This is a genomic window from Alkalicoccus urumqiensis (assembly GCF_002993335.1).
Lineage (GTDB): Bacteria > Bacillota > Bacilli > Bacillales > Salisediminibacteriaceae > Alkalicoccus > Alkalicoccus urumqiensis.
Window position 1 is genome coordinate 57029 of the sequence record NZ_PVNS01000006.1, and the last position, 57671, is coordinate 114699.

General features: G+C 54.6%; 55 protein-coding genes and 1 pseudogene (2 of these 56 running past the window's edge). 51 read left to right on the top strand and 5 right to left on the bottom strand.

Going from position 1 to position 57671, the window contains the following annotated elements; genetic code table 11:
- From prmC to wecB, 10 genes are all read left to right on the top strand, one after another.
- A protein-coding gene (gene prmC / locus C6I21_RS07570) for a peptide chain release factor N(5)-glutamine methyltransferase (RefSeq protein ID WP_245411568.1) crosses the window boundary here: on the top strand, window positions 1-598 show its 3' portion. It extends 242 nt beyond the left edge of the window; 598 of the gene's 840 nt are visible here — the last part of the coding sequence; the start codon falls outside the window, past its left edge; it ends in the stop codon at window positions 596-598.
- A 130-nt stretch (window positions 599-728) separates the two neighbouring features.
- A complete protein-coding gene (locus tag C6I21_RS07575) occupies window positions 729-1769 on the top strand; it encodes an L-threonylcarbamoyladenylate synthase (protein WP_425352486.1) in 1041 nt (346 codons plus the stop codon).
- A gap of 114 nt (window positions 1770-1883) precedes the next feature.
- A complete protein-coding gene (locus tag C6I21_RS07580) occupies window positions 1884-2555 on the top strand; it encodes a low molecular weight protein arginine phosphatase (protein ID WP_105958852.1) in 672 nt (223 codons plus the stop codon).
- Between the two features lie 14 nt (window positions 2556-2569).
- Window positions 2570-3013, top strand: coding sequence for a ribose 5-phosphate isomerase B (gene rpiB / locus C6I21_RS07585; protein WP_105958853.1), 444 nt, complete (start codon window positions 2570-2572; stop codon window positions 3011-3013).
- Between the two features lie 18 nt (window positions 3014-3031).
- The gene (locus C6I21_RS07590) at window positions 3032-3571 is read left to right on the top strand and encodes a TIGR01440 family protein (RefSeq protein ID WP_105958854.1); all 540 of its coding nucleotides are present in this window, start codon (window positions 3032-3034) and stop codon (window positions 3569-3571) included.
- A gap of 200 nt (window positions 3572-3771) precedes the next feature.
- A complete protein-coding gene (locus tag C6I21_RS16170; protein ID WP_142393231.1) occupies window positions 3772-4059 on the top strand; it encodes a hypothetical protein in 288 nt (95 codons plus the stop codon).
- 268 nt (window positions 4060-4327) lie between these two features.
- Window positions 4328-5290 (top strand): DMT family transporter, encoded by a 963-nt coding sequence (locus tag C6I21_RS07600; protein ID WP_105958856.1) that lies wholly within the window; start codon window positions 4328-4330, stop codon window positions 5288-5290.
- Window positions 5291-5507: 217 nt separating this feature from the next.
- Complete coding sequence (locus C6I21_RS07605) at window positions 5508-6773, top strand: serine hydroxymethyltransferase (RefSeq protein ID WP_425352481.1); 1266 nt, start codon at window positions 5508-5510, stop codon at window positions 6771-6773.
- 143 nt (window positions 6774-6916) lie between these two features.
- Window positions 6917-7546 carry a uracil phosphoribosyltransferase gene (upp, locus tag C6I21_RS07610; RefSeq protein WP_105958857.1) on the top strand — a complete coding sequence of 210 codons (630 nt, stop codon included), beginning with the start codon at window positions 6917-6919 and terminating at the stop codon, window positions 7544-7546.
- Between the two features lie 235 nt (window positions 7547-7781).
- Window positions 7782-8927 carry a non-hydrolyzing UDP-N-acetylglucosamine 2-epimerase gene (gene wecB / locus C6I21_RS07615; protein ID WP_105958858.1) on the top strand — a complete coding sequence of 382 codons (1146 nt, stop codon included), beginning with the start codon at window positions 7782-7784 and terminating at the stop codon, window positions 8925-8927.
- Between the two features lie 307 nt (window positions 8928-9234).
- Here the strand turns inward: wecB and C6I21_RS16175 are convergent, their stop codons facing one another.
- Window positions 9235-9690 (bottom strand): hypothetical protein, encoded by a 456-nt coding sequence (locus C6I21_RS16175; protein ID WP_181186160.1) that lies wholly within the window; start codon window positions 9688-9690, stop codon window positions 9235-9237.
- A gap of 416 nt (window positions 9691-10106) precedes the next feature.
- Between C6I21_RS16175 and C6I21_RS07625 the strand changes: the two genes are divergently transcribed.
- From C6I21_RS07625 to C6I21_RS07765, 29 genes and pseudogenes are all read left to right on the top strand, one after another.
- Window positions 10107-10358: an AtpZ/AtpI family protein gene (locus tag C6I21_RS07625; protein ID WP_181186161.1), complete on the top strand. Its 252-nt coding sequence runs from the start codon at window positions 10107-10109 to the stop codon at window positions 10356-10358.
- Window positions 10345-10713, top strand: a complete 369-nt coding sequence (locus C6I21_RS07630; RefSeq protein ID WP_181186162.1) for an ATP synthase subunit I — start codon at window positions 10345-10347, stop codon at window positions 10711-10713. Before C6I21_RS07625 ends, C6I21_RS07630 begins: the two co-directional genes overlap by 14 nt.
- Window positions 10714-10771: 58 nt before the next feature.
- Window positions 10772-11497, top strand: coding sequence for a F0F1 ATP synthase subunit A (gene atpB, locus C6I21_RS07635; protein ID WP_105958862.1), 726 nt, complete (start codon window positions 10772-10774; stop codon window positions 11495-11497).
- An 85-nt stretch (window positions 11498-11582) separates the two neighbouring features.
- Window positions 11583-11801 carry a F0F1 ATP synthase subunit C gene (gene atpE / locus C6I21_RS07640; RefSeq protein ID WP_105958863.1) on the top strand — a complete coding sequence of 73 codons (219 nt, stop codon included), beginning with the start codon at window positions 11583-11585 and terminating at the stop codon, window positions 11799-11801.
- 107 nt (window positions 11802-11908) lie between these two features.
- Window positions 11909-12406 carry a F0F1 ATP synthase subunit B gene (atpF, locus tag C6I21_RS07645; RefSeq protein WP_105958864.1) on the top strand — a complete coding sequence of 166 codons (498 nt, stop codon included), beginning with the start codon at window positions 11909-11911 and terminating at the stop codon, window positions 12404-12406.
- Window positions 12403-12954, top strand: coding sequence for a F0F1 ATP synthase subunit delta (locus C6I21_RS07650; protein WP_105958865.1), 552 nt, complete (start codon window positions 12403-12405; stop codon window positions 12952-12954). Before atpF ends, C6I21_RS07650 begins: the two co-directional genes overlap by 4 nt.
- Before the next feature lie 11 nt (window positions 12955-12965).
- Window positions 12966-14471: a F0F1 ATP synthase subunit alpha gene (gene atpA, locus C6I21_RS07655; RefSeq protein ID WP_105958866.1), complete on the top strand. Its 1506-nt coding sequence runs from the start codon at window positions 12966-12968 to the stop codon at window positions 14469-14471.
- 36 nt (window positions 14472-14507) lie between these two features.
- Window positions 14508-15389: an ATP synthase F1 subunit gamma gene (atpG, locus tag C6I21_RS07660; RefSeq protein ID WP_105958867.1), complete on the top strand. Its 882-nt coding sequence runs from the start codon at window positions 14508-14510 to the stop codon at window positions 15387-15389.
- Between the two features lie 24 nt (window positions 15390-15413).
- Window positions 15414-16826 carry a F0F1 ATP synthase subunit beta gene (gene atpD, locus C6I21_RS07665; RefSeq protein ID WP_105958868.1) on the top strand — a complete coding sequence of 471 codons (1413 nt, stop codon included), beginning with the start codon at window positions 15414-15416 and terminating at the stop codon, window positions 16824-16826.
- Window positions 16827-17039: 213 nt separating this feature from the next.
- Window positions 17040-17432, top strand: a complete 393-nt coding sequence (locus C6I21_RS07670; RefSeq protein WP_105958981.1) for a F0F1 ATP synthase subunit epsilon — start codon at window positions 17040-17042, stop codon at window positions 17430-17432.
- Between the two features lie 398 nt (window positions 17433-17830).
- Window positions 17831-18064: a DUF1146 domain-containing protein gene (locus tag C6I21_RS07675; protein WP_105958869.1), complete on the top strand. Its 234-nt coding sequence runs from the start codon at window positions 17831-17833 to the stop codon at window positions 18062-18064.
- Between the two features lie 207 nt (window positions 18065-18271).
- A complete protein-coding gene (murA, locus tag C6I21_RS07680) occupies window positions 18272-19585 on the top strand; it encodes a UDP-N-acetylglucosamine 1-carboxyvinyltransferase (protein ID WP_105958870.1) in 1314 nt (437 codons plus the stop codon).
- Window positions 19586-19904: 319 nt separating this feature from the next.
- Window positions 19905-20903, top strand: coding sequence for a rod shape-determining protein (gene mreB / locus C6I21_RS07685; protein ID WP_105958871.1), 999 nt, complete (start codon window positions 19905-19907; stop codon window positions 20901-20903).
- A gap of 14 nt (window positions 20904-20917) precedes the next feature.
- Window positions 20918-21736: a flagellar hook-basal body protein gene (locus C6I21_RS07690; RefSeq protein WP_105958872.1), complete on the top strand. Its 819-nt coding sequence runs from the start codon at window positions 20918-20920 to the stop codon at window positions 21734-21736.
- Between the two features lie 13 nt (window positions 21737-21749).
- The gene (locus tag C6I21_RS07695; RefSeq protein ID WP_105958873.1) at window positions 21750-22574 is read left to right on the top strand and encodes a flagellar hook-basal body protein; all 825 of its coding nucleotides are present in this window, start codon (window positions 21750-21752) and stop codon (window positions 22572-22574) included.
- A 13-nt stretch (window positions 22575-22587) separates the two neighbouring features.
- Window positions 22588-22950 carry a DNA-directed RNA polymerase subunit beta gene (locus C6I21_RS07700; RefSeq protein WP_105958874.1) on the top strand — a complete coding sequence of 121 codons (363 nt, stop codon included), beginning with the start codon at window positions 22588-22590 and terminating at the stop codon, window positions 22948-22950.
- Between the two features lie 133 nt (window positions 22951-23083).
- Window positions 23084-23518 carry a 3-hydroxyacyl-ACP dehydratase FabZ gene (gene fabZ / locus C6I21_RS07705; protein WP_105958875.1) on the top strand — a complete coding sequence of 145 codons (435 nt, stop codon included), beginning with the start codon at window positions 23084-23086 and terminating at the stop codon, window positions 23516-23518.
- Between the two features lie 722 nt (window positions 23519-24240).
- Entirely contained in the window at window positions 24241-24588 is a 348-nt protein-coding gene (locus C6I21_RS07715; RefSeq protein ID WP_105958877.1) for a hypothetical protein, read from the top strand.
- A gap of 46 nt (window positions 24589-24634) precedes the next feature.
- The gene (locus tag C6I21_RS07720; RefSeq protein WP_105958878.1) at window positions 24635-24823 is read left to right on the top strand and encodes a hypothetical protein; all 189 of its coding nucleotides are present in this window, start codon (window positions 24635-24637) and stop codon (window positions 24821-24823) included.
- Between the two features lie 154 nt (window positions 24824-24977).
- Complete coding sequence (locus tag C6I21_RS07725; RefSeq protein ID WP_105958879.1) at window positions 24978-25541, top strand: RNA polymerase sigma factor; 564 nt, start codon at window positions 24978-24980, stop codon at window positions 25539-25541.
- Window positions 25528-26880 carry a hypothetical protein gene (locus C6I21_RS07730; RefSeq protein ID WP_105958880.1) on the top strand — a complete coding sequence of 451 codons (1353 nt, stop codon included), beginning with the start codon at window positions 25528-25530 and terminating at the stop codon, window positions 26878-26880. The genes C6I21_RS07725 and C6I21_RS07730 overlap by 14 nt, the downstream gene beginning before the upstream one ends.
- Window positions 26881-27051: 171 nt before the next feature.
- Entirely contained in the window at window positions 27052-27372 is a 321-nt protein-coding gene (locus C6I21_RS07735) for a hypothetical protein (protein ID WP_105958881.1), read from the top strand.
- A gap of 587 nt (window positions 27373-27959) precedes the next feature.
- Entirely contained in the window at window positions 27960-28607 is a 648-nt protein-coding gene (locus C6I21_RS07740) for a hypothetical protein (protein ID WP_105958882.1), read from the top strand.
- A 568-nt stretch (window positions 28608-29175) separates the two neighbouring features.
- A pseudogene (locus tag C6I21_RS07745) lies at window positions 29176-30666 on the top strand (peptidoglycan-binding domain-containing protein); the annotation flags it as partial.
- A 51-nt stretch (window positions 30667-30717) separates the two neighbouring features.
- Window positions 30718-31335: a C40 family peptidase gene (locus tag C6I21_RS16885; protein WP_425352487.1), complete on the top strand. Its 618-nt coding sequence runs from the start codon at window positions 30718-30720 to the stop codon at window positions 31333-31335.
- A 99-nt stretch (window positions 31336-31434) separates the two neighbouring features.
- Window positions 31435-31578: a hypothetical protein gene (locus C6I21_RS16460; RefSeq protein WP_181186163.1), complete on the top strand. Its 144-nt coding sequence runs from the start codon at window positions 31435-31437 to the stop codon at window positions 31576-31578.
- 381 nt (window positions 31579-31959) lie between these two features.
- Window positions 31960-32535 (top strand): C40 family peptidase, encoded by a 576-nt coding sequence (locus C6I21_RS07750; protein ID WP_105958884.1) that lies wholly within the window; start codon window positions 31960-31962, stop codon window positions 32533-32535.
- Window positions 32536-32852: 317 nt separating this feature from the next.
- Window positions 32853-33881, top strand: coding sequence for a C40 family peptidase (locus C6I21_RS07755; protein ID WP_181186164.1), 1029 nt, complete (start codon window positions 32853-32855; stop codon window positions 33879-33881).
- Between the two features lie 1995 nt (window positions 33882-35876).
- Complete coding sequence (locus C6I21_RS07765; protein ID WP_181186165.1) at window positions 35877-37262, top strand: N-acetylmuramoyl-L-alanine amidase; 1386 nt, start codon at window positions 35877-35879, stop codon at window positions 37260-37262.
- Window positions 37263-37282: 20 nt separating this feature from the next.
- Here the strand turns inward: C6I21_RS07765 and C6I21_RS16465 are convergent, their stop codons facing one another.
- Window positions 37283-37513 (bottom strand): hypothetical protein, encoded by a 231-nt coding sequence (locus C6I21_RS16465; protein WP_181186166.1) that lies wholly within the window; start codon window positions 37511-37513, stop codon window positions 37283-37285.
- A gap of 200 nt (window positions 37514-37713) precedes the next feature.
- Here C6I21_RS16465 and C6I21_RS16470 point away from each other — a divergent pair, with 200 nt between their 5' ends.
- From C6I21_RS16470 to C6I21_RS07775, 3 genes are all read left to right on the top strand, one after another.
- Window positions 37714-37878: a hypothetical protein gene (locus C6I21_RS16470; RefSeq protein ID WP_181186167.1), complete on the top strand. Its 165-nt coding sequence runs from the start codon at window positions 37714-37716 to the stop codon at window positions 37876-37878.
- Complete coding sequence (locus C6I21_RS07770; protein ID WP_105958888.1) at window positions 37868-38452, top strand: Fic/DOC family protein; 585 nt, start codon at window positions 37868-37870, stop codon at window positions 38450-38452. The genes C6I21_RS16470 and C6I21_RS07770 overlap by 11 nt, the downstream gene beginning before the upstream one ends.
- Window positions 38453-39759: 1307 nt before the next feature.
- Window positions 39760-39999: a hypothetical protein gene (locus C6I21_RS07775; protein WP_105958889.1), complete on the top strand. Its 240-nt coding sequence runs from the start codon at window positions 39760-39762 to the stop codon at window positions 39997-39999.
- Between the two features lie 49 nt (window positions 40000-40048).
- Here the strand turns inward: C6I21_RS07775 and C6I21_RS07780 are convergent, their stop codons facing one another.
- Entirely contained in the window at window positions 40049-40480 is a 432-nt protein-coding gene (locus C6I21_RS07780; RefSeq protein ID WP_105958890.1) for an RDD family protein, read from the bottom strand.
- A 69-nt stretch (window positions 40481-40549) separates the two neighbouring features.
- Complete coding sequence (locus tag C6I21_RS07785; protein ID WP_105958891.1) at window positions 40550-40981, bottom strand: RDD family protein; 432 nt, start codon at window positions 40979-40981, stop codon at window positions 40550-40552.
- Between the two features lie 142 nt (window positions 40982-41123).
- Between C6I21_RS07785 and C6I21_RS07790 the strand changes: the two genes are divergently transcribed.
- From C6I21_RS07790 to C6I21_RS07805, 4 genes are all read left to right on the top strand, one after another.
- The gene (locus C6I21_RS07790; RefSeq protein WP_105958892.1) at window positions 41124-41699 is read left to right on the top strand and encodes a TetR/AcrR family transcriptional regulator; all 576 of its coding nucleotides are present in this window, start codon (window positions 41124-41126) and stop codon (window positions 41697-41699) included.
- Window positions 41696-42595, top strand: a complete 900-nt coding sequence (locus C6I21_RS07795) for a cation diffusion facilitator family transporter (protein WP_181186168.1) — start codon at window positions 41696-41698, stop codon at window positions 42593-42595. Before C6I21_RS07790 ends, C6I21_RS07795 begins: the two co-directional genes overlap by 4 nt.
- Before the next feature lie 680 nt (window positions 42596-43275).
- Complete coding sequence (locus C6I21_RS07800; protein ID WP_181186169.1) at window positions 43276-46800, top strand: S-layer homology domain-containing protein; 3525 nt, start codon at window positions 43276-43278, stop codon at window positions 46798-46800.
- Window positions 46801-47241: 441 nt separating this feature from the next.
- Window positions 47242-49212, top strand: coding sequence for a S8 family peptidase (locus C6I21_RS07805; protein ID WP_105958895.1), 1971 nt, complete (start codon window positions 47242-47244; stop codon window positions 49210-49212).
- Between the two features lie 52 nt (window positions 49213-49264).
- Here C6I21_RS07805 and C6I21_RS07810 read toward each other — a convergent pair whose 3' ends face one another.
- Window positions 49265-50338, bottom strand: coding sequence for a C40 family peptidase (locus tag C6I21_RS07810; protein ID WP_181186170.1), 1074 nt, complete (start codon window positions 50336-50338; stop codon window positions 49265-49267).
- A gap of 472 nt (window positions 50339-50810) precedes the next feature.
- Between C6I21_RS07810 and C6I21_RS07815 the strand changes: the two genes are divergently transcribed.
- The 5 genes from C6I21_RS07815 to C6I21_RS07840 all read left to right on the top strand — a co-directional run.
- Window positions 50811-54344, top strand: a complete 3534-nt coding sequence (locus tag C6I21_RS07815) for an S-layer homology domain-containing protein (RefSeq protein ID WP_105958897.1) — start codon at window positions 50811-50813, stop codon at window positions 54342-54344.
- Between the two features lie 836 nt (window positions 54345-55180).
- Window positions 55181-55432, top strand: a complete 252-nt coding sequence (locus C6I21_RS07820; RefSeq protein ID WP_105958898.1) for a hypothetical protein — start codon at window positions 55181-55183, stop codon at window positions 55430-55432.
- A 79-nt stretch (window positions 55433-55511) separates the two neighbouring features.
- On the top strand, window positions 55512-55757 hold the full coding sequence (locus C6I21_RS07825) for a hemoblobin-interacting domain-containing protein (RefSeq protein WP_105958899.1): 246 nt from the start codon (window positions 55512-55514) through the stop codon (window positions 55755-55757).
- 79 nt (window positions 55758-55836) lie between these two features.
- Window positions 55837-56343, top strand: coding sequence for a JAB domain-containing protein (locus C6I21_RS07830; RefSeq protein WP_181186171.1), 507 nt, complete (start codon window positions 55837-55839; stop codon window positions 56341-56343).
- A gap of 578 nt (window positions 56344-56921) precedes the next feature.
- Window positions 56922-57671 carry the 5' portion of a tyrosine-type recombinase/integrase gene (locus tag C6I21_RS07840; protein ID WP_105958902.1) on the top strand. Its footprint extends 117 nt past the window's final position, so only the first 750 of its 867 coding nucleotides appear in the window; its start codon is at window positions 56922-56924; the stop codon falls past the right edge of the window.

Below are 57671 nucleotides of genomic sequence, written 5' to 3' on the forward strand. Positions count from 1 at the left end.
GTTTCACGTCAACAAACATGTGCTGATCCCGAGACCGGAGACAGAGGAGCTGATCGAAGCCGTGCTCCGGCACGTTCCGGCAGAAGAGCCGTCCATTGTGGATATCGGTACAGGAAGCGGGATCATCGCCTGTACGCTGGCGCTGGAAATTCCGGGAGCTTCGGTGACAGCTGTCGATATATCGGAAAAAGCGCTTGAAACCGCGGAGAAAAACGCGGCCGAACTCGGCGCCTGCGTCACGTTTTCTCACGGCGATCTTTTGGAGCCGGTCCGCGGACCTGTGGATATCGTCGTCTCCAACCCGCCGTATATTCCAGCAGGCGACCGCCTGTGGATGAAAGAAAACGTCACCGGCCATGAGCCGGAAGGGGCTTTGTTTGCCGGAGACGACGGGCTGGATATATACCGGAGGCTCTCCGAGGTGCTTCCGGAATACGTAAAAAAACCCGGTCTTGCCGCGTTTGAAATCGGGCACGACCAGGGTAAAGCAGTAGCAGACTTGATGAATCGTTCTTTTCCACAGGCTGCAGTCGACGTGCATAAAGACATGAACGGAAACGAACGGGTTGTCCTCATTCATGTTCCCCCCGGTGGATAACTTTTCTCGTCTTCCACAGACTTATGCACAGAAATGAAGGGAGTTATCCCCTGTTTTTGTGGATAAGTTCTTTTTTGTACACAGATAAAGGCGAACATGACATGTAAAAGGAGGCTTATGAATGAGTTATATACAGACGGAATACCTCCCTGTGGAAAACGCTGTGGATAAAAAGGAGAAACTCGCGCGGGCGGCGTCGCTGGTTCAGAGCGGCGAAGTCGTGGCGTTTCCGACAGAAACCGTCTATGGACTCGGTGCTGACGCGTGCTCCGACGATGCGGTAAAGAAAATTTTCGAAGCAAAAGAGCGTCCGGCAGATAACCCGCTCATCGTCCACATCGCCTCCCCGGAAGATGTGTATAAGTACACCTCTCAGGTGCCGAAAATGGCAGAAAAATTAATGAATACGTTCTGGCCCGGGCCGCTTACGATCATTCTGCCCCACAACGGCAGGTTATCCACACTCGTGACAGCGGGTCTCGATACGGTCGGCCTCCGCATGCCGGATCACCCGACTGCGCTTCGTCTTCTCCGGGCAGCCGGTACGGGTGTGGCGGCACCGAGCGCAAACCGTTCCGGCCGCCCGAGTCCGACAACGGCCCAGCACGTAGCCGAAGATCTCGATGGCCGCATCGCGGCGATTGTGGATGACGGAGCAACTGGTGTCGGTGTGGAATCCACGGTTGTGGACTGTTCCGGTGCCGTGCCGATTATTCTGCGGCCCGGAGGCGTCACAAAGGAACAGATTGAAGCTTGCTGCGGCGCGGTGCACGTGGATCCGGCACTGCATGTGGATAACGCCGCCCCGAAATCTCCCGGGATGAAATATACGCACTATGCGCCGGAAGCGCCGCTTACGCTGGTGGACGGCAGTGAATCGTTTTTTCAGGAATGCATCTCGTCCTCCCAGCGGGACGGCTTCCGCGTCGGGGTGATCATTCCGAAATCCCGTGCCGGGAGCGTGGAGGCGGACGAAGCATTCGTATTATCGAGCGACAGTATCGTGCACGCAGCCCGTGAACTGTACGGAGCGCTGCGGGCGTTCCGCCGGGAGGATGTGGACATTATTCTCATGCGTGTACTCCCCTCCGAAGAACTGGGATTTGCGGTGATGAACCGCCTGATGAAGGCGGCAGGCGGCCGTGTGTGGACGGAGCGGAAAAGCGAGTAAAGACAGGCGTGTGGAGACGTCGTTCTGCCAATAATATGATAAAATAGAAATAAGGTTGACGGTATGGTATGTCGGGTAAGTGAGAGAATAGCCTGATTGAAGGATGTGGAAATAATGAAAAATGTACTGTTTGTCTGTACTGGAAATACATGCCGCAGCCCGATGGCGGAGGCCATTTTTCTGGCCAAACGCCCGGATGACAGTTATCAAGTGCGTTCGGCCGGGGTTCATGCGACGGACGGCATACCGATGTCGGAGGGAGCGCGCCAGGCGCTGGCCCGTCATAATTTAATGGAAAGTCATCAATCGGAGGTGCTGACCGAGGAGATGCTCCGCTGGTCGGACGTGATTCTGACGATGACGGATTCACATAAACAGGCGGTTGTGGAGCAGTTCCCGGACCGTGCTGCGCAGGTGTATACATTGAAGGAGTATGTGACGGATGATGTGGAGAGCCAGGCGAAGATGGAAGAGCTGAAGGCGCATCTCGCGGAGATTGAGATGAAGAAGGCACAGTTCGTCGCCCAGAATCAGAACAAAGTGGATAAGTATAATGAAGATGAGCCGATCGGCAACCAGCAGCAGCTGGAAGAAGCGCTGTTAAAAGAGGTCGAGCCGCATCAGCGTGCGGTCGATCGTCTGGAGTGGGATCTTCCATCGATGGATATCCGCGATCCGTTCGGCGGCGATGAGTCGATTTATGAGGCGACGTATCAGGAGATCGAAGAAGCAGTTGACCAGCTGATTGCGAAGCTGGAAAGCTGGAATTACCGAAACCAGGGATAAAGGATGTGGGTTGTGTGAAAGTGGTAGTGGGGTCTGATCATGCAGGCTATGCATTAAAAGCAGAGATTGTTCCCGTGATCGAGGAGCTTGGTCACGAAGTGGTGGATGTCGGCAACCATGAAGGCGAGTCGGTGGATTACGCGGATTACGGTATCCCGGCGGCGGAAATGGTCGCAGACGGACGTGCGGACCGCGGTGTCATTGTATGCGGCACCGGCATCGGCATGTCGATTTCAGCGAATAAAGTGAAAGGCATCCGCTGCGCGCTCGTGCAGGACCTTTTCACGGCGAAAGTGACGCGCGAACACAATGACACGAACGTGCTTGCGATGGGTGAGCGTGTCGTCGGCCCGGGTATTGCCCGGGAAATTGTGAAGGTGTGGCTGGAGACAGAATTTGAAGGCGGACGTCATCAGCGCCGCGTTCAGAAGATGATGGATTACGAACAGCAGTCCTAAAAGAAAGAGGGATGCATCATGAGCCGCGAATGGAAAGATCAGCTGATGCAGGGACTTCGTGAGCTGCAGGAGCAGGCCGGACTGAAGCCGGGGCAGATGCTTGTCATCGGCACGAGTACGAGTGAAATCCGCGGGGCGCGGATCGGCAAAGCCGGAACGGTGGATACCGCGGAAATCTTGTGGGAGGCGTTTGACGCGTTCCAGAAAGAGACCGGCGTCCACCTGGCGTTTCAGTGCTGCGAGCACTTGAACCGCTCGGTGCTTGTCGAGCGCAGCACGCAGGAAACGTACCATCTCGAAGAAGTAAGCGCCGTTCCGGTGCCGGAAGCAGGCGGATCGATGGCTGCCTATGCGCACCGGCAGATGAAAGATCCGGTGCTTGTGGATGAAGTGTCGGCGCACGCCGGCATCGATATCGGCGATACGTTTATCGGTATGCATCTTCGCCGGGTCGCTGTTCCCGTCCGCACGAGTGTCACGGAAATCGGGAGTGCGCACGTCACGTATGCACGCACCCGCCCGAAGCTCGTCGGCGGTGCCAGAGCAAAATACGAATAAGAAGCGATGAGCTGTACCGGATCTTCCGGTGCAGCTTTTTTGCAATTTAAGAAAGGCTGCAATTCGAAGCTTCATCCAAGCAGGCGGGCCAGGGGATGCGGCAGTTCACCCATTGTTTCATCTATCGGTATCTCCGCTGTGCCCGTACGTCTCCGCCCACGGCTCCAATGTCTGGCGGAGCTTGGGTGAGGATCATCTCGATGAAGATAGTGCGTGTTTTCGTGGGCGCAGAAATGTCTCTTTCGGAGAAATACAGCGGTGCGGAGATCAGGGATCGCAACGGCGGTTTCCAAGATCGCCACACCGGAGAAAAAGATCGCCATCTCTCAAGAGGACACCGCCACACTGAAAGCAGAGATCGCAATGATAGGAAGAAACACCGCCACGTGCTGGACGGAGACCGCAATAAAACTGCTGGAAGCTGTCAAAAAAAGAAAGCCGGTCCCCGCGGACCGGCTTTCTTTTTTGGTGTGCGGAGGAAGAGGTGAGGCGGTCGATGGTGGCTGCGTGGCGGTCGGCATGAGCCGCGGCTGCTGCGGTCTTTTGACCAGCTTCAGGAACGCAAATGCGGCGGATTGTGGTTTTTGCAGAGTGATTTCTATAATCTGCTGAAAAAATACATAAAACGTAAATATTCTGTTTTGGATTTAATCATAAAAGGAATCAGTATCCTTGCCGATAGTATTACCTATAAATGACAATTGGACGATTTTTTTAGCTTGTACCGGCGGCCGATACGAGCGTGGGAGGGACGAAGTGAAGTTTTACGGTGTGATCCTGATCGTTATTGCTGCTGTCGGATGGGGGTTGAGCGGTGGAATCGGCGACATTTTGATGAGCCGCGGGTGGGAGCCGATGGTCATCTCCTTTTACCGCGGACTGATTGGGCTGGTGTTTTTCAGCATCTGGCTGGCCGCGCGGTACCGGCCGGAGGAGAAGCCCCCGCTCCGGTTCTATATTTGGGCGGCGGCCGCGGGACTTGGTGTGGCAGGCAACTTCAGTTTCTATTATTTCAGTATTCAGGCGTCCGGCGTTGCCGTGGCTGCGACGCTGATGTATACCGCCCCGATTTTCGTGCTGCTCGTCTCCTTTGCGCTGCACCTCGAGCGCGCCACGTGGTTTAAATGCGGCTGCATCGCCAGTGTGATGGTCGGCATCGTCCTTCTCACCGGCATTCTCTCCCCGGGCGGAGCGGATGTCAGCGGGATCGGCACCGCCGCAGGTCTAGGTGCCGGGCTCAGCTACACGCTGTTTATCTTCGGTTTTAAAAATGCCGCGCCGATCGGCCGCCCGCAGACGGCGCTGACCGTGGCGTTTGCAGTCTTCTGCCTCGTGCTCTTTTTTCTCGGCGACCGCGGACAGATGAGGGCCGTTCTCCCATCAGAAGATCTTTGGCTCTTTCTTCTTCTCGGAGTGGTGGGGGCAGGCATGTCGTTTATCTTCTATATTTACGGCATCCGGCTGACGACCCCGGCGATTGCTGCGATGACCGCGATGGTTGAACCCGTGACGGCCTCCCTGTTCGGCGTGCTGCTCGGCGACATGCTCTCCCTGTTCCAGCTCGGCGGCATGGCCGTTATCCTGCTCACGGTTGCCGCACTCAGCACCCAGCGCGAAGTACCCGCCGCGGCCGAAGCGCCGGAACCGGAGGAGCTCGCCTATGAATATGAAGCGCTGGAAGACGACGAAGCGGAGGAGCAGCCCTACTCCGGTAGATAATCTCCATCCCGGCGAACAATCGGAGGAAAACGACGCTTAAATATCCGGCTGTGCTTCCTGGATTCAACGAAAACGGAAGATTTTATGTATCAATAATCAGAAAAGACGAAATCAAAGCGCTTACAGTTGTCCGACAAGTGCAAATTCCTTTGCTTATTTCCGCTCCAGGCGTTACACTAGATGGCATGATAGTAAGGATTATAGGAGGTCTACATTCATGACGACGATGGATAAGCGAACGCTGAGTCACGTACGGGCAAAGGATGCGGATGTTTTTGCAGCAATGGATCAGGAGCTGAAGCGGCAGCAGGACAACATTGAACTGATTGCATCAGAGAACTTTGTTTCCAAGGCAGTAATGGAAGCGCAGGGTTCTGTGTTGACGAACAAATATGCAGAAGGGTATCCGGCAAAGCGCTATTACGGCGGCTGTGAGCACGTCGACACCGTGGAAAACATCGCGCGCGACCGGGCGAAAGAGCTGTTCGGCGCAGAATACGTCAACGTGCAGCCGCATTCCGGCGCGCAGGCGAACATGGCTGTTTACTTTGCATTTCTTGAGCAGGGCGACACCGTTCTCGGTATGGACCTGGCCCACGGCGGACACCTGACGCACGGCAGCCCGGTGAACTTCAGCGGGAAGCAGTACGAGTTCGTCGGCTACGGCGTCGACGAGGAAACAGGCATGCTCCAGTACGATCAGGTACGCGAGCTGGCACAGAAGCATCAGCCGAAAATGATCGTTGCCGGTGCAAGCGCCTACCCGCGCGAAATCGACTTTAAAATCTTCCGTGAGATCGCAGACGAAGTCGGTGCCTACCTTATGGTGGATATGGCCCACATCGCAGGTCTCGTCGCATCCGGCGAGCACATGAATCCGGTGCCGTATTCGGATTTTGTTACGACGACGACGCACAAAACGCTCCGCGGACCGCGCGGCGGCATGATCCTGACAAAAGAGGAGTACGGCAAAAAGATCGACAAGGCGATCTTCCCGGGACTGCAGGGCGGCCCGCTCATGCACGTGATTGCCTCCAAAGCAGTCGCGTTCGGCGAAGCGCTCCAGGACGAGTTCACCGCGTACTCCAAGCAGATCCGAGCCAACGCGCGTGCGCTTGCAGCTTCCCTCAATGAAAACGGCATTGATCTCGTTTCCGGCGGCACGGACAACCACCTGCTGCTGCTCGATCTCCGCAGCCTGAACCTGACTGGGAAAACGGCAGAAAAAGCGCTCGATGAAGTCGGCATTACAACGAACAAAAATGCGATTCCATTCGATCCGGAAAGCCCGTTCGTCACAAGCGGCATCCGTATCGGCACCGCCGCGGTCACGTCCCGCGGATTCAAGGAGGAGGACCTTAAAGAAGTTGGAAGCATCATCGCATCGGTGCTGAAGGATCCGGAATCCGAAGAGGTGCTTAAAGAAGCAGCGGAGCGGACAGCGAAGCTGACGAGCGCGCATCCAATGTACACCGACCTATAATCGTTACACGAACGGGAAAAGGGGCTTTCCGGACTGTGGTCCGGTGAGCCCCGTACGTATGCACAGGCGAATCCGCTCTTGCAGGGAAGAGAAATGCCGTGTAGAATACGTCAAGGAATAACGACTTCAGGAGCGTGATATGTGTGGGAAAAGTATACGTATTTGATCATCCGCTGATTCAGCATAAACTGAGCTATATCCGCAACAAAGACACCGGCACGAAAGAGTTCCGCGAGCTGACGAATGAGATCGCAGGTCTTATGGCATTTGAAATTACACGCGAGCTGCCGCTTGAAGACGTGAAGGTGCAGACGCCGGTCGCAGAAGCGACGTGCCAGACGATCGCCGGGAAAAAGCTCGGCATCGTACCAATTCTGCGTGCCGGCCTCGGCATGGTTGACGGCATGCTGGAACTCGTTCCGGCCGCAAAAGTCGGCCACGTCGGGCTGTACCGCGACCCAGAAACGCTGATGCCGGTTGAATACTACGTGAAGCTGCCGAAAGACACCGGCGAGCGCGATTTCATCGTCGTCGATCCGATGCTTGCCACCGGCGGCTCCGCGATCGAAGCGATCAACGTCATGAAGAAGCGCGGCGCGAAAAACATCCGCCTCATGTGCCTCGTCGCAGCTCCTGAAGGCGTCGAAGCCATGCAGGAAGCGCACCCGGATGTCGACATCTACCTGGCTGCACTCGATGAAAAGCTGAACGAAAAAGGCTATATCGTCCCGGGTCTCGGTGATGCCGGCGACCGCCTTTTCGGAACGAAATAACTGATGTATCCGCCGGCAGAGTTTTTTCTGCCGGCCTTTTTTGAAAACGACGGTTGTAACGGAAATAGAAGGTTCCCGTCCAATAAGGGGGAACGGTGTTTTTCGTTCCGCTGAAGTACATACGGGCTGAGCCTGACGGAAGACGCGGAAGGAACGTGGTGTTTTGCGGGAGTGTTGTTGCCGGCGGGATACCGGATTGGTAGAATGAGTGGCAGTGAGATTGGAGGAGATTGTGATGGCGGAGAAGAAGAAGGTTATGACGATTTTCGGGACGCGGCCGGAGGCGATTAAGATGTGTCCGCTTGTTCTGGAGCTGGAGAAGCGGGAGGATATTGAGTCGATTGTGGCGGTGACCGGGCAGCACCGGGAAATGCTGGATCAGGTGCTTGATATTTTTGGTGTGACGCCGGATGAGGATTTGAATATTATGCAGGCGCGCCAGACGTTGACGGATGTGACGACGCGTGCGCTGGAGGGGCTCGATGAGGCGATGAAGCGTCTGGAGCCGGATATGGTGCTGGTGCATGGGGATACGACGACGACGTTTGTGGCGTCGCTTGCGGCGTACTATAACCAGATTGCGGTCGGCCACGTGGAGGCGGGGCTCCGCACGTGGAATAAGTATTCGCCGTTTCCGGAGGAGATGAACCGGCAGCTGACGGGTGTGATCAGTGACCTTCATTTTGCGCCGACGAACAAGGCGGAGGAGAATCTGCTGGCGGAGGGCAAGACGAAGGAAGCGATTTTCGTGACGGGAAACACGGCGATCGATGCGCTGCAGACGACGGTGCGGGATGATTATGAGAGTGAGGTGCTGACGCGTCTCGGGGAGGACCGGCTGCTGCTTGTCACAGCACACCGCCGGGAGAACCTCGGGGAGCCGATGGAGAATATGTTCCGCGCGATCAAGCGTCTCGTGGAGGATTATGAGGATGTGCAGGTCGTGTATCCGGTGCATCTGAATCCGGTCGTCCGCGAGCTTGCGGATACGATTTTAGGAGACGATCCGCGCATTCATCTGATCGAGCCGCTCGGCGTGCGGGATTTCCATAACTTTGCGTCGCGCGCGCATATTATTCTGACGGATTCCGGCGGGGTGCAGGAAGAAGCGCCATCCCTTGGTGTACCGGTGCTCGTGCTGCGGGATACAACGGAACGTCCGGAAGGGATTGCCGCCGGCACATTGAAGCTTGCGGGAACGAAAGAGGAAGACATTTACCGCGATGCGGCGGAGCTGCTCGACGATGATGCAGCGTACAAAGCGATGTCGCGCGCGTCGAACCCATACGGCGACGGTGCCGCCTCCGCGCGTATCGTCGAAGCGATCCGCTACTTCTACGGACTGCGGGACGACCGCCCGGACGTGTTCAAAACCGAATAGAGATACGCGACCGCTTTCGGCTTAAGATGCCGGAAGCGGTTTTTCCGTTGGGATCGTGCCGCGGACGGCGGATTTTGTGCCACAAAGCAGCAGTTTCGTGCCAGGACCGGAGCCGATCGTGCCACGTAAAAAATATCGTGCCAAAATCAGGGGGCGCCGTGCCAGGATGCCGGATTTTCGTGCCAAAACGGAGCACATTCGTGCCACGAACGTAAAACCCGCAATCCACCACCGGCCGTCAGCCCGCGGCCGGCCATCCACGGGCTCCGGAGCGGGCAGAGGGCTGCGGAGCAGCGGTTATTTGTTTTTACTCGAGAAGCGGCGCGTCATTTCGCGGGCGTTTCGCGTCAAATCGGGGGAGCGCCGCGTCAAATGAAGAAGCAGCCGCGTCACTTGGAGAGCCGAGTGCGTCATCAGCACGTGCCCGCGTCAAAAACAGCTCCCCGCGCGTCATTGGCACAGCGTACTGCGTCAAACCAGAGCCGGACCGCGTCAGTGCAAAACCCGAAAAGAAACCGCCGGCCGTCAGCCCGCGGCCGGCCCTGCACCTGCTCCGGAGCAGGCAGATGGCTGCGCAGCAGCGGTTATTTGGTTTTTGTCTGAAGCAGGCCGCGTCATTCGAGCGGCGCTTCGCATCATTTCCAGTGCGGACCGCGTCAAAAGGAGGAGCTGCCGCGTCAATTGGAGCACCGATCGCGTCATTGGCTTGCACCCGCGTCAAAAACAGCTCTCTGCGCGTCATTCGAGCGGCCCATCGCGTCAAACCAGAGCCGTACCGTGTCACCTGTCTGAAACAGACCCCATCGATGAAACCGCCCTCTCCGCTCCATACTCCTTTTCCCGCGGAAACTCAACTGTTCTGCCCGGGACGAACTTCCCGTACGGATGCTGACAGCGGAAAAACCCTGACAGCACAACCGTTCGGAGCCTGTATCTTCACAAAAATTTCATATTTAATTTATCCCAAAATAAACAGACATTTTTCACAATCTTATGTATAATAGGATGCGGAACGGGAAGGGAAACTGGGTGAAAATCCTGTCCGGAGCAGTTCAGAAATATCCGCGCTGAAACAGTGTTGTTTCCGTTTTCAACTTGTTGACACACCCGGGGTCGTGTTGTACGATGACTAAGGGTATCGGTGAATGGCCCGTAGAGATAAGCAGGGAGTCATGCGGAATGGTTGGAAAGCGAAAGCGGCCGCAGGCCCGGACGGTGTTGAAAGCCTTTGCGCTGATGTCGACGATTTCTTCCTATATTATAGGAGCGGTATTGTTCGGCGTATTGCTCGGCGGGTGGCTCGACAACCGGTTCGATACGGCCGGCATCTGGACGGTGGTTCTGCTGCTGACAGGATTAGGCGCAGCAATGTACGGGATCTATGAAACCGTGCAGCGTTCGACAGGGGACAACAACAATGACGACTCGTGACATTTTCCGACGGTATAGTATTTATACCGCCGTTATTATTGTCCTTTTACTGATCACAGCCATAATAACCGGCTTCTCGACGTTTTTTCTTGGAATGGCGTTCGGCACATTATTTAGTTTACTGAACTTCGTGAGTACATATTTCCAGATAAAACGGATCAGCAGAACGCAGGAGACAGGAAAGTACAAATTCTCCATCGGCACCGCGGGCAGAATGATCATCGTGGTGGCGGCACTGTTCATTGCTCAAGCTTTTCCCCAGTATTTCGATATGACTGGTGTGATTGCCGGTCTGGCAGTTACGTACGTCATCCTTCTTATCGATCCCATTTTCCACATTAAGCATTTACAGTAACAGGGTCTTCCATGCGTGGAATCCTCTGTAGTGCATCAAAAGAGAGGTGAATTTACGATTGGATACTCAATATCTCAAGGTTGACCTGTTTGGTATCCCGTGGTTAACGGTGAACGTACCGAACTTGATCCTGATTACCGTAGCGATGGCGATTGTCTTCTTTGTCTGCTTCTTTATGGCAAGAAAGATTGAAATGTATCCGACAGGAGCACAGAACGCACTCGAGTACTTAGTGCAGTTCATCAAAAACGTCATCAGCAGTACGATGGAATGGGAACGGGGCAAAAACTTCTTCATGCTTGGAATCACGCTGATTCTCTACGTGTTTGTCGCCAACATGATGGGGGTTCCGTTTGAACTGGCAACCGCCGGAGACCACTACGTCTGGTGGAATTCACCGACATCAAACGCGGTTCTCACCTTGTCCCTTGCGCTGTTCGTCATTGTGCTCACCCACATTTACGGCATTAAGCTCAAAGGACCGAAAGAATACGGGAAGGACTGGTTCCGTCCGGTACCGTTTTTAATGCCTTTCAAATTCATTGAGGAATTTTCCAACACGCTCACGCTCGGGATGCGTCTTTATGCGAACATTTACGCAAAGGAAGTTATTCTCGTGATGCTCGTTGGACTTGGAACATCCAGCCTCTTCTGGGCGTTCGGTGCATTTGTACCGCTTGTCGTCTTTCAGGCATTCAGTGTGTTCATCGGGTCGCTGCAGGCATTTATCTTCTGCATGCTGACGATGGTGTATATGGCACACAAAGTAAGCGACGAACATTAATCACCTTTTTTTGTGAATAAGAGCTCCACTGGAGCGTATTCTTTATACATTACTAAATTTAAATCTTTGAAGGAGGATTTTCAGAATGGAACTAGGTCTTGGAATTGGTCTTGCAGCAGGTCTTGCAGCAATTGGTGGAGGTATCGGGGTAGCAATCGTTATCGCGAATACACTTCAGGGTGTTACTCGTCAGCCGGAGCTTCGTGGTCCGCTTCAGACACTGATGTTCATTGGTGTACCGCTCGTAGAGGCACTGCCGATCTTCGCGATCGTTATCGCCTTCTTATTACTCGGTAATATGTAACTATTACCAACTCTTTTTTCAATGGCGGAGAACGTATGGTATACACTCTTCGCCATTCCTTTTGTAATCAGGAAGTTTCAGCAGTTTTGTAAAAGGAGGCGAATCAGTTGTTTGATATTACAGAAATCGAATGGCTGAATGCAGTCTATCAGATAGCTGCATTCTTCGTTCTTCTCGTCCTTCTCAAGAAATACGCCTTCGGTCCGGTCATGGACATGATGGAAAAGCGTGAAAAGCACGTTGCAGATCAGATTGCAACCGCCGAGAAAAACCGGGAAGAATCGGAAAAATATCTGAAAGAACAGCGTGACGCCGTTCAGGGGGCACGTGAAGAAGCAAAAGAAATCGTTGAAAACTCAAAGAAAATGAGTGAACAGCAGGCAGCCGATATCGTGAAGAGTGCGCGTCTGGAATCGGACCGCATGAAAGAAGCTGCCAAACAGGAAATTCAGACAGAAAAAGCACAGGCTATCTCCGCGCTTCGTGAGCAAGTTTCGACACTTTCTGTCCTCGTGGCAGCCAAAGTCATTGAGAAAGAACTGGATGAACAGGAGCAGGAGCGTCTGATCCAGGAAACGCTTAGAGAAGTTGGCGACGACCTATGAGAAGGCATCCAGTAGGCTTCCGCTATGCTTCCGCACTGTTTGAGACTGCCAGGGAAAACGGCACGCTGGAAGAGACGCTTGCCGATCTCGCCACTGTCAGCCAGGTGATGGAACAGACGAACCTTCTTGACGAAGTGTTCCGCCATCCAAAGATGACCGATCAGCGGAAAAAGGGCATTCTGGAGCAGGGATTTGCCGGAAAAGTAAGCACGCCGGTGTTTAACCTGCTGCGTCTGCTCGTGGATAACAAGCGTGAAGATCTTTTCGGTGTGATCGCAGATAACTTTAAAGCGCTCACCTACGAAGCACAGGGTATTGCTGAAGCGGATGTTTACTCTGCCAAAGCGTTATCCGAAGAGGAAAAAGAAGCCATCGCCCGTGTTTTCGCTAAGCGCACCGGGAAGACAGAGCTTCTCATCCAGAGCCACGTAGACCCCGAAATCATCGGCGGACTGCGCGTACGCATTGGAGATACCGTGTACGATGGAACAATTGCTAACCAGCTGGCACGCATACATGAACGTATGATTGAAGGGAACAGCAGATAGGGGTGAACGATATGAGCATCAGAGCCGATGAAATCAGTGCGCTGCTGAAGCAGCAGATCGAAGGCTATGAGACAGAAATGGAAGTTAGTGATGTCGGTACGGTCATCCGCGTCGGTGACGGTATCGCTGTGGCTCACGGTCTGGAAAACGTTATGGCCGGGGAGCTGCTCGAATTCTCCAACGGTGTCATGGGTATGGCCCAGAACCTGGAGGAAAACAACGTCGGTATTATTATTCTCGGCCCATATGTGGACATTCGTGAGGGCGATGAAGTAAAACGTACCGGACGGATCATGGAAGTACCGGTCGGCGAGGAACTTCTCGGCCGCGTCGTGAACCCGCTCGGGCAGCCGCTCGACGGAAAAGGCGCGATTGAGACGACCAAAACCCGTCCGATCGAAAGTGCTGCACCGGGGGTTATGGACCGTAAATCGGTACATGAGCCGGTACAGACAGGAATCAAATCCATCGATGCACTTATCCCGATCGGCCGCGGTCAGCGTGAGCTGATTATCGGGGACCGTCAGACAGGTAAGACAGCGATCGCGATGGATACGATCATCAACCAGAAAGAAGAAGACATGATTTGTATCTACGTTGCCATCGGTCAGAAAGAATCGACCGTAGCAGGTGTTGTAGAAACACTCCGTCAGCATGGAGCGCTTGATTACACGATCGTTGTAACAGCGAGTGCCTCCCAGCCGGCGCCGCTTCTCTACCTCGCACCGTATGCCGGTGTATCAATGGGGGAAGAATTCATGTACAACGGCAAGCACGTGCTTGTCATTTACGATGACCTCACAAAACAGGCAGCTGCCTACCGTGAGCTCTCCCTCCTGCTCCGCCGCCCGCCGGGCCGTGAAGCATTCCCGGGGGATGTTTTCTACCTGCACTCCCGTCTTCTCGAGCGTGCAGCGAAACTGAGTGATGACAAAGGAGCCGGGTCGCTGACTGCCCTTCCGTTCATTGAAACGCAGGCAGGCGATATCGGTGCCTACATTCCGACAAACGTTATTTCCATTACAGACGGACAGATCTTCCTTCAGTCCGACCTGTTCTTCTCGGGTGTCCGTCCGGCCGTCGATGCGGGTCTTTCCGTATCACGTGTTGGTGGTTCCGCCCAGATTAAAGCGATGAAGAAAGTAGCGGGTACGCTTCGTCTGGACCTCGCGTCCTACCGTGAACTCGAAGCATTCGCCCAGTTCGGCTCCGACCTTGACGCTTCGACGAAATCGAAGCTCGACCGTGGTGCCCGGACCGTTGAAGTACTGAAGCAGGGACTGCACCAGCCGCTTGCAGTCGAGAAGCAGGTATTCATCCTGTTTGCTCTGACGCGCGGATTCCTGGATGATGTCGCCGTAGAAGATGTACAGCGCTTCGAAGCAGAACTGTTTACATTCCTTGAGCATAACAAGAAAGACCTGCTCGCCCAGATTAAGGACACCGGCGCCCTTGCAGATGAAGATGCGATGAACGGGGCTGTCGAGGAATTCAAGAAGACATTCCAGTCCAGCTGATCGAAGCGGGCGGACCGGTAAAGGTGGTGAAGCACGTTGGCATCTCTAAAAGAGATTAAAACCCGTATCGGGTCGACCAAAAAGACGAAACAGATTACGAAGGCGATGGAGATGGTTTCCGCTGCCAAGCTGAACCGCGCGCAGGGGAAAGCCGAATCCTTCCAGCCGTATACAGAAAAAATACGGGAAGTCGTAGCAAGTATCGCCCAGGGATCGGAGGGAGCCTCCCATCCTATGCTCGAGGACCGGCCGGAGATCAAGAAGACAGGCTACATCGTCATCACCTCCGACCGCGGACTCTGCGGCGCGTACAACAGCGGACTTCTCCGGGAAACGATGAATCTGATCGAACAGCGCCACTCCTCCCAGGATGAGTACGGCCTCGTAGTACTCGGGAAGGTGGGACGTGATTTCTTTAAAAAGCGGAACATGCCGATTTTTCAGGAAATCACCGGTCTCGCCGACCAGCCGGACTACAGCGATATTAAAAACATCGCGGAGACGACCGTGCAGATGTTCAATGATGAAGTATTTGATGAAGTCTATATCCATTTCAACCACTTCGTCAGCGCCATCAGCCAGAGAGTCACGGAAGAGAAGCTTCTCCCGCTGACGACCCTTGCCAAAGAGGCCGCAGCCGAAGAAGCATCCGGCCCGACCCCGAACTACCTGTATGAGCCGGATCCGGAAACCATTTTGGAACGCCTTCTCCCGCATTACGCCGAGAGCCTGATCTACGGATCCCTTCTCGACGCAAAAGCGAGTGAGTTCGGTGCCCGGATGTCCGCCATGCGTTCTGCAACCGATAATGCAGACAACCGCATCGACGAACTGACGCTCAGCTATAACCGTGCCCGCCAGGCAGCGATCACACAGGAAATCAACGAGATCGTCGGCGGAGCAGCGGCGCAGAATTAGGAAGATTTGTGAGGAGGAAAGACGATGAACAAAGGACGCGTCACACAGGTAACCGGTCCGGTCGTAGACGTTCAGTTCGACCGCGGCCAGCTTCCTGCCATTTATAACGCACTTACCATCACCACAGAAGCGGCGACTCCGGGAGCTGTCAGCATTGACCTTACCCTGGAAGTAGCGCTTCACCTTGGAGATGACACCGTCCGTACCGTTGCGATGTCTTCCACTGACGGACTTGTCCGCGGTTCGGACGTCATCGACACCGGCGCGCCGATTTCCGTACCAGTCGGCGACGTAACTCTCGGCCGTGTCTTCAGCGTACTTGGAGACAACATCGACCTGGATGAGCCGATCCCTGCCGATGCGCAGCGCGATCCAATCCACCGCGATGCACCGGCATACGACGAGCTGCAGACGGAAACAGAAATTTTGGAAACCGGCATTAAAGTCGTCGACCTGCTTGCCCCTTACGTAAAAGGTGGTAAGATCGGTCTCTTCGGCGGTGCCGGAGTAGGTAAAACAGTCCTGATCCAGGAACTGATCAACAACATCGCACAGGAGCACGGCGGTATTTCCGTATTCGCCGGCGTCGGTGAGCGTACCCGTGAAGGGAACGACCTGTACTTCGAAATGAAGGACTCCGGCGTTATCACGAAAACAGCGATGGTATTCGGCCAGATGAACGAGCCGCCGGGAGCACGTATGCGTGTTGCACTGACGGGTCTGACAATGGCAGAACACTTCCGTGACGAAAAAGGCGCAGACGTACTGCTCTTTATCGACAACATTTTCCGCTTCACCCAGGCAGGTATGGAGGTATCCGCCCTTCTCGGACGTATGCCATCCGCCGTTGGTTACCAGCCGACACTCTCCACGGAGATGGGTCAGCTGCAGGAGCGTATTACATCCACAAAGAAAGGTTCCGTTACATCGATCCAGGCAATCTACGTACCGGCCGATGACTACACCGACCCGGCACCGGCAACAACATTCGCCCACCTCGATGCGACAACGAACCTTGAGCGTAAGCTTTCCGAGATGGGTATCTACCCGGCCGTGGATCCACTTGCATCCACATCCCGTGCCCTTTCTCCGGAAATCGTCGGCGACGAGCACTACAACGTGGCCCGCGAAGTCCAGCAGACGCTTCAGAAATACAAAGAGCTTCAGGATATCATCGCCATCCTCGGTATGGACGAGCTTTCAGAGGAAGACAAGCTGACGGTAAGCCGCGCGCGCCGCATCCAGTTCTTCCTGTCCCAGAACTTCCACGTAGCGGAGCAGTTCACCGGACAGAAAGGTTCCTACGTACCGGTCCAGGAGACGATCCAGGGCTTCCGCCAGATCCTGAACGGCGACTACGACGATATTCCGGAAGATGCGTTCCGTCTCGTCGGCCGTATCGAAGAAGTCGTCGAAAAAGCCAAACAGATGGCATAAACCCACCCCGTGAAGACCTTCCCGGGAAAACAGGCTTCCGCTTAACGGACGTCGTTTTCCGGGAGGCACGTCTTCCGGATCCGTGTGGGCGCATGATTTGCGGAGCAGGACGTATCCTGCACGCAGCTGCCTGAGCAGCACAGGGAAAAACCCGAGCGGGGCCGTCTTACAGACGGCAGTTTCCGTTCGATAGGAGGGTGAACGGTGAAGACGATGCAAACCAATGTCGTCACCCCAGACGGCAGCGTTTTTGATGGCCAGGTTGAAATGGTCAGTGTCAGAACGATCGATGGGGAACTCGGTATTCTCCCGAACCACCTGCCGCTCGTCACACCACTGTCCATCGGCGCTGTTAGGCTGAAAGAAAGCGGAAATGTCCGTCTCATCGCACTGAGCGGGGGCTTCATGGAAGTCCGCTCTGATGAAGTGAACATTCTTGCTGAATCAGCTGAGCTGCCATCAGAGATCGACGTAACGCGTGCACGCGCCGCTAAAGAGCGCGCTGAGCGCCGCCTTGAGCAGGCAAAGCAGGACAATATCGATTTCCGCCGTGCCGAACTCGCCCTGAAACGGGCAGTCAACCGGCTCGATGTCGCGGAAAAATAAGAAAGCCCCGTTTGTGTCCAGCGCAGACGGGTTTTTCTTATTCAGCCGCAGAAATAATTAAGACCAGCTCACAAAAAAGTGTAACCTTTTCGGAACCGCTGTCGACTACTATGGTGACGGGCTTTTCCTGCCATAGTTCCCCAAATATTTCATTTTCGTTACAAAAAAGGGGATTAATCTTTGTTTAAATCGTGAATGTATACGAATAGGGACAATAAGCAGTGAAAACAGCCAGTTATGTGTGAATATGGGCAAATTTGGCGAAAATGATTCTTTATACCTACGATTTCTCGCGATTATGAGCGATTGTACGGTAGTAAACCTCTTCATTTTTCGTTAAGATTATCTTTGTGCTCGTCTGTCTAAAGAAGAGCGCATCACACACCGGAGGGGTTTACATGATCGAAGCAGTCGGACAGCAGTCATTATTTAACATTATCATCAGTCTGATGGTACTGACCGTTGTCTGGTGGTGCATCCAGTCCTTCCGATTTGATTTGTTTGTTAAAGATCCTGACGGCATCAAAGCCAAAGCACTCATGGTACTCGCCGTGATTGCACTCACCGAACTTGTCACCAGCTTTCTTCTGCAATACCTGAACTGGTCGACGACACTCCGGTATTTGTTTTAAAAGTCCCATTAAAGGGAAGAACAGGAAACAGAAGAAATGGAAGCTCGTACATAGCATGAAACGGCATCGAGAAATGCGTACGAGGGTTAACAACGATGCATACAATCCAGCATGAAAAAAGAACACAACGATGTTTCTATTGATAGCACGATAACAGAGATAATGAAAACCAGCTGAAGACGCAGACTGGACACGGAGGTAATAATAGTGGAAAAAATTATTGTACAGGGCGGACGTCCGCTGACAGGAAATGTTCGAATTGATGGCGCGAAAAACGCAGTACTGCCGGTGATCGCCGCATCTATTCTTGCAAGTAAAGGAACGAGCCGGATCTATGACGTACCGGCACTCGCAGATGTTTACACGATCAGCGAAGTTCTAAGAAACCTTTACGCAGACGTTGATTTCGAAGGGAAAAATGAGATTGCTGTAAATGCGGAAGGGGCGCTCGCAACCGAAGCACCTTTTGAATACGTCCGCAAAATGCGCGCCTCGTTTCTCGTTATGGGCCCGCTCCTTGCCAGAACCGGCCACGCGCGCATCGCGCTTCCGGGCGGATGCGCCATCGGCTCCCGTCCGATCGACCAGCACCTGAAAGGCTTTGAAGCCATGGGTGCGGAAGTAGAGATCGGAAGCGGATTTATCGAAGCGAAAGTTGACGGCCGTCTTAAAGGAAACAAAGTGTATCTCGACTTCCCAAGTGTCGGTGCGACAGAAAACATCATGATGGCAGCATCGATGGCGGAAGGTACTACGGTCATCGAGAACGCAGCGGAAGAGCCCGAAATTGTCTGCCTCGCGACGTACATCAACGCGATGGGCGGAAAAGTCCGCGGTGCAGGTACAGGCACGATCCGTATCGATGGTGTCGACGAGCTCGTCGCAGCGGATCACACGATCATCCCGGACCGCATTGAAGCCGGCACGTTCATGGCTGCCGCAGCCATCACCGGCGGAAACGTACTCGTAGAAAACGTTCTTCCGGAGCACCTTCGTCCGGTCATTGCCAAAATGACGGAAATGGGCGTCTCTATCGAAGAGGAAGGCACCGGCGTCCGCGTCATCGGACCGGAAAAGCTGAAGTCCACCGACATCAAAACGATGCCGCACCCTGGCTTCCCGACGGACATGCAGGCGCAGATGATGGCGATGATGCTCATCGCAGAAGGCAACAGCGTCGTAACAGAGACGGTCTTTGAAAACCGCTTCATGCACGTTGAAGAATTCCGCCGCATGAACGGTGACATCAAAATCGAAGGCCGCACGTCGATCATTAACGGGCCGGTGAAACTGCAGGGAGCAGAAGTTGCCTCCACAGACCTCCGTGCCGGCGCAGCACTCGTCCTTACCGGACTCGTCGCAGAAGGCCGCACACGCGTCACAGAGCTGAAGCACATTGACCGCGGCTACGTAAACTTCACAGAAAAACTTCTCGCACTCGGCGCCGACATCGAGCGCGTACGCGACGAAGAAGAAACTGCAGCGCCACAGATCGAAAAAGAAACGGTGGAAAAAGCGTAATTATCTTATCTTCTTACTGATGATAAATCATCCACAAAGGGCTGTTCTGGCAACGTCGGAACAGCCCTTTTCATATGCTTTTCGTTTTGACGCGGGCACGCTTCAAAGCCGATAACCGTAAGCGCACATATTTCCCGGGAAATACACGTTCCCCTTTTCCCAAATCCCCCCAAAAAACTTTCTCCGGCTCCGAAGAAATACCTCCGGCAGCCTGAATATTATGATAGAATGGTAAGATGAGGCTGAATGTGTACGGACTACCTTACATAGGCTGAAACAGACCGCATCTGCGGCAGGATAGTATAGGAGGAAATCAGGGATGTTTGGAAGAGATATCGGAATTGACCTTGGAACAGCCAATGTATTGATTCATGTGAAAGGACAGGGAATTGTCCTGAACGAACCGTCGGTAGTAGCAGTGGAAACCGGAAGCGGTCAGGTACTGGCCGTAGGGGAAGAAGCATTCCGCATGGTCGGAAGAACACCCGGAAATATCGTCGCGACACGCCCGCTGAAAGATGGAGTGATCGCTGACTTTGATACAACCGAAAAAATGCTGAAATACTTTTTAGATAAAATCAAAGTGAAAGGAATGTTCTCCAAGCCGCGCATTCTGATCTGCTGCCCGACAAACATTACACCGGTCGAGCAGAAAGCGATCAAAGAAGCAGCAGAGAAAAGCGGCGGCAAGAACATTTACCTGGAAGAAGAGCCGAAAGTGGCAGCGGTCGGCGCAGGCATGGACATTTTCCAGCCGAGCGGAAACATGGTCGTCGACATCGGCGGCGGCACGACAGACGTTGCGGTTCTTTCCATGGGAGAGATCGTCACCGCAGAATCGATCCGCATCGCGGGTGACCGCTTCGATTCCGACATTCTTACGCACATTAAGAAAAAGCATAAACTGCTGATCGGAGAGCGGACGGCGGAAAAAATTAAGTTCGAAGTCGGCACCGTTTCTCCTCACGGACGAGAAGAAAGCATCGAAATCCGCGGACGCGACATGGTAACCGGTCTTCCGCGCACCGTCGAGGTCTCTTCAGAGGAAGTACGACAGGCCATGAGTGAAGCCATACAGCACATCGTTCAGGCAGCGCGCACCGTGCTGGAAATCACACCGCCGGAGCTTTCCGCAGACATCATCGACCGCGGCATTATTATCACCGGCGGGGGAGCCTACCTCCACGGGATTGATTCGCTCTTAAGCGACGAACTGAAAGTTCCTGTATTCATCGCTGAGAACCCGATGGACTGTGTAGCTATCGGCACCGGCAAGATGCTTGAAAACCTGGACCGTATCCGTAAAGTACGTGCCTGAAGGAGGAGAACCGCATGCTTCGAGGACTCTATACCGCCGGCTCCGGCATGATTGCCCAGCAGCGCCGGCAGGAAATGCTGACGAACAATATGTCCAACCTGGAGACTCCCGGCTACAAAGCCGACCAGAGTTCGCTGCGTAAATTTCCGAATATGATTGCCACGGAGATGAGCAAGCACAACCAGCCGTTTTCACGGCCGCAGATCGGTGAGCTGACGACCGGCGTCTACATGCAGGATATTCATCCGAATTTCCGCCAGGGTGACGTTCAGGAAACCGGAAATTCCACCGATGCCGCGCTGTTCCAGAGCACTGTTCCGGAAACGGAAGACGGAGGACCGGCGCTTCTCGCCTACGAGGTGCAGAATGATGACGGCGATATCCGCTATACGCGGACGTCCAGCTTCACCGTGGACGGCGCAGGGCTTCTGACGACGAACAACGGACATTACGTCCTCGGTACCGACGGGGAACCGATCGAAGCCGGCAGTGAAGAAATTGTCATTACGGACGACGGCACAGTAACGGATACCGAAGGCATTGAGCTCGGCCAGCTGAACGTCGCGCTCATTCCGGATCCGTCCCAGCTCGTGAAAGAGGGCGGCGATCTGCTCCGCTATGACGGGGAGGAAGCCATCGGCACAGCCGTGGGAAATGACGAAGCGCAGTACCAGATCCAGCAGGGTTTCGTCGAGCGGTCCAACGTCGATCCGCGTCAGACAATGACCGAGCTGATGACGACGATGCGTACGTTCGAACTGAATCAAAAAGCCCTCCAGGCGTACGATCAGAGCCTCGAACGGACCGTCAATGATGTCGGCAGAATCCAGTAAAGGGGGATGAACAGTGAACCAGTCCATGATTAACTCCGCCGTGACAATGGGGCAGATCCAGGCACGGCTCGACACCGCCGGTAACAACTTGGCGAACGCCAATACAACCGGATTCAAACGCCGTGACACGTCATTTTCCGACCTCCTCACGAGGCAGGTGGACAACCAGCGTGTCGGGCCTTATGAAAACGGGCGTCTCACACCGGAAGGCATCCGCAGAGGAAGCGGCGCCGGCGTGTCCCAGACAGCGGTCCGTTTTGAGCAGGGAAGCCTGCAGCAGACCGGCCGTCCGCTCGACCTGGCGGTAACGCAGCCCGGGTATTTCTTCGAAGTAGCTCCTGATGAGGAAGGGAACCGCCGCTTCACACGGGACGGCGCGTTCTACCTGAGTCCGAACCCGGTCGATGACACAGAAAATCTGCTCGTCGATGCCGAAGGATCAAACGTCCTGGACGCAGCAGGCAACCCGGTAACACTGCCGGTGACCGGCGACATCACGGTTCGTGAAGACGGGACGATCACTGTCACCGAAGACGGCGTGGAAGAAGAAATCGGCCAGCTGAACCTCGTGAACATTACGAAGCCGCAGCTGCTTGAAAATGCCGGAAACAACCACTTTCGTTTTCCCGATTTGGATGAATTAGAGCTGGAAGAGGCGGATGTACTGGAAGCTGCAGCGGGCACGGACGTTGTGCAGCAGGGGGCGCTTGAAGCGTCGAATGTAGATATGGGCCGGCAGATGAGTGACCTGATGGCAGCCCAGCGTCATTATCAGTTTAATTCCAGTGCAATCAACATGACCGATCAGATGATGGGCATGGTCACCAATCTTCGATAGGAGTTACTAACGTATGAGTAATGAAACGAACCTCCGCAACAGCCGCGGGGAAGATGAGCAGAATACGACGGAAGAACGTACAGATGCTCCGGAGACAACTGAAGAAGAGACGGCACAGCCGGAAGAAGAAGAGCAGAGCCGAAAGAAAAAGAAGCGGAAGGGCATCCATCCATTCTGGAAGCCGACCCGTATTCTGCCGATCTGGCTTCGTCTCGTATTAATTCTCGCGGCAGCAGCAGCGGCAGCAATTGCCGGTGCGATGATCGGCTATTCGATTATCGGCGGCGGCGGAAATCCCGGGGACGTGTTAAATCCCGACCTCTGGTATCATATTTACGATATAATCTTTGAAGGAACCGATCGGGACCGCGGTTAAGGTTCGAGGCGCCGGCACCAGCTGCCAGGTAAGCCTCTTTTTTTTGCCCGGAGCGGTTGCGGCACACGGCAGGGGAAGGTACACTGAACTTAGTACGTGGTGCTAAAACCAGCAGATGACAGGAGGCAGTTTCATGCTTACGACCGAACAGATCAAGGCGATCATTCCCCACCGCTATCCCTTTCTTCTCGTCGACCGGATCCTGGAGGTAGAAGAAGGTGTATCCGCAAAAGGATTAAAAAACGTATCGGCGAACGAAGACTATTTCAACGGACATTTTCCGGAATACCCGGTCATGCCGGGAGTGCTCATTATTGAAGCGCTCGCCCAGGTCGGAGCGGTTGCGATATTAAAGAAAGAAGAGAACCAGGGACGTCTCGCCTTTTTCGCCGGCATCGACAAATGCCGCTTCAAAGGTCAGGTGACACCGGGGGACCAGCTTCATCTGGAAGTCGAAATCACCCGCCTCCGCGGCGCCATCGGCAAAGGTAAAGCCGTCGCCTCGGTCGACGGAAAAACGGTCGCCGAAGCCGAGCTCATGTTTGCGCTCGGGGACAAAGAAGACTAAAGCCTGCCTCCGGTCATCCTATTTGGGTGACCGGAGGCATTTTTGCGTTCGCCGATTCGCGGATCGTGCCAAGAGCAGCGGATATCGTGCCAGAGAGCGAAGGTTTCGTGCCAAAACGGAAAGCGATCGTGCCACGAACGGAAAACCCGCTCATCGACCGTCGGCTGAAGCTCCCAGCCGGCCCTCCGCCGGTTCCGGAGCAGGCAGATGGCTGCGGAGCAGCGGTTATTTGCGGTTGGATCGTGCCAATAGCAGCGGATATCGTGCCACGGAGCAGACGTTTTGCGCCAAAAGCGGAGCGGTTCGTGCCAATGCTGAAATTTCGTGCCAAAAGGGAAGCGTCGTGTGCCAGAACGCAGAAGTTTCGTGCCAAAACGAAAAGACTTCGTGCCACGACCGCAAAACCAAACCATCCTCTTCCGGCCGGAAAAGCCCGGCCGGCCCTCCGCCGGTTCCGGAGCGGCAGATGGCTGCGGAGCAGCGGTTACTTAGTCTTGGATCGTGCTACGAACCGAACACGAGCAACAACCTCCATTTGTAAGCGCTCTTTCACGAAGAATCTACGCATTGATTGGGAAAATATGAAAGAAATATGAGAGAATGTCTAATTGCGTTTGAATACGTTTGGGAAGTCCCGAAAAGTGAAATAGACTGCACAGAGCGTCAGAAACGACGCCTTACTAAACTAAATTTGAGTAACACGTTCCAAGGAGGAATTTACAATGAAAAAGAAAATGATGCTATCCGCACTATCCAGTATGTTTGTTCTCGGTACACTCGCAGCCTGCGGCGGCGGAGAAGAGAATGACACAATGGAAAACAATACCGGCGGTACAGAAAACACAGAAATGAATACAGAAATGGAAGACACGGAAACGAACACAGAAGACCCTGCAGCGGAAAATGATGCAGAAATGAACGACACAGAAGGCGAAAACGGCATGGAAAATGATGCAGAAATGAATGACACCGAAATGGAAGATGACGCAGAAATGAACGACACGGAAATGGAAGATAACGCGGAAATGAATGACGCGGACATGGAAGAAGACACAGACACGAACTCGTAAGTAAGATTGGGGAACCGTTCCTGAAACCAAAGGAGGAGAATATCCAATGAAAAAGAAAGCACATCTTACGCTGACAGCCGCTTTTTCTGCTATGATGCTTCTCGCCGCATGCGGCGGTGGCGGAGCAGATGAAGAAGCTCCTGCAGGAAACGAACCGACGGACAATGCCACCATGAATGAGAACGCAGAAATGAATGATGGCATGGAAGATCCGGTCGACGATTCCACAGAATAAGCAGGATTGTAACGACCATACCAAAAAAGCTTCCTCTTCCCCCTTGGAGGAAGCTTTTTTGCGTGCGAAAATAGAATGATCCAAAGCGAATCCTTTTCCTGAAGCATCCGTCTATACCAGCAGCGGCCCACCGCCCTGAGAAAGGAGGCCCCCGATGGAAGAACAGGAACTCGTCCGCCGCGTCCAGGCAGGAGACGAAGACGCCGTGACGGAGCTGCATGCCCGCTATGTCGACGCCGTTTTCCGCTACCTGGTCGCCCAGACAAGCAGCTACCACGACTCCGAAGAGCTGCTTCAGGACGTTTTCTACCGCGCCGCTGTAAAACTCGACACGTACAATGGCCGCGCTGCCCTGAAAACGTGGCTGTTTAAAATTGCCCGAAACGCCGTTATCGATTACTACCGGCGGACCGATAAAGAAAAAAACGTCGTCCTCGCCGCCGACCCGCGGCCGGAGGATGCCGGACGCACCGAAGAAAACGCGGAAACAGTTGTGATGCGCGGATTACATATGGAAGACGTGGAACGGTGCATGGAGCAGATGACCGAAGACCACCGGCAGGTTCTCCACCTCCGGTTCGTTGAAGACCTTAGTTTAAAAGAAACGGCCGCCATCCTCGGCCGTACGACATTGTCCGTGAAAGCCCTCCAGTGGAGAGCCCGTCAGAAGTTGAAAGAATGCATCGGAACGGAGGTGATGCCAGGTGACACAGAATAAAGACCCATTCAACCGCTTAAAAGACCGCCGTGCCGGTGAGCGCGCACGCACCCGGAGCCTGTCCGCTTTTCAGCGCGGACTCGAAGAACGGAAAAGCATGCCGCCCGGAAAAAAGAATTCCGGATGGAAAGCAGGCGTCTCCACCGCCGCCGCAGCCGGGATCGGCGGCCTTCTGCTCGCACCGTGGCTCATCGGTACGTTCCAGCAGGCCGATGAAAATGAACAGGAACCCGAAGAAAACGACGTTCTGGATGAGAACGAAGAGCCGGAGGAACTGCCGGAGGAAAACGACACGCCGCTGGAAGACATCATTGAACGGCCGCTTCCGGGAGAGATGAACGTCAACGATCTCGTGCCGTACACGGTGTTTGATGAAGAAATTCAGTTGTTCGTCCCGGACGGCTGGGAGCTGGAAGAAGAAACGATCGACGACGGTCAGCACATTTACCTGGACAGCGGGGATGCTGCGATGCGCATCCACTGGTTTACACCGGGCGCGGACGCGGCATTTGACGAAGCCGTCGACCGCCGGCTTGATCAGTTCGACGACGAGCCGCTTCAGTATGACGGGGAGGATATTAAAGCCCACCTGGAGGAAAACGACGGCATCCATTCATTTTACGAAGACTGGTTCCCGGTGGACGACATGACCGTTTACGCCGTCGAGGATCAAAAAACCGGCCAGCTGCAGGAAATCATTACCGGCACGATTTTCAACCGTCCGGTAATGGTGACGAGCTACCTGCCGCTGCAGGAGGAGAATACGTGGTCCTACCCGTGGGAAATGCTCGCGCTCTGGGATATAACGGATGACGCGTACCTGCTGCCGGGCTCCGGAATCGGATCGGCAGAGAACGACCGTCCCGAACAGGTCGAAGCCGCCCTTCGTATCGGCGGATCGACGATCATTGAAGAAACGTTCCGCCATGTGCAGCTGGAAGAACCGCAGATGAGCACATACGCCGGCGCAGACAGTACGCTTGAAGAAGTAGACGGGGACGTGTATACAGCGTGGCGGTTTACCCACGAAAATGTGGGGCCGGAGAGTTATTATGAGATCAGCCGGATGAAGGAGGCGTCGTCGCTTGCGGAGGCGAAGGAGCAGATGGTGGCGTCGATCGGCCTGAGTGAGGAGGAGATTCAGAATGGGCTTGCTCCCGGGGAGACGCGGATTGGGTATTATATCCGGGAGGAGGAGCAGTCGGATGGGTTTTTGACGTTTTTTGAGTGGGATAATGACTGGTATTTCTACCGGGCGCATTCGAGCAGCCTCGCAAATGACGGTGGACGTTACAGGGATATTGCACAGTTTATGTTCGATCAGCTGGAAAGGCCGTAATTTACACATTTTCCCGAGCTTCTGCCGGTACAATTACAAAACTTTGCCGGAGAAAATGGAACAATTTGCAAAACCCGCAGATTGTATTGATGCGCGGGGATTTCAAGGTTATGATGACATCAGTTCCAATCAAGGAACCGATTCAACCTAACTTTCAGGAGGAATAAACCCATGAAGAAAAAACTGACATTATCCATTCTATCCTCAGTATTCGCAGTAGGTATGCTGACAGCATGCGGCGGCGCGGAAGAAGAGCCGGCGGACACTGGAAACGACACGAACGCAGTAGAAGAGAACATGGAAGAGCCTGCTGAAGATCCAGCTGCGGAAGAAGATCCAGCAGCAGAGGAAGATCCGGCTGAAAACATGGAAGAGGATCCGGCAGAAGAAGAGCCTGCGGATGACATGGAAGAAGAACCAGCAGACGATATGGAAGAAGACCCTGCTGCAGAGGAAGACCCAGCAGCTGAAGAAGAAGACACAGAAGAGTAAGTTACTGCCTGACCACGGGCCATACAGACATTCCCTTCCCCCTTCTTATAAAATAACGAATCCCGGCGTCCCCCCGCGCCGGGGTTTTTCTTTGTGGTTTCGGCGGACGCGTCATCCGCACATCGATTCGCGTCAATTGTGGTGTGCGCCGCGTCATCCGTGCGTCGGACCGCGTCATTAGAAGAGCCAATCGCGTCACTGGCACGAGCCCGCGTCAACATGACATGCCAGCGCGTCATTTGGAAAGCCCATCGCGTCAAACTGGCACCGGACCGCGTCAAAGAGGAAACCAGGAATGAAACCGCCGGCCGGGAAACCCGGGCCGGCCCTCCACCTGCTCCGAAGCAGGCAGATGGCTGCGCAGCAGCGGTGATTTGGATGGCTTCGTGCCAAAATCGAAGGGGTTCGTGCCATGAACGTCCAAACCCGTAACCCAGCATCCACCGCCGGCCGCACCCCAAGCCGGCCCTCTGCCTCTTCCTTTCTGCCTATTTCCTACATAAGTGACAAAAAAAGTCCTGACTTCTCTTGCCAGAAGCACCCATTTCTCCTATGATGAAACAAGAAATGCAGGAGGAGGGACGAACGTGAGAGACTTCATAGTAGGGATCGCTGCGGTGGTGCTTCTCGTCGTACTGCTTCCGGCGCAGGGATCAGCAGAAGAGCGGAGTCTCCGCTTCGTCGAAGGGGAGAGCCGTTTTTACGATGAGGGCGAAGCGGTGGAGCTGCCGGCGGAGACGGTCGTCCGCGAAACACCGGCCGGAGAAGATCTGTTTATTCCACTCCGCGCCTTCGGCGAACACCTCGGCTATACGCTGAACTATCACTCCAACCGCGATGAATATGAGATGACCGGCGAATTTGTCCGGTTCCACTTTGCCGACGGCCGGAGCGAATTCCGAAGCAGCGGCCCCGACCGGAAATACTCTCTCGGCTCGTACGAACGGATCGGCAACTACCTCATGATTCCGCTGAAGGAAACCGCCGATAACTTAAACATGCACGTCCATGAAAACGACGGAGAATATCTCGTGAAGTGGAGGGAAGTAGAGGATCCAGATCTAGTCGGCACGTGTTCCACCGATTTTTATCCGGAAGATAAGAGCGGCTTTTTCCCATCCACCGTGAAAGAATGGGAAGCGTCTTTCCCGGAACCGGTCCGCGCCCTTACCAGGCTGAACCGGGATCTCGTTCCATACGGCACCCTTCACTGCGTGGAGGAACCGACCGAGTAAGCCGTCCATCCGGGCGGCTTATTCACATTTCCCGGGAAATAGAAACGAAAAGCTGTCACCAATAGTCCCGGAGTGAACGCAGCGGTTTACTGCTGGAAACGTCGTTTTTCTGACAGGCCCCGAACACACCATCCAGATAATTACCACGTGCCTTGTGAAAACGTCCTCCATCCAACTTCTGTACCCCTTGATGCTCTAGGTGTAATGAGAATGTAACATTAATAGGCTGCTAAAAGGGGTATAACGTTACTCATATGCTTAGAAATACATACGAACAAAGGACTAAAGAATGGTCCCGGAAATGAATATTCTGAAAATAAGACCAAAGCTACTTTTTTCCCCAGCGCCTCCCAGTCAATAATGTATATGGACCTTACTATCTGCATAGATCTAGACAATCCCGCATGTATTCCGGACTATTTTTCCAGCGAACTGCGAAACAAGGAGGCCGTTTATGACCAGCCGAACCGCCACAGCGATCGTATCATCCGTGACCGTCACAAGCGCCATGTTTCTCATCCCGTCCGTCACGGAAGCAGCACTAGGAGAACAGACACTCCGGCCGGGAATGGAACACGCCGACGTTGCCGCACTTCAGGAGAAATTAACGGAAACCGGCCACTACACGAGCCGCATCGACGGCACATACGACCGCCCGACGATCCAGGCGGTACGTCAGTTTCAAAAAGAGCACCAGCTCACCGCCGACGGCATCACCGGGGCAGAGACATTCGCCGCCCTTCTCGGAAAAACCGCGGAAGCACCAGCCGAATACATAACCGATCAATCGGCAAAAAAGCTTAACCCGCAGAACACCCTGTCACCAAACACGAGCAGCATCGACGTCAAGCACCTGCAGACAGCACTCGGCAAAATCGGATTCTATGAGCCCGAGCACGCCACCGGCCGCTACGGCGCCACCACCGAAAAAGCCGTAAAACGATACCAGCAGGCACGTGGTCTGACATCCGACGGAATCGCCGGAAGCACCACCATCCAGCGCTTAAACGACGAAATTGTCCTCTCCCCGACGATGCAGACCGCATCCGCCACATCGACGATCATCCGCCTGTGGAACGAAGGCAGCCACGTCAAAGACCTGCAGCGGTCACTCAAAAACGCCGGCCACTACAGCGGAGGCATCACCGGCATCTACGGACCCAAATCCGAAGCCGCCGTCAAATCGCTTCAGCAGGCGAACGGCCTCGTCGTCGACGGAATCGCCGGACCGAACACATTCAATGCACTGAAAAAAACGACGCCGTCCACCAGCACCGGGGGAGCCAGCGGGGCATCGCCTTCATCGGCGTCCAGCGGTCTGATCCGCCTTTGGAGTGAGGGAAGCCACGTGACCTCGCTGCAGAAAAACCTGCGCTCGCTCGGCTTTTACAATGGCGGAGTTACGGGTATTTTCGGGCCGAAATCGCAGCAGGCACTAAAAGCATTCCAGCAGTCGGCAGGCATCACCGTCGACGGAATCGCCGGACCGCAGACGCAGCGGGCGATTGAACAGAAAGAAGCAGCAAAGAAAGAGCCGGCACCGGATACACCCACGGCCGGCGCCTCGTCAACAAGCACATCCACGCCGAGCATGCTCCGTCTCTGGGCGACAGGCAGTGCCGTACGTACGCTTCAGGAAGATTTGAAGCGGCTCGGCCACTACAGCGGGGGCGCGTCCGGTACGCTCGGGCCGAAAACCGAAGCGGGAGTTAAAGACTTCCAGCGTGCGATGGGACTGACCGTTGACGGCATCGCAGGGCCTAAGACACTGCAGGCGGTGCAGTCCGCAAAAGATACGAGCAGCAATACGAGCGAAACGCCGGGAAGCAGTGCAGGCTCCGGAAACTCCGGAGGCGGCAGCACCGGCCAGACGAGCGACGGTATGCTCCGTCTCTGGTCGAGCGGAGAGGCGGTAAAGACACTTCAGGAAAACTTAAAACGTCTCGGCCATTACTCCGGCGGCATTTCCGGCACACTCGGACCGAAAACGGAAGAAGCGCTGAAGGCATTTCAGCGCACTGCAGGGATCACCGTTGACGGCATCGCAGGACCGCAGACGCAGCGCGCTATCAGCGGCGCGCCTTCCGGCGGAAACACCGGATCGGCCGATGTGCTCCTGAAGCCCGGAACGAGAAGCGACAGCGTCCGCGAACTGCAGGACCGCTTAAAAGCAGCCGGCTTTTTCAGCGGGCAGTCGACCGGCTACTACGGCGATGTTACGAAGAAAGCAGTGACGGATTTTCAGAAAAAATGGAGCCTTGTCTCCGACGGCCTCGTCACACAGAAAACATGGGAGAAGCTCGAGGAAGTCTCGAGCATCTATCTTGAAGATGCGGTCAAGCCGGATAACAGTTCCGGCTCCGGAAGCTTCAACGCCATCAATCTGATTGCGGACGCCTCTGAACTGATCGGCATCCCGTATCTATGGGGCGGTACGACGACGTCCGGTTTCGACTGCAGCGGCTTTATTCAGTACGTCTTTAAACAGAACGGCAAAAACCTGCCGCGCACCGCAGCGGAGCAGTACAATGCCAGCACCTCGGTATCTGAGCCGCGCGTCGGCGACCTCGTCTTCTTTGAAACATACCGTCCGGGCCCGTCCCATAACGGTATCTATATCGGCGGCGGCCAGTTCATCCACTCTGGCAGCTCCACCGGCGTCACCATCGCCAGCATGAGCTCCAGCTACTGGAGCGAACGCTACCTGGGCGCCCGCCGCCTCAAGTAAACACCGCCTCGGCGGTGTTTTTTGTTTGGGCAGAGGCCGGGGTTTTACGGCTGGCGGCACCTTTTCTCGTTTCGCCGGCTGACGCGGTCCGGTTCTGTTTTGATGCGGTACACCGCTCGAATGATGCACGGCGGACTGCTTTTGACGCGGACGTGGGCCAATGACGCGATCGGCTCTCTTATTGACGCGGTCCGTTCCGGAAATGACGCGCCGCACACCTCCGTTGACGCGAAACACACGTAAAATGACGCGGCGCCTCTCGAGAAAACCTAAATCACCGCTGCTCTGCAGCCCTCTGCCTGCTCCGGAGCCGGTGAAGGGCCGGCCGGTGTTTTCCGGCCGGCGGTAGATGATGGGTTCGGATGTTCGTGGCACGGTCGTGTTCTGTTTTGACACGAAACCGCTGCGTCCTGGCACGCAGTGCGCCGCTTTTGGCACGAAATTTCATCTATGGCACGAAACCCGCCGTCCGTGGCACGAACCAATGAAACTGCGGGCAGAAATACGCCCGCCTCTGCGTAAACCAGTATTTGCTCACCAATGAGCAATCGGCTTTTCTCCTAGGCATACCCCTGTTATACTAATCACTATAACGTACTAAGCGTTAATTTGAGGGGGAGTTTTGTGGTGAAGGGTCTTGTGACGGTGGCCGGTGCTGCGCTGCTGATGCTGTCGGCGTGTACTTCATCTGAATCGGAATCAGAAGAAATACAGGCTTTTTCACCTGCCGCATATGAGGTGCTCCAGGAGGCAGAGCGGCATACCGGTACGCCGTACGAGTTCGGCGGCGATGCGACGGAGGCGTTTGACTGCTCCGGCTTCGTGCAGCACGTGTTTGAGGAAAACGGCGTTGATCTGCCCCGGGTTTCCCGGGACCAGGCGCAGGAGGGCATGTTTGTGACCCGGGACAACCTGCAGCCGGGGGACGTTGTTTTTTACCAGAACACGTGGCGTGAGGGCGTGAGCCACAACGGCATCTATATTGGAAACAACCATATGATCCACGCCTCACGCTCCGAAGGGGTTACCGTCATTTCGATGGACGACGATTTCTGGGAACCAAAGTACCACTCCGCACGCCGGATACTGCCGGAAGGATCCGGCATCGCACTCGATGCGGCAGAACCGACCGCATTTCTACTTCAGAGAACGCTCACCCGGCTCTACGCCGAACAGCAGCGCTCTGAAACCGACGCGTAAAACAGACCTGCAGAGGCATTTGCTTCTGCAGGTCTGTTTCGTCTTTCTCCGGAAAAAGTCCCCGGAAGGAAACGATTTCCGCTCTTATTACATACCTAAGCCGGGATCACGCGCCAAACATCCGGCGGAAAACCTAAATTAGCGCGGGGACTAATTCACTGGAACACTGCTGTGACGCGCTAAAATCGTGGTGTTTTTCACAAGGATGTTATGTAACAATAATGTAATTCGTCCGTTACGGTATTCTTTCCCGCGCTTTGCTACACTTCTTCATGGGACAAAACATTTTGTACAAAAATAGTAAGGGGTGTTGGAAAGTGAGAAAGTGGTGGTTTTCCTTTCTGGCAGCGCTGATGATGACCTCTGTGTTCACGTGGGACATGAACCAGACATCGGCGGCGTCAGGACAGGGTATTGTGCAGGAAGCACACAACTATATGGGAACGCCGTATTCGTTCGGCGGGGACACGCCGGCAGCATTTGACTGCTCCGGATTCGTCCAGCATGTGTATGAACAATTCGGCATCGATCTGCCGCGGACATCGCGGGATCAGGCCAATGCAGGTACGTACGTCGCGAAATCGGATCTGCGTCCGGGAGACATCGTCTTCTACCAGGGTACGTGGCGCGACGGCGTTAGTCATAACGGAATCTACATCGGCAACAATCAGATGATCCATGCATCGCGTTCACGCGGCGTGTCGGTCGTTTCGCTCGACAATTCCTACTGGGCGCCGAAGTATCACTCCGCGCGCCGCATTATCTCCGGCTCCTCGCAGGAAGTTGCGGGCGTGCAGGAATCCTTTGAGGAGCTTCCGGCCGGGCAGTATCACGACGTGGCATCGAATCACTGGGCGCACGGCGCGATCCAGGAACTCGGCGAAAGCGGCGTCATCGCAGGCCACAGCAACTGGCACTTCCTGCCGAATGACAGCATCAGCCGCGCTGAAGCCGCCGCGCTTCTGAACCGGCAGCTGAAACTCGGATCCGGCGGCAGCCTGCCGTTTAACGATGTCTCCAGCAGCACCTTCGCGTCCGGCGATATTGCCTCTGTCACCGCAGCCGGCGTCATGGGCGGCTACGAAGACGGATCCTTCCGTCCGACCGAGCCGATCACACGCGCCGAAATCGCGACCATGTTCGACCGGGCCTTCAACTGGAAAACGACGCCGTCAGGGAACGCATCGTTCTCCGATGTGTCGAGCTCCAGCTGGGCGGCACCGCACATCTCAAGGCTTGCATCCATCGATCAGGTGAGCGGCTACGAAGACGGTACCTTCCGGCCCGATCAGAATATGACACGAGCAGAATTCGCTTCGGTACTTCACCGCGCGATTCATCAATAAACACAAAAAAGGCGATGATACACCCTGGGACGGGGATGTACATCGCCTTTTTTGCTGCCGAAATACTAAGTATTCAGGCTCTATCATATAGATAGGGGGGGGAGAGATGAAAGTGGTGGTTTCAACTCCTAGTAGAAGTGTACCCCGGAGGAAACCGGAGTAAACATAAGAATAATATTTTGTAGAGAAAAGTTTTCAGGGATGAAGCAGATGGCTGCGCAGCAGCGGTTATTTGGATTGGATCGTGCCACGAACAGCGGATTTCGTGCCGCGGAGCGACGGTTTCGTGCCAGAATCGAGTACGATCGTGCCAACTAAAAAATATCGTGCCAAAAACGGTGCGCCGTGTGCCAGAACGCAGCGGTTTCGTGCCAAAACAGAACAAGCTCGTGCCACGAACCTCCAAGCCCGCAATCCACCGCCGGCCGGAAGAGCCGGCCGGCCACCACCTGCTACGGAGCGGGTCAGATGGCTGCGGAGCAGCGGTCACCCGGTTTTCAGGATGGTGCCACGAACCGCGCTCCTGAAAACATAAAAAAACCGCAGCGTCTAAGCGCTGCGGGGCGAGCTGCAGAAAGAGCGGTCATGCGCTCTGGGACGGGAGCTCATGCCGCTCTTCCTGTCGCCTGGATACTAAGTATGCAGGCATTTTTAAGGGGGAGAGATGAAAGTGGTGGGTTTCAACTCTCACCTTTCATGTACCCGCTCTGCTGGAAATAAAACGTAGAAAACCGGGAGAATACCTGTCTTTTTTCAAAAAAATCGGCGCACACTCTGGGACAGGAGTGTACGCCGCTTCGCCTCATACATTAAGTATACAGGCAAAAAAATAGGGGGAGAGATGAAAGTGGTGGGTTTCAACTCTTAGTAAAGGTGTACCCGGCAGAAACTCTCCGTAAACATCTAATCAGGAAAAAACATGGAGAATTTCCGGGTCGAAAGCGAAAACGAGCCTGTAAGTCATGCTATCTTGACACAGACATACGAAAAAGGCAGCGATACACCCTGGGACGGGGGTGCATGCTGCCTTTTCCGCTGCTTGGAACACCTAAGTATTCGAAGCTCTATCAAAATGATAGGGGGGAGAGATGAAAGTGGTGGTTTCAGCTCTTAGTAAATGTGTACCCCATAAGGCCCGGACAGTAAACATAAAAATGAAAAAAGAAATATTTCTTTTCAAATAACCGGAACGTGCGTTATACTGTATTTAATTGGTTGATAGGTATCTGCCGGTCCTCCTTTTTACGGTAGATATATCACTAAAGTAAACGCGGGCCAGTCTGCTGTATAAGCAGGCTGGTCAATTTTTTGGGAGAAAACGCGGCGCGGGAAGAAAAGACCTATCCGCGGAGACCATCCATATGTGTGCCCGTTAAGGACGTCGTTTTCCTGATTCTGGGTCGGATGGAAGGGGCAGGGGCGATGGTGTGTGTGTGAATGTTACACAAGTGTATCAGTAATTGCCTGAAACCTACGGCGGCAAGGGATCTGCACATTACCGGAGCGTGACAAAAAATACGCCATCCGGCTCATAAGAAAAGCTAAAATTCTATGATAAACTTACGTTGCATTGTGAGAGGTACATAGCGAGCCCGCAGCTGCAGCAGACATTCTGCAGCCGAGATGCCTGCGTCCAATCATGTTTATATAAGGACGGTCAACTGCTGCGCGTCAGCCATGGACGCGGTGGAACGACGATGTGACGATCAGCTGAGATCGCCCTTCGTAGACACTACGCCTGACCGGCGCAGGATATCCGCGGGACGATGAATTCAAGACTCCGGCCAGTAATAGAAGATGATGCATTCCGTTGTGCGTATTGCCCAATGACCTGCAAATCTTGACTCTGCGCACACGGCAAGCAGAATGTGTGCACAAACCGTAGTATACCGATCAGGGAAGTCTTGTTTTCAAAAGCCCGCAGGCTGCAGAATGCGCGCGGGTTCGCTGGGTATCTTTCCTCTGCACAAATAGACGATGGGGAGAGAAGCATTCATGATGAAAAAGTGGTTAGTATCGCTGCTCGCCGCAGCACTTCTCGTTTCTCTGTTTGCCGGGACATCCGTGTCTGCGCAGACGCAGTTTAACGACACGAATCATACAGAGATTCAGCGGCTTGCAGATGATGGGGTAGTTAGAGGAATCGGTTCCAATATGTTTGGACCGAAGCAGGACGTCACCCGCGCCGAAGTAGCGGTCATTATGGGACGCGCACTCGACATTTCCGTACCGAAAGCATCCGCACCATTCTCAGATACACGCGGACACTGGGCGGAAGCGGCGATTGCCGAAATGGCCGAGCGGGGATATGTAAATGGATATAAGGATGGTACATACCAGCCGAACCGTACACTGACACGCCAGGAAATGGCCGCGATCCTAACGCGTGCCTTCAATTACCAGTCTGAGCGGAGCGCGTTCTTCACCGACGTGCCGCCGACTCACTACTATTACGGAAACATTCAGCAGCTCGCACAGAGCGGGATTGCAAACGGCTATCCGGACGGGACATTCGGAGCCGATCAGACGATCAACCGCGAAGAATTCGCACTGATGATCGCACGTACGCTTTACCCGGAATACCGCCCGGAAGTTGACTCTGTCGACCTCGACGGCGAAATGGCGACAGCGAAAGTTGTCAACGTACCTTCCGGCGACACGCTGAACGTACGTCCGGACGGCTCGACGGATCACTCGCCGATCGGTACGCTGAAGCAGGGCGAGAACGTAAAAGTACACGACATCTCCGGAAACTGGGCGATGATTTCGAACTCCGGTGTCCGCGGCTACGTAAATACGTACTACCTGGACATCACATACCCGCAGGGATCCGGCGGCAGCCTCTCCGGACGCACGATCATGATTGATGCCGGACACGGTGGATCGGACCCCGGTGCCGTTGCGAACGGCCTGCGTGAAAAGGACATCAACCTCGACGTCAGCCTCCGCCTCGAGCGCAAGCTGAAAGACGCAGGAGCCAACGTCCTCATGACTCGCCGCTCCGACGTGTTCCCAAGCCTGCGTGACCGCGTAAACATGGCCAACAACGCCATGCCGGACATCTTCATCAGCGTCCACGCAAACGCCGCCACTCCGGCAGCGAAGGGAATCGAAACATTCTACGACACCCGCTACTGGGCCGGCGACAGCAAGAAGCTTGCAGATGACCTGCAGTCTTCCATGCTCCGCGAGCTCGGCTCCACGAACCGCGGCGTGAAAACAGCCGGGTTCTACGTCATCAAAAATACAAAGGTTCCATCGGCACTCGTTGAACTCGGATTCCTCACCAACTCACAGGAAGCCGCGCGCATGCGCACCAGCTCCTTCCGCGAATCCGCAGCCGATTCCCTCTACAAAGGAATCGTCAGCTACTACCGATAAGAATCAGGAAAACGACGTCTCTACAGGAGGCGTCGTTTTTTAGTTCTCCGTTCGTGGCACGAACGGAAGCGGCGGTTTTTCGTTTCTTGAGACGCGGCCGCGTCATTCGAGCGGCGGTTCGCGTCATTTCCAGTCCGCGGCGCGTCAAAAGGAGAAGCTGCCGCGTCAATTGGAGCACCGATCGCGTCATTGGCTCGTGCCCGCGTCAAAAGCAGCCCGCCGCGCGTCATTCGAGCGGCCCATCGCGTCAAAACAGAACCGGTTCGCGTCAAAGGCGATACGAGATAAGAAACCGCCGGCCGAAAACCCGGCCGGCCATCCACCTGCTCCGGAGCAGTAATTTTCATTTCAAAACAAGCAAAAAAAAGCGTCCACCGCGGGACTTCCCGCGTCTGACAGAGCAGGTGTTCTGTGGTATAATAGAAGTATATTACGAACGGGAGGAATAGATGTGCGGAGGTTAACGACAGAGAGTGTAGAGTTCCGCCGGATCATGAACAACCTGCGGATGGAGAACATGGACATTCCGAAAGAAAAGCAGCACCGGCTTCTCGACTCGATAAACCAGAGCGAGAAAATTACGCCGGCGCTCATCCGGCAGTGGCATGACAGCTGATAAGTACGAGACGTTCGACAACGACGACTTTCTGCTGCAGGAAAACCTGCTGGATGCCGCCGGCCTCGAGGAACTCGAATCCCTCGAAGCGCTCGCTTTCGCAGCCCGGGCGGCCCAGGTTCAGGACTGGGCCGCCTTTTCAGCGTCGTTTTCCGAAGCGCGCTTCAAAGCACTGCACGGCTTTTTGTTCCAGGACGTCTACGCCTTCGCCGGCACGTACCGCACCGTCAACATCGCCAAAGGCGGCACGCGCTTCTGCCAGGCGGCGTACATCGAGGAAAACGCAGCGTCCTTGTTTGACGCCATCGGGAAGGAACCGCCGTGGCAGTCCCTGGAGGAAGCCGCCTATCGGCTCGCGCATTTTAAGACAGAACTGAACATGCTGCACCCGTTCCGGGAAGGAAACGGCCGCGTGATCCGCTTTTTCATCTACGGCTGGGCACTGTCCCGAAACATCGTCTGGCAGCTCGAAAACATGACGCCGGACACGTATCTCGACGCCATGATCGCCTCCGTCACCGACGAACAGCCGCTTATCGAACTATTCCGGAAAACGATCCACTGGAAAGCCTGACCCCGCGTCAGGCTTTTTGCTTTGGGCAGATGGCCGCAGCGCGGCGGTTATTTTGGAGTACAAGAAAGTATAAAATTCGAAGCCTCTTCCGAGCTGGGACGCCAAGGGTTATAGTATTTCAACGTTCTGTTCTATGTGCCGTTTGTTTTTGTTAATGGAGCTTCTCCGCTTTTCGGCAGAAGCTTGCCGTGGGCTTGTCTTCAGCTATTTCTCATGGCCTGCGCCCTGAGAAAGGATCTTCAGACTGCGCTTGATCCCACCGGCGTCTCTGCCGAACGCTCCGAAGCGCAGTAAAATAGAGGTGAAATACGAAGGATTCATAGCAGAAAAAATGTTTATAAGGTAATGATGGTCTCTTCCAATTTGATTGAATGACAGCATTTCTGCGCAAAAGGGATCGCTTCTAGCAAGTGTTTTTTTCTACCTGCCGAAACCGGAGGCCGTCGACTCCGGGAGGATCCGAACGAGGCGAAAATCCATTCCTTCAGACGGAAGGAGGAAGGAATTAGTGGAGCCCGTTCCCTCCGGAACGCGTACGGCCAGAGGTGCAGACAGGAAGCGGGAACCTCTTCAATAGATCTCTCTTTTCTTTTAAGACCAGGCGGTTTCTGCCTGGTTTATTTTGTTGTGGTTCGTGCTACGAACCTCTACACCTTCGATCCACCGCCGGCCGAAAAATCATCGGCCGGCCCTTCACCGGCTTGGTAACCGGCAGAGGGCTGCGGAGCAGCGGGTATTCAGGTTGGTTCGTGCCACGAACAGCTAGTTTCGTGCCAAACAGCACAGGTTTTGTGCCACGAGAGAAGCGTTTCGTGCCAATAAAAAAAATTGTGCCAAAAGCCGCACGCCGTGTGCCAAACGAACAGTTTTTCGTGCCAAAAGAGATAATTTTCGTGCCACGAACTCCAAACACCCAAAACCATCTACCTAACCACCTCCGCGGCCCCCGCCGCGGCGCCTCTGCCTGCTCTGTAACAGAACGAAGGCAGCATCAAACCACCCCGGAAGAACATAATTTTCCCACGATAGGACAAAAAAAGTTTCCGATTTCCGAATCCTTTGACTGCCGGTTCCGTCTATACCGGCAGAGCAGCGTTCCAGAAGCCGCAGCCGGTCCTCCCGGCTGCATGGCCGGCGATGGAGCGCTGCATGCAGACCTTCTTGCAGCGGAGGTGTGCAGCACAGAGCAGGGCGGTGGCTGCATCCGCCGCTCTCTCTGTTTTTTATCATCGTTTCTCACATTCGACGTTTTGCGACAGCATCATGGGGGTAAAATACTCGTAACGCTTAACTTGGAGGATGACACCATGTATGTACTAACCCGGGGGTCAGAAGGAGCCGAAACACTCAAGTGCACCGGAACCAATGTCCCGAAATTGTTTACCAGTCAGCCGGAAGCCCAGTCGTTTGCCCGTATGTTGAACAGCCACTCGAGACGTGACCGCAGCTGGTATGTCCGGGAAGCATCATGCACGGAACAGTTTGCCGACTCCACGAGCAGAAACCGGAGCGAGAAACGAAAATCCCAGCACCAGCCAGTTAACTAAACCAATGACAAAAGCCTCCGCAGGTCATCCTGCAGAGGCTATTTTAGGTTCAGCGTTTTTCCGGCGGCCGTGACGTGACGTACGTGCCCGCGATAAAATCGTGGATCGCGCGGTTGTCCTTCCGTAGTGCAACCATAAAAATGGACACGATGACGCCGATCCCGAGCGTGATGGCGTAAACGATCCCGCCGACGGTCCAGCGGAGCACCATCGTCAAAATACCCACGTTCGAGCCGTTCATTTTCACGATCCGGATGCCGAGCGCCCGCTTTCCGAGCGTGTACCCGGTCCAGATAACCGGCACGGCAAGGTAATACCCGAGCGAAATAATTCCTTCCAGCATCTGCATCGCCCGCTCCTCCGACGCAAACCGTCCGTAAATGAGAAACGATACAAGGACAATCACGAACGTAATGGCCAGGCCGTCGAGAATGACCGCACCGAGGCGTCTCCAAAAGCCGACCGAATCTTTAACATCCATACAACTCCTCCTCCAACAGTTCTTCCTGTCAGGTACCCGCAGCCGTATGAAGGCAAACCTGATGCATACTTACCGTCCGTCCGGCTCCGTGGACGTCACGTACGTGCCGGCGATAAAGTCGTGAATGGCGCGGTGGTCCTTCCGTACGATGATCATCACGATCGACACAATTGCGCCGATCCCGAGCGTCAGGAGATACACGATACCGGAGACAATGTAGCGCATGAACATCGTAAATACCGTAACCTGCGTGCCATCCTCCTTGGCGATACGAATGCCGAGCGCGCGTTTGCCAACGGTGTAGCCGTACCACATAGGCGGTAACACCAAGTTGTAAAGAAGCGTCACGAGCCCCTCAAATGCCTGCAGGCCCTGATTCTCCGCTGCAAAGGAACCGTATACGATAAACGCGGTGACGCTGATGACGATCAAAATGAGAAACGCATCAACCAGGAGCGCACCGAGGCGCTGCCAAAAGCCAACCGGCTCCGAAATATACATACATCCACCTCCGCGGCTCATTTTACGTCATTAAAAAGCGGCCGGCAATATGCCAGTTGCGCCAAAGATACCGCCTGTGCTAAACTAAACAGAGAAAATGACTGACGGTCAGTCATAAACGAATCAAAGGAGTACAGCCCCTATGAAATCATCCACCGATAAAAAACAGCGCCTGCTTCAGGCGAGCATGGAGCTCATTGAAGAGCAGGCCTTTGATAAAACGCCCGTCGCGCAGATCGCTGCGCGTGCCGGTGTCGCGAAGGGAACGTTTTACCTGTACTTCCCGGCAAAGGCAGCCGTCGTCCCCGAAATGGCGCGCATCCTGCTGGACAAGCAGCTGATGGCCGTCAAGAAACGGGAAACCGGCAGTGTCGATGCGCTTCTGCACGCGCTCGTGGAGGAGTCGTTTTCGCTGACGAAAGAGAACCGGGCGCTCATTACGTATTTGTATTCGGGCTTTGCGTACGAGCATTCGTTTGAGACGTGGGATGCGATCTATGAACCGTACCACGCGTGGATTGCGGACAAACTGCGTGCGTTTCAGGCGTCCGGGCACGTCGTGGAGGAAGAGGCGGAGTCGCTCGCGTCGCTTGCGGTCGGGGTGATTGAGCACAGCGCGGAGGCGCAGTACCTTTCCCGCGTGCGGCGCCAGTCGGAAGAAGAGGCGCAGGCGGCGGTGTACCGCTTCGTGCTGCGTGCATGGAAGGGGGCGGTATGATGCGCGAAAAATCGATACTCACCTTGTCGGCCGCAGCTGCGGTCGTCTTTGCGCTCGCCGGCACGATCGTCGGCCTCCTCACCGCGTCGCAGGTCATCTTGTTCGACGGCCTGTACTCGTTCATCAGCGTCGGGCTGTCGCTCCTCTCCGTCGGCGCGGCGGCATTCAAGCAGAAGGAGGACACGCGGCGCTACCCGTTCGGCAAGACGATGGTTGACCCGCTCGTCGTCCTCATCAAATACAGCGTCATCGCGCTCCTCGTCGCAGGCTCCATGGCCGCCGCCATCTACGCGCTCTTCACCGGCGGCCGCGACACCGCACTCGGCGGCGCGCTCGTCTACGCCGTGTTCGGCGCGCTCACCTGCGCCGTCGCCTACAGCCTCTTTTTGAAGGGCACCCGAAGGAAAACGACGCCGCTTCTCGAGGCAGAGAAGAACCAGTGGCTCATGGACGCGCTTATCAGCGGCGGTGTCGTGCTCGGCTTTTTCGCCGCGTTTGTCTTTTCGCTGCTGGAGACAACAGCAGCACTCGTTCCGTACACGGACCCGGTGCTCATGCTTCTCATGACAGCGTATTTCCTACCCGTGCCGGTTCGTGAAATCCGCCGCGCCGTCGCGCAGCTGCTGGAGCAGCGACCGGATGGGGGAGAAAGTGAAGCCGTGGAAGACGCGATCCATAGAGCAGTGGCGGACGAGCCGATCGACGAATCGATTATCCGCCTGGCGCACGTCGGCAGCACGCTCTGGGTGGAGATGGACATTATCGTCACCGACCCCGTACGGCTGCAGCGGCTGTCCGAGCAGGACGAACTGCGCCGCCGCATCGCCGGCGTCCTCCCCGAAGAAGACGTCTGGCTCACCATATCGTTTACCGCAGACCGAAAGTGGGCGCTGTAACAGCGCTGCTTTCGGTTTTTTCGTTGGCGGCACGATCCAAAAGCGAATGATACCGCCGCTGAAGCGGCCATCTGCCGGCTACATTGACGAGGTAGACCGCCCGAATGACGCGCAGCGAGCTGTTTTTTTACGCGGGTACGTGCCAATGACGCGATCGGTTCTCGAATTGAGGCGCCAGCTTCTCTTTTTGACGCGGCGCGCACCACAAATGACGCGAAACGCCTACAAAGTGACGCGCCTTGCCTCAAACGAAAACCTAATAACCGCTGCTGCGCAGCCATCCGTCGGCTCCGGAGCGGGCAGATGGCCGGCCGGCGGTGTTCCCGGCCGGAAGTCATCAAACTCCCTTTCTCACCTGGCACGAAATTCACGGTTCGTGGCACGATCGTGATCCGTTTTGGCACGCGGAACATCCCTTTTGGCACGAAAATCCATACAGGGCACGAACGCTCTCCAACTTGGCACGAACCGTCTGCGCACTGGCACGAAACCGAGCGTTCGTGGCACAAACCATCTCCGAAACCGCATTTTCTTATGCTCAAAGTTCCCCCTCCCAGACAAATCCCCAGTTTAATGATGCTTCTTCGAGGAAATAGTGAACCATTCCACCAGGAAGAAAGTCCGTAAAAATCTAAAGGAGTGTGTATATGGCGTATCAACCGAAGACATACAGATGGTTCTTGGCAAGCACGGCAGCAGCAGTGGCGGTGACAGCACCGTCCGCAGTGACTGCAGAAACACCGGAAAACTATGAAGTGGACGTATCCAACCCGTTCTCCGATGTAGAGGAAAGAAAGTACTACGGAGATCCGGTGCTGGAACTCACCGAAGCGGGCATCATCCAGGGCCGCGGTGACACGACGTTCGGCGTCGGGGCGGAACTGACACGTGCCGACGCAGCGATCCTGCTGACGCGTGTACTGAACCTCGAGCCGGCACCGGAAGGCTCCAACAGCTTCCCGGATGTCACCGAAGACGATTACTACTACGCGGAAGTGAACGCAGCGGCAGAAGCCGCCCTGATCCGCGGATATGAAGACGGCAGTTTCCGTCCGGAAGAGAACCTGACCCGCGGCGAAATGGCCGTTCTCTTAGAGCGCGCCTTCCCGCTCAGCGCCGTACAGGTGGCGCCGGACTTTGAAGATACAGGGGACAACCCGTACGAGCAGCAGATTAACCGCGTCGCCGCAGCCGGTCTTGCCGAAGGGTACCCGGACGGCACGTTCCGGCCGGATGAAAACATCCTTCGTGAAGAATTCGCGGTCTTCCTTTACCGGGAGCCGACGGTTCAGGGTGAAGTGCGGCAGGAACTTCTCCGCGGCGCATCCTTCTCCTCAATCGACGTGCGCCGGAACGAAAACGGCAGCCTCGTCTTCAGCGGCCAGGTGAACCCGGATCGCTCCAACGACAGCATCTCGGTCGATCTGCGCCAATTTGCAAGCAGCTCTGAGGTGTTCCGCGGCGACCTGGAGCTGGATGAAGACGGAAACTTCGAACTGGAAACAGACGAACCGGTAAACGAAGGACAGTACAGCGGGTCGTTCCAGTTCGGCGACGATGAAGAAACCGTGGACTTCGATGTCGACACGGATACCGGCTATTCGTACGACGCGGATGACGACGGGTCAGACAGTGACTCCGATTCCGACGACAGCTCCGATGACGACTCGTCCAATGATAGCGACTCCGATGACGATTCGGATTCCTCCGACGGCGATTCCTCCGGCGGAAGCGATGACTCCTCGGATGATTCCGATTCCGACGACAACACGACAACCTACGACGAGGACCAGGACAGCGCCACCGCTGACACTGACGGCGAAACGATCGAGCTGAACGGAAACAGCATCAACGGCGAACTCTCCGTCTCCGGCAGTGACGTGACGATCGAAGGAAGCGGCGAAGGCGACACGATTGAAACGGCCGTCGTCTCCGGAAACAACGCCACGTTCCGCAACTTAACTGTCAACGAGCTGCAGATCGAGGAAGGCGTCGAGGACGTTACGCTTGAATCCGTTTCTGACAGCGGCGGAGCCGTGCACACGTTCGCAGGCGGCGGCTCCGACTCGATCACCGTTGACGAAAGCACGACGCTCGAAGGCGACATCGAACTGACTGCCGATGACGTTACGATCGACGGCGGAGGCACACTCGCCGGCGACGTCATTATTCCAAACGGCGGCACGAAAAACATTGAAGCAAACGTCGATGGCTTCGTTACCGTCGACACCGAAGAGGAAACGACGGTCAACACACCGGAAGGCACGGACGTAGAAATCCCGACAGACGTCCAGGACCTGTCCGCGCTCACGATTAACATCGGAGACACGACGTACTCCACCGCCGATGACACCGAGGATATCGAAGAGCTCCGCGCCACGCCGCGCGCTGAGATCGATGAAGATTCGGTCGACGGAAGCACGATCCAGCTGACCGGTACGACGAAAAACATCGACGATGACGACGAAATCGACTTCACACTCGAACTCGGCGAAGACGCAGACGGGGAAGACGTCGCAGAGAGCGCACTCGAATCCACCGCGACGATAACCGACGACAGCTTTGACGCTGAATGGACACTCGAAAACAGCAGCGGCGACGAAGTCGACGTACCCGCAGGCGACCACACCATCACCGCCTCCTTCAACGGCGAAACGCTCATCGACGACTACGACCTCACCGTCGAAGCCCAGCCGGAGGAAACCGGCGTGACGATCGGAGAGATCGCAGCAGACCGGGAAGGAACTGATCCGGTGGCGGCAGAATGGTCCACGGGTCTGATTTCCCCAATGGAAAACGGTGTCGAAGACGGGGAGCTGAACTTTAACGGTGTCACGCTGACGCTTGTCACCAGTGAAGACGTGGACGGATACACGATCAGTGAGGCAGAAAGCAGAAACATTACGCTCGAATTCGATGCCTCCACGTATCAGACGAGCGGCCAGCAGGTGGATCTGCTCGTGGAAGCACTCGAGAAGTATCAGGACAGCAGCAACGAAGAACTCGACCGCTTTACGTTCGCAAATGACCCGGCATCCGGCGGACGCGCGCTCGGCATTACCGGTGACGCGTCTGAAGGAGCAGAGGATAACGGCCTGACGATTACGTCAAACGAAGGCATTGAAATAAGTAACGACGACTCCAGCAGCATTACTCAGGAAGGCGTCGACGGCGAGATCGTCCGCTATACGGCCGCTGTGAACAATGAAGTGACCGGCGACGGCAGCCTGACGATTACGACGTGGAATCCATCCGCAGAAGTAACCGTTGATCTGGAAGAAGGTCAGTCGGCCGCAGAAGCGGCATCCGCAGTGGCGGACGCGCTGAACAGTGAGCTGGACGGCTACGAAGTCGATACAAGTGATGCAGCGATCACCTTCACCGCGGACGGCGAAGGCGAGCCGGAACAGCCACTCCGCCTGCAGGCGGTTGACAGCGCCGTAGAAACGTCGGAAGGCGATCCGGAAGTGACGTTCGGTGAAGCAGCCGAACAGACCGCCGGCGTCGATCCGCGCGCAGCCCAGTGGAACACCGGTCAGTTTGAGGAGCGTGACAACGGCATCGAAGACGGATTCTTCCGCTTTAACGGCGTCACGGTTTATATTACGACCGAAGAAGGCGCGGAGCAGGACATCACTGTCGAGCGGAACCGTGAAGTGTCTCTCACGTTTGATGCTGCAGAAAACACGAACGCCCAGCAGATCGATCTTGTCATCGAGGCGCTGGAAGCATATCAGGACAGTGACAACGACCATCTCGACCGCTTCTCGTTTGAGAACGTCAATAACGAAGGCGGCGGACGAGCGCTTGAAATCACGAGCTCCGAAGAAGCCGGAGCCGATGACAACATTCTCGGCATTGCGACATCGGACTCCATCGTCATCGCAAATGACGGCGACAGCGCCTTAAGCCGTGATGGACGCGACGGCACGGCATCTGTCACAACTGCCGGCGTGCAGAACCAGGCACAGGCGACAGGTACGATTACTATCACGACAGAGAATCCTTCCGCGGAAGTGACCGTTGATATCCGTGAAGGCGACTCTGCCGCGACAATCGCACTGAAAACAGCCTCTGCGCTCGAAGGTGAGCTGGACGGCTTTACCGTATCCTTTAACGATACGAACGTCGTCTTCACCGCCGACGAGCCGGCCGAACTGGAAAACACACCGACAATCTCCGCATCGTTCAGCGAAGATAACTAATGACGTAAATCCCCCTGCGGCCCGGCCGCAGGGGGATTTAACTACAGTACAAGCGATTGGAGCCAGCCGGATGTTGGTATAGGAGCGGAAACGCTCTGCCTCGCTCGTCTTTTTAGGCAGTTTGTGATGACCGGGACGACGGATTCTTTGGTACGATTCTTTTTCTCTACGGCACTGCTTAACTCCAAATGCAGCGAAGGATCAGCTATGTGCGCTGCAGGAAAGAGGGGAGCGTCCTATCTTTTCATAAAGGCGGGTGATGCGGTCCCTCGCGGAACCGCATATACAAAGAAATGACTCCAAGGAAAAAATCAACGATCTGCCCGTCCATATTTTTTCAAATTTGCCCTTCTGCCCCATACCAAAGCCCGTGAAAATGGGATACAATAGGAAAAGAGATTGCAACGCCGGCGTAATAGATCCGGCAAGAGGGGGAGCAGCATGAAGCACATTTTAACCGCAGCTGCCGGAGTGGCTGTTTTTGCCGCAGGCGCCGGAACACTCAGCGCAGCGGAAGAGCATACATACCTGATTTTGTTTGAAGACGAAGCTGCACCGGAGATGGTCGAAGAAGCGGGCGGGGACGTGGATCTGGTGCTGGAAGAGCTCGATCTGATTACCGCAGCACTGAGTGAAGAAGAAGCAGCGGCTCTACTTTTGGAAGACGAGATTCTTTCGATCGACGTCGATGAAGAAACGCAGCTTGAGCTGCCGATCGAGGAGCCGGCAGACGACGGTCTGTTCAGCATAGCGAGCACGAACTGGGGCTATAACAAAGTGAATGTCCAGTCCGCCGCAGACGCCGGGCTGGACGGAAGCGGCATTTCTGTCGCTGTACTGGATACCGGGATCTCAACAACACACCCGGATCTGGACGTCGCAGACGGCTATAACTTCTTCAGTAACAATACAAACTACGACGATGACAACGGACACGGCTCCCATGTCGCAGGAATTCTTGCCGGCACAGGAAACCTCACCGGCGTGGCACCTGGCGTGGATCTTTATGCCGTCAAGATTATGGATGACCGCGGGCAGGGGAGACATTCCGTGATGGCCGCTGGCATTGACTGGGCACTCGAGAAAGACATCGATATCATTAACATGAGTATCGGCGGGGAGGAGACGAGCCGCACCCTCGAGCTTGCTACCAGAAGAGCCGAGGAGCACGGAACGATGCTCGTCGCCGCAGCCGGTAACCGCGGTGCAACGGCCGGACTGACGACCACGGTCGATTATCCGGGCCGTCTCGATAACGTCATCGCGGTTGGAGCGCTCGACCAGCAGGACCGCCGTGCCTCGTTTTCCGGCTACGGTCCGCAGGTGGAAGTGTCCGCCCCGGGGACCGGCATTTACAGTGCTGGCACGGGCAGAACGTATCTCCGTAAGAGCGGGACATCCATGGCAACACCATACGTAAGCGGAATGCTTGCGATTATGATGGAGGCCCAGCCGTCGAAAGAGCCGGTGGAGCTCCGGAGTCAGCTCCGAACGTGGGTGCAGCCGCTCGGAACCACACAGCCGAATCGGAACACCGGCTATGGCCGTGTAATCTTTCCAAACAATATTGAAATTGAAGAAGCGCCTGCAGAGCCGGTCATCGATATTCAGGCGCGGGCTGACTCAATTACTACGGAGCGGGCGACGGTCAATGTAAACTGGGAGGACCGTGAACGTCCGGAAGGAAGCACCTATGTCCTCCGCAGAAACGGCGAGAGAGTCTACGCAGGCACTGATCAGCGCTACACCGATACGATTACCGCAGATGGTGATTACCGGTATACCGTGCGGGTGAGGCAGTCATCAGATAACGTGTCTCCGGTAATGACCTCTAGTGAGCTGCGCATCCGGCTGAACGATCCGTACGCCGACGTATTAAGCCGCTACCATGACGTAGCAGAAAACGGCTGGTACGTTTCCGAAGTAGCACCTCTTATAGAGAAGGGGCTGATCGGCGGCTATGAATCTGCGGAAGGACCGGAACTGCGTCCACTTCAGCCGATCACGCGTGCAGAAGCGGTAACGATTCTTGCCAGAGAGCGCGGCTGGAACACGATCGACCGGAGCACCACCTTCCCGGACGTGTCCGACCGGCACTTTGCGCGCGGTTCGATCGCTGAAGCGGAGCGGAGAAATGTCATCGGAGGCTATGCGGACGGCACGGTCCGGCCGAATGATCCGATCTCCAGAGCGGAGCTTACTGTCATGCTGAGCCGGGTGTACAGCTATCCGGCTCAGAGAGAAGCGCCGGCCTTCACCGATGTGCGCACGGACCGCTATTACAGCGGCAGCCTTCTTCAGCTCCTCCGCGCCGGAATCATCGACGGCTACCCGGACAACACGTTCCGCCCGGACAACGAAGTGACGCGTGCCGAGTTTGCCGTTATGGTAAACCGGACGTTAAATCAATAACAAAAAAGAGGCTTTCCCGGATTGTTCGGGAAAAGCCTCTTTTTTTTGCCGTTTATCGTTTCAATGCCCGAAGAAGCATCGTCACCGCCTCCGCGCGGGTGACATCATTTGCTGCACGGAACGTTCCATCTTCATAGCCTCCGATCAGCCCATCACGGTGCATCGCTTCAACTGCAGGATACGCCCAGTGGGTCAATTCCAGATCGTCAAACGGTGCGTTTCCTTCCGGAGATAGATCGAGCTCGAACAGATTAGCGAGCACGACAGCAAGCTCCGCGCGCGTTAACACGCGGTCCGGTTCAAACAGTCCGCTTCCGATGCCGTTCATATAGCCGGCCTCCGCTACCGCGCCGATCGAGTCCGAAGACACGTGTGATGTATCGACATCATCAAATTCCGGCTCCGCGGGATCCAGTTCCAGCGCCGTTGTCAACAGCTCGGCAATCACCCCGCGCGTCGCACCGTCTGCCGGATAAAACGTCTTGTCGTCAACAGCAAGAATGCCGGCTTCCGTAAATGCCTGAATCGATGAGAACGCCCAGTACTCCGAAGCGACATCGGTAAAGTATGGAACGCTTGAATACGACCAGTCCCGTACTTCCTCTTCGAGTTCTTCTGCTTCTGCTTCGACTGCCGCCTCTGCACTACGCTTTCTTGCTTGATCAATATCGCCGAGCGTGCGGATGCCGTCGTCCGACTCTTCAAACACACGCCGGGCTCCAAGATAGCGCTCCTTCCAGTAATACGGATCTTCTATAGAGGAAATGGAAATCCCGTTCGTCGCGGAGGCGTGGATAAACTCCCCGTCCTCTATGTAAATACCGGAATGGGAGACACGGTCGCCTCTCGTCTGAAAGAAGACGATATCACCTGCCTGGAGGTCCTCTTTCTTCACAGATTCTCCGAAATAAAACTGTTCACTGGTGGAGCGGGGGAGAATGACATCAAACTGAGCAAACACATAGCCTGCAAATCCCGAGCAGTCAAATCCTTCCGGTGTCGTACCGCCGAATTCATAGGGAGCGCCGAGCTGTTCTTCCGCTTCTGTTAACAGATCGTCTGAAAAGGATTCGCCGGGAGAAAAGAAAAGTATCGCCGAAAGGACCATACTGATTACAAGAGTCATACACATTCCTCCAAAAAATAAAAATAAATGCGCGTCCATCGAATCAGGTATAGTGTAGCACAGCGCTTCGCAGAATTTAACGAAAAATTCACAATTGTTTACAAAACACTGCTAAATACATGGTTTGAGGACAAAAGTTCTATGTATTGATAGGGATTTGGAAAAAGAAATAAAGAAATTGCAGAGAATATCCAAAAAAAGTCTATGATTCTATTGGCAATTGGTGTAAAATGAGCCGTAATGGTTCCCTGAGATGTCCTGTACTGGGTACATTTTTCTGCAAAATGTCTCGAAAATCTATTACGCTCTGTGAGAGTGTGGTTGACAATACATTTTGAGGAAATTATACTTAGATTTGCAGGTGTTATTGGGCAAGCCAGTTTTGTAGTTTCTTTTCTATTCTGGAAGGGAATAGCAATATTGGCAAACCTGTACAATTTAATTGTACATAATAAAAAGGAGGAATTAAGTAATGGCTTATCAACCAAAGTCTTACCGCAAGTTCCTAGCTACAGGCGTAGCTACGGCAATGGTAGCAACAGCAGTTGCACCAACAGTTAGTGCAGATGCACACACACAATTCACGGATGTTCGTGAAGATGGATGGTACGCGGAAGCAATTTCCTACGCTGTACAGAACGACTATGTACAGGGGTATCCGGACGAGACTTTCCGTCCAGGAAACAGCATGACTCGTGCTGAGTTTGCTGCCGTAATCACTCGCGCTGCAGACCTTGATGTTCCAGCTGATTCTTCCAACAACTTCAATGACACAGTAGACGGTGCATGGTACGAAGATGCAATTGCTGCAACAGTGGAAGCAGGAATTTTCGAAGGTTACGGGGATAACACATTCCGTCCAAACGAAGAAATTTCCCGTGCTGAGATTGCAACAGTAATCGTAAACACGTACGACCTTGAACTTCAAGGCGATGCTGCAGACACTGAGTTCAACGATCTCGTTGAAGGCGCATGGTACGAAGATGCTATTAAAATCCTTGCTTCTAACAACGCAGTTAATGGTTACCAGGACGGTTCTTTCCGCCCAGGAAACGACGTAACGCGTGCTGAAGCAGTAACATTCATTTACAATGTAGAAACACAGGTTGTTGACCCGGCTCCAGTAGTTGGAAACGTTGATGTAACTGTTGACGGTTCCGACGCTACAGTAACAGCGATGGTTGAGCAGGCGGATTCCGCTACAATCACCATCAACCCGGACGAGGACCTTGACGTTGACGCTCTTCTTGAAGAGCTCGACATCACAGCTGAAGAGCTGGAAGCAATGCTGACTCAGGAAGTAGACGTAGACGAGGACAACATGGTGTCCGCTACATTCACACTTCCTCCAGGAACGCACACGGCAACTGTTGAAGCAGACGGCGCTTCCAACACAAGCGAGCCGTTCACGATCGTTGCTGACGCGGATCTTTCCGAAGACATCGCAGCGGCTGAACTGGCTATCTCCGAGCTCGTTGCTCTTGAAGACGTAACGCTCCGTGACCGCGCAAGCATCATGGCTGCACGCGCTCTTGTTGACGCGATCCTCGCAGTAGACGAAGATGCAGAAATCGCTGGTCTTGAAGACCTCGAAGCACTCGAAGCAGCAATCGCGGACCTCTTCGAAGATGCAGCGATCGACGACGCGTACTTCGTAACAACGTCTTCTTTCAACGTTGAATTCGACGGCGGCATCACTGGCCTGAATGAAGAAGACTTCGAAGTAACTGTCGACATCGAAGGCGAAGACGAGTTCACACTGACTTCCGACGAAGTAGCAGTTACTTCTAACGAAGAAGGAACGGTTTACACGTTCGTACACCCTGACCTCAATGGTACAGAAGGCGACGTTACAGTGAACTTCAACGACGAGGACACTGTCCTTGAGTACGACTTTACGGAAGAGACAGTTGAAGGAATTGTTGAAGACATCGTAGCAGTTTCTGCTTCTATTGCGGACGCCGTGGTAGATGAAGACGGCGATGTAGACGTAAGCGCTGCTTCTGACGAAGAAGTAGAGCAACTTGCAGCTCTTCTTAACAGCCCGGCACTGAATCTTGAAAACGTAGAAGAAGGCCGTACGGTACAGTACGCTGTAGAAATCGATGACAGCTTCATCTCTGGAGTACCTTCTCTTCAAGCTGCTATCGACCGTGTAAATGCTGAATTCGCTGAGACAGTAGAAGAGCTTATCGAGACGCTCAACACAACTGTTTCTCAGTCCGAGTTCAGTAACGCTCTTTCCGGTCTTGGCGTAGCGGTTAACGAAGATCTACTTGATCTTTCCGACTACTTCACAGCGATCCAGGCTGCACAGCCACAGACGCTTCAAGAAGTACGCGACGTAGTGGAAGCAGTAGAAGTAGCAGCTGCGGAAGAAGCATTTGCTGACGCACTTGCAGCACCAACTACAGAATCTGTTGAGAACGCTCGCGACTTCCTTCTTGCATTCCTTGAAGACAATGAAGATCGTGACGCTCTTCTCGAGCAGCTGGATGACCTTGGAACACTCGCTGCAATCAATGATGCGATTGATGGAGACGACGTAGACGTTGATGCTCTTGAAACAGCACTTGGAAATGCAGATATCGATGGCTTCGGACCACTCGTTGAAGATTTCGCAGAACTCTTTGATGATGTTGATGCGTTCACTTCCCTTGAGGATGTGCAAGCATTCATCGACAATGCTAATGCAGACGCAGTAGCAGACATCCTTGAGTCTCTCAATGAAGACCTTTCCGATGAAGATGTAACAGTAGCTGATCTGGATGATGAGTTTGATGATCTTTCTGACTACCTGGATTCTTCAGAGTTCGCTCTGGATGAGTTCGTTCGCCTCTTCCAAGGCACAGAGTTTGCTTCCCTTGAAGAACTACGTGCAGCGCTTGAAGAAGCAACACTTACTGCTTCCTTCAATGATGACGTTGAAGACTTCACTAGCCTGCTTCTCGAGTTGGATGACGAAGACTTCTTTAACCTTGGAAGTAATGGTCGTTCGGACGCAGCAGCAATCTTTGCTGAGCTTAACGATGGCGTATCGTTTGACTCTGAAGAACAGATCCGCGAAGCTCTTGCAGAAGCAATCGCTGTTTACAACGAGCGCCTAACTGCAGTGAACGAAGCGACTACAATTGTTCAAACTCGTGACGCTCTCCGTGACGCTGTTCCTAACTTTGATCGTCTGTCTAATCAGCGTCAACTTGAAATTGCTGAGACATTCCGTGATGCAACTCTCGATGAAGAGGCAGATGGATTTGACGAGGATGCAGGTCGAGTACTCTTCAACAGCTTGACGGGTGTAGATAACTTCCTAAATGCAAATGTAGACGGTTTTGATGATGAAGATCCTAATACTTCTGTATCTGATGAAATCGATGCAGCGCTCCTGGAAGACCTTAACGAAGAATTCACGTTCACTACAACAACTACTGACACAAATCAAAACTTTGATTTCAGTGGTACAGCGCTTGAAGGTTCTACAGTTTCAGTAGAATTCGAAGATGAAGATCTTGACACTGTTACAGTAGACGGTATTTCTGTTGATAGTGATGGTAACTTCAGTGGTACTGTAGATGTCACAGAACTGGAAGATATTGATGAAGGGAATATTGAATTCTCTGCCATTTCTTCTTCAAATGATGTTGATTCCACCCCAGTAACTGGTAACTTTAACTTCGACGTTACACCAATAGTTGTAGGTGATGTTTCTGAAGATAATACTTCTTCAGACGCTAACACACTTGTTGCGAGCTTTGGTGAAGAAGTAGGAAACGTAGACATTGTTGACGCTTCTGGAGTAACAGCGGCTGGTTTCGACAGTGTAAACACTTCCGTTGATAATGACACAGTAACATTTGATCTTGTGGATAGCGACGGCAACGATGTTGACGCTGAAGATAACGACAGCTTTGACTTCACTGTAGAAGACACGAACGGTAACGAGGCTGCCTTTACTGCAACATTCAGTGGTGGAACTTGGACTGTAACTGACACTACTACTCCTTAATAGCAACAAACGAAACGTTGCTCGATAACGTTCGCTTCTGAACGGAAACGAGCCGGAGATTCCCCTGCGGGCATGATGCCTGCAGGGGTTTTCTTTGAACCAAGGTGTCGAATTATTCTGTGAAATCCAGAGTCCCGGTCAACAGTCGACGGCCGGGTGCCTGATCCTCCTGCGTCCAGGACCTTGCTGCAACAGGGTCGGGGCGAAGTCAGGTGAAGTCGTCCTGCACGAGCAGGGCGGGGCTCCTTAAAGACGGCTACGGTTAGGAAGACGAATCCATGACGAAGCAGGAAGAGGTAGAGGGCGGTTCGAATGAACCAGGAGTTAGCCGCTCTCCTGCCGGGGTGCGATCCCCGCGCAGCGATCCGGACAATTGACTGTTAAACGGGTCGTTCTCTTTGCTGGAGAGTGGAAACCTACGGTCGTTCAACGAAGGGATAGACAGCTTGGAACGTTTGAAGTTCTCTTTTCGGAGCTCGTGCAGGGGCGAGGAGGGAAAGAGAATGGCTGCGGGCCCGTAGTAGCGAGGAAGCACGCCGTTGGCATGCCTTTGGCAACAGAGGCAGAGGGGAAAACGTGTGGAGCAAAGGGGCCCAGTCTGTGACTGCTCTGAACCAAGAGGTGGGAGAGCAGGTTTCCCCTCCCGGGGTTCAGAGAATCACTGACGGATCGCCGTGTGCGGTGAAAGCCGCCTGCACGGTGAAGGCCTGACCGAAAACCATGTCGTGGCATAAGGCAGGAATGGGGACACCCCGGAAGAGCCGGCGGTAGGAGCCGGAACCAGCTTTGTAGAGGACGACCTCTTCGTTTTTGATGGTGGAGACGGAGGTTTCCAGGTGCGGATGGATGTGGAGGACGCTGCAGACGAGCCTTTTCTCGGGTTAACCAGGACGGACTTCACGAATCCGGTGCTGGATGAAGAGACAGGGTACTACGTCAACTCCGTCCATGATGAAGGAGATGGCCGGTACCGGGTGGTCGTCTATGCCGAGGCTCCGTTTGAGGAACCGACAGACGATGCCGCTCCTCTTACAATCGATGTGAAAAACACCACCATTTCTACAACCTGGGGCTTTGTCCGTCCGTAAGCCGGACTGTCTTTACATTTGGCACAACATGGCATAAGGCAGGAATGGGGAAGGACCATCAGAGAGCAGTTTTACGTTCGTGGTTAATGACGACCCGGTGGACGACACCCAGGATGAAACAATCCTGCTGTTTCCGGAAGATGAAGCGTGGCGGACGAACGTGAATCAGGTTCGCTCAGGCGCTACGGTGGTTCCAGAGAGTGGTTGGGATACAGGAACGCCTGGGGAGATTACGCTGAGTTACGTGTTCCCGGAGGGAACAACCATCGTCTACACGATCGTCTCCACCGGCTACCCGGACAAAGAGGTTACGGTGACGTACTAAATGAAAAATGGGCACGCTTCCTTTCTTGGGAAGCGTGCTTTTTTGCGTTCTACCACTTGAACCGGAAGGAGCACGACTCATGACGACCCCACGCGAAAACCAAACAACTAATAGTTCAGCGAAGCGCATCAGCCTGGAGCGTATCCAGCTTCTCCGGGAAGGACGTCTGCTTTACGCGGACCGAAAGGTCCGTTCCCCGGCGGACGCGGAGGTGATCTTCCGCCGCTACCTGGGTCGGCCGGACCGGGAGCGCCTCGCGGTGCTCACCGTGAATGCGAAGCAGGAGCCGACGAGCCTCACGACCGCGCACATCGGGACGTTCACGGAGAGCGTGCTGCACCCGCGGGAGATAGTGAAGAACGCCGTGCTGCACAATGCGCAGGGAATGCTTCTCTGCCATTACCATCCCTCGGACGATGCAACGCCTTCAGAGGATGACATCCGGGTGACAGAACGGCTGGAGAAAGCGTGCCAGGTGCTCGGCATCGAACTGCAGGATCACCTGATCCTGGGGGAAGAGAGGTGTACGTCGCTCTACGAAAAAGAAGTCCTCCGACGGCGGGGAGAGAGTTTTGAATCCGTGTAGGAAAGAGACACTCCCGACCGTACCTTGGGTAAACTCTCGACCTTTCTAACCAAAAGCTTTCAGGCTGGGGGAAACCCTGGTCTGGCAACAACCTTTCTCCCCTGCACTTCCGACCTTTCTTCATCTAAGGTCGGGAGTTTTCTTTAGGGAGTGGAAAGTGCCGGCCGACTCAAGAAGGTTCTGATTCCTGATGTTCAAAGAGGAGGTGCTTCAGAGAAAAGCAGCGCGGAGCAGGTGCTCTGGATTCCAGTGCTTCTCCTCTGTGCTGAGAATCAGGCACTCCGAAAAATAAAGGATGCCACGGTCCCTTGTGAACGAAGGAAGGCAGGAACCTTGAAAACAGCTGCGCCACAGATCCACTTTGATCCATGAAGAGGCAGGGCCAGACAAAGACGAAAGTTCCCAATGGAAAAACCATTCGCTGAAAAGCAGGACCCGGGAAGCGCTTTGGACATCATCAATCGGGAGAAGTCCTGAAAGGCAGGGTCCCCAACACCCCCTGTTTTTCAGGAAGAGAGGAACTGAAAACGACAAAAGTAGAACGACGACGTGCTAGAAGCACGGAAAGGAGACGGATCATGAACAAGGACAACCAGCAGCTGGCGGCGTTTGCCCGTTGGCTGGAGGAACAGAACAAAGCGGGCCGGACGGTGGAGAACTACGTGGCGGATGCAAAACGCCTCCTGCGTTTTCGTGGTGGAGAGGCTGAAGCCCTGACCCGTCAGGACATGAAACAGTTCCTGCAGGTCATGGAGGAGGAAGGGTACCGTCCGGCGACGATCAACAAAGCAGTCATTTCCCTGCGGATGTTCGACCGGTTTCTCATGGAGACGACCGGTAGGGAAGCGCCACTGATTCAGCTGAAACGCGACCGGGTGACAGAGGCCCAGCGCGGGATCGACGTGCTTGCCGCAAAGGAAGTGGAGGCGTTAACTGAAGCTGCCCGAAAGCCAACGGTTTCCCAGCGGGACCGGGCGGTCCTGTTCACGTTCCTCTACACGGGGATGCGGGTGAGTGAGGCCGCGGGGCTGCAGGTGCGGGACGTGGACCTTCTCCGCCGGATGCTCCACGTCCGGGGCAAAGGGGGCAAGCATCGGGAGGTGCCGATGCATGGAAAGGTGGCCGTGGAGCTGGGAACGTACCTGGAAGACGAACGTGCGTCATCCTCCCACGCCGAAAGTCCGTTCTGTTTCCTCAGTCAACGGGGCGTACGGATGTACCGGGACACGCTGAACCAGATCGTGAAACGGATCGGCCTGGAGGCAGAGCTCACGGTTCATCCGCATCTTCTCCGCCGAACGTTCGCGAGCCAGCTTCTGGAGCAGGGA

Coding starts and splice junctions, on each gene's coding strand:
- fabZ (WP_105958875.1), top strand. CDS start 23,084: ATGCTTACGACCGAACAGATCAAGGCGATCATTCCCCACCGCTATCCC.
- wecB (WP_105958858.1), top strand. CDS start 7,782: ATGGCGGAGAAGAAGAAGGTTATGACGATTTTCGGGACGCGGCCGGAG.
- C6I21_RS07675 (WP_105958869.1), top strand. CDS start 17,831: ATGATCGAAGCAGTCGGACAGCAGTCATTATTTAACATTATCATCAGT.
- C6I21_RS16170 (WP_142393231.1), top strand. CDS start 3,772: ATGAAGATAGTGCGTGTTTTCGTGGGCGCAGAAATGTCTCTTTCGGAG.
- C6I21_RS07605 (WP_425352481.1), top strand. CDS start 5,508: ATGACGACGATGGATAAGCGAACGCTGAGTCACGTACGGGCAAAGGAT.
- atpD (WP_105958868.1), top strand. CDS start 15,414: ATGAACAAAGGACGCGTCACACAGGTAACCGGTCCGGTCGTAGACGTT.
- C6I21_RS07670 (WP_105958981.1), top strand. CDS start 17,040: ATGCAAACCAATGTCGTCACCCCAGACGGCAGCGTTTTTGATGGCCAG.
- C6I21_RS07765 (WP_181186165.1), top strand. CDS start 35,877: ATGATGAAAAAGTGGTTAGTATCGCTGCTCGCCGCAGCACTTCTCGTT.
- C6I21_RS07590 (WP_105958854.1), top strand. CDS start 3,032: ATGAGCCGCGAATGGAAAGATCAGCTGATGCAGGGACTTCGTGAGCTG.
- C6I21_RS07780 (WP_105958890.1), bottom strand. CDS start 40,480: ATGGATGTTAAAGATTCGGTCGGCTTTTGGAGACGCCTCGGTGCGGTC.
- C6I21_RS07830 (WP_181186171.1), top strand. CDS start 55,837: ATGACGACCCCACGCGAAAACCAAACAACTAATAGTTCAGCGAAGCGC.
- C6I21_RS07630 (WP_181186162.1), top strand. CDS start 10,345: ATGACGACTCGTGACATTTTCCGACGGTATAGTATTTATACCGCCGTT.
- C6I21_RS07790 (WP_105958892.1), top strand. CDS start 41,124: ATGAAATCATCCACCGATAAAAAACAGCGCCTGCTTCAGGCGAGCATG.
- C6I21_RS07815 (WP_105958897.1), top strand. CDS start 50,811: ATGGCTTATCAACCAAAGTCTTACCGCAAGTTCCTAGCTACAGGCGTA.
- C6I21_RS07650 (WP_105958865.1), top strand. CDS start 12,403: ATGAGAAGGCATCCAGTAGGCTTCCGCTATGCTTCCGCACTGTTTGAG.
- C6I21_RS07735 (WP_105958881.1), top strand. CDS start 27,052: ATGAAGAAAAAACTGACATTATCCATTCTATCCTCAGTATTCGCAGTA.
- C6I21_RS07770 (WP_105958888.1), top strand. CDS start 37,868: ATGACAGCTGATAAGTACGAGACGTTCGACAACGACGACTTTCTGCTG.
- C6I21_RS07805 (WP_105958895.1), top strand. CDS start 47,242: ATGAAGCACATTTTAACCGCAGCTGCCGGAGTGGCTGTTTTTGCCGCA.
- mreB (WP_105958871.1), top strand. CDS start 19,905: ATGTTTGGAAGAGATATCGGAATTGACCTTGGAACAGCCAATGTATTG.
- C6I21_RS07795 (WP_181186168.1), top strand. CDS start 41,696: ATGATGCGCGAAAAATCGATACTCACCTTGTCGGCCGCAGCTGCGGTC.
- C6I21_RS07580 (WP_105958852.1), top strand. CDS start 1,884: ATGAAAAATGTACTGTTTGTCTGTACTGGAAATACATGCCGCAGCCCG.
- C6I21_RS07810 (WP_181186170.1), bottom strand. CDS start 50,338: ATGACTCTTGTAATCAGTATGGTCCTTTCGGCGATACTTTTCTTTTCT.
- C6I21_RS07690 (WP_105958872.1), top strand. CDS start 20,918: ATGCTTCGAGGACTCTATACCGCCGGCTCCGGCATGATTGCCCAGCAG.
- C6I21_RS07720 (WP_105958878.1), top strand. CDS start 24,635: ATGAAAAAGAAAGCACATCTTACGCTGACAGCCGCTTTTTCTGCTATG.
- C6I21_RS07715 (WP_105958877.1), top strand. CDS start 24,241: ATGAAAAAGAAAATGATGCTATCCGCACTATCCAGTATGTTTGTTCTC.
- C6I21_RS07725 (WP_105958879.1), top strand. CDS start 24,978: ATGGAAGAACAGGAACTCGTCCGCCGCGTCCAGGCAGGAGACGAAGAC.
- C6I21_RS07700 (WP_105958874.1), top strand. CDS start 22,588: ATGAGTAATGAAACGAACCTCCGCAACAGCCGCGGGGAAGATGAGCAG.
- C6I21_RS07785 (WP_105958891.1), bottom strand. CDS start 40,981: ATGTATATTTCGGAGCCGGTTGGCTTTTGGCAGCGCCTCGGTGCGCTC.
- C6I21_RS07775 (WP_105958889.1), top strand. CDS start 39,760: ATGTATGTACTAACCCGGGGGTCAGAAGGAGCCGAAACACTCAAGTGC.
- atpA (WP_105958866.1), top strand. CDS start 12,966: ATGAGCATCAGAGCCGATGAAATCAGTGCGCTGCTGAAGCAGCAGATC.
- C6I21_RS07625 (WP_181186161.1), top strand. CDS start 10,107: ATGGTTGGAAAGCGAAAGCGGCCGCAGGCCCGGACGGTGTTGAAAGCC.
- atpE (WP_105958863.1), top strand. CDS start 11,583: ATGGAACTAGGTCTTGGAATTGGTCTTGCAGCAGGTCTTGCAGCAATT.